General features: G+C 64.8%; 45 protein-coding genes and 1 riboswitch (1 of these 46 running past the window's edge). Of the genes, 31 read left to right on the top strand and 14 right to left on the bottom strand.

What is annotated here, in order from left to right; genetic code table 11:
- Positions 1-4,238, top strand: partial view of a GH36-type glycosyl hydrolase domain-containing protein gene (locus tag ASF04_RS08215; RefSeq protein ID WP_056139841.1) — the 3' portion only. Its footprint begins 4,540 nt before the window's first position; 4,238 of the gene's 8,778 nt are visible here — the last part of the coding sequence; its start codon lies off the left edge, out of view; it ends in the stop codon at positions 4,236-4,238.
- Here the strand turns inward: ASF04_RS08215 and ASF04_RS08210 are convergent, their stop codons facing one another.
- Positions 4,239-4,814 carry a TMEM165/GDT1 family protein gene (locus tag ASF04_RS08210; RefSeq protein WP_019923542.1) on the bottom strand — a complete coding sequence of 192 codons (576 nt, stop codon included), beginning with the start codon at positions 4,812-4,814 and terminating at the stop codon, positions 4,239-4,241.
- 28 nt (positions 4,815-4,842) lie between these two features.
- Positions 4,843-5,013: riboswitch (yybP-ykoY riboswitch) on the bottom strand.
- Positions 5,014-5,129: 116 nt separating this feature from the next.
- Between ASF04_RS08210 and ASF04_RS08205 the strand changes: the two genes are divergently transcribed.
- Together ASF04_RS08205 and ASF04_RS08200 are read left to right on the top strand one after the other, a co-directional pair.
- Complete coding sequence (locus ASF04_RS08205; RefSeq protein WP_056139869.1) at positions 5,130-6,980, top strand: M1 family metallopeptidase; 1,851 nt, start codon at positions 5,130-5,132, stop codon at positions 6,978-6,980.
- 4 nt (positions 6,981-6,984) lie between these two features.
- The gene (locus ASF04_RS08200; RefSeq protein ID WP_056139838.1) at positions 6,985-8,592 is read left to right on the top strand and encodes a serine hydrolase; all 1,608 of its coding nucleotides are present in this window, start codon (positions 6,985-6,987) and stop codon (positions 8,590-8,592) included.
- Positions 8,593-8,594: 2 nt separating this feature from the next.
- On the opposite strand, the gene ASF04_RS08195 is transcribed toward ASF04_RS08200, so the two are convergent.
- On the bottom strand, positions 8,595-9,143 hold the full coding sequence (locus ASF04_RS08195) for a Crp/Fnr family transcriptional regulator (RefSeq protein ID WP_056139836.1): 549 nt from the start codon (positions 9,141-9,143) through the stop codon (positions 8,595-8,597).
- A gap of 465 nt (positions 9,144-9,608) precedes the next feature.
- Here ASF04_RS08195 and ASF04_RS08190 point away from each other — a divergent pair, with 465 nt between their 5' ends.
- The 7 genes from ASF04_RS08190 to ASF04_RS08160 are packed head-to-tail and all read left to right on the top strand — an operon-like array spanning position 9,609 to position 16,143.
- Positions 9,609-10,781 (top strand): methyl-accepting chemotaxis protein, encoded by a 1,173-nt coding sequence (locus ASF04_RS08190; RefSeq protein ID WP_056139833.1) that lies wholly within the window; start codon positions 9,609-9,611, stop codon positions 10,779-10,781.
- Between the two features lie 16 nt (positions 10,782-10,797).
- Positions 10,798-11,166, top strand: a complete 369-nt coding sequence (locus ASF04_RS08185) for a response regulator (RefSeq protein WP_056139830.1) — start codon at positions 10,798-10,800, stop codon at positions 11,164-11,166.
- Positions 11,163-11,456, top strand: coding sequence for a lipid asymmetry maintenance protein MlaB (locus ASF04_RS08180; protein ID WP_056139827.1), 294 nt, complete (start codon positions 11,163-11,165; stop codon positions 11,454-11,456). Before ASF04_RS08185 ends, ASF04_RS08180 begins: the two co-directional genes overlap by 4 nt.
- A gap of 10 nt (positions 11,457-11,466) precedes the next feature.
- Positions 11,467-13,704, top strand: coding sequence for a chemotaxis protein CheA (locus ASF04_RS08175; protein WP_056139825.1), 2,238 nt, complete (start codon positions 11,467-11,469; stop codon positions 13,702-13,704).
- 14 nt (positions 13,705-13,718) lie between these two features.
- On the top strand, positions 13,719-14,252 hold the full coding sequence (locus tag ASF04_RS08170) for a chemotaxis protein CheW (protein WP_229204963.1): 534 nt from the start codon (positions 13,719-13,721) through the stop codon (positions 14,250-14,252).
- Positions 14,249-15,067, top strand: a complete 819-nt coding sequence (locus ASF04_RS08165) for a protein-glutamate O-methyltransferase CheR (RefSeq protein WP_056139819.1) — start codon at positions 14,249-14,251, stop codon at positions 15,065-15,067. The genes ASF04_RS08170 and ASF04_RS08165 overlap by 4 nt, the downstream gene beginning before the upstream one ends.
- The gene (locus ASF04_RS08160) at positions 15,064-16,143 is read left to right on the top strand and encodes a chemotaxis response regulator protein-glutamate methylesterase (RefSeq protein WP_056139816.1); all 1,080 of its coding nucleotides are present in this window, start codon (positions 15,064-15,066) and stop codon (positions 16,141-16,143) included. Before ASF04_RS08165 ends, ASF04_RS08160 begins: the two co-directional genes overlap by 4 nt.
- Before the next feature lie 34 nt (positions 16,144-16,177).
- Here the strand turns inward: ASF04_RS08160 and ASF04_RS08155 are convergent, their stop codons facing one another.
- Positions 16,178-16,996 carry a class I SAM-dependent methyltransferase gene (locus ASF04_RS08155; protein ID WP_056139814.1) on the bottom strand — a complete coding sequence of 273 codons (819 nt, stop codon included), beginning with the start codon at positions 16,994-16,996 and terminating at the stop codon, positions 16,178-16,180.
- A 294-nt stretch (positions 16,997-17,290) separates the two neighbouring features.
- On the opposite strand from ASF04_RS08155, the gene ASF04_RS08150 reads away from it, so the two are divergent.
- The 10 genes from ASF04_RS08150 to ASF04_RS08105 all read left to right on the top strand — a co-directional run bounded on the left by ASF04_RS08150 (position 17,291) and on the right by ASF04_RS08105 (position 30,946).
- On the top strand, positions 17,291-18,928 hold the full coding sequence (locus ASF04_RS08150) for a TldD/PmbA family protein (RefSeq protein ID WP_056139811.1): 1,638 nt from the start codon (positions 17,291-17,293) through the stop codon (positions 18,926-18,928).
- A gap of 17 nt (positions 18,929-18,945) precedes the next feature.
- Positions 18,946-20,283 carry a TldD/PmbA family protein gene (locus ASF04_RS08145; protein WP_056139806.1) on the top strand — a complete coding sequence of 446 codons (1,338 nt, stop codon included), beginning with the start codon at positions 18,946-18,948 and terminating at the stop codon, positions 20,281-20,283.
- Between the two features lie 20 nt (positions 20,284-20,303).
- The gene (locus ASF04_RS08140; RefSeq protein ID WP_056139804.1) at positions 20,304-21,941 is read left to right on the top strand and encodes a TldD/PmbA family protein; all 1,638 of its coding nucleotides are present in this window, start codon (positions 20,304-20,306) and stop codon (positions 21,939-21,941) included.
- A 3-nt stretch (positions 21,942-21,944) separates the two neighbouring features.
- Positions 21,945-23,282, top strand: a complete 1,338-nt coding sequence (locus tag ASF04_RS08135) for a TldD/PmbA family protein (RefSeq protein WP_056139801.1) — start codon at positions 21,945-21,947, stop codon at positions 23,280-23,282.
- A gap of 11 nt (positions 23,283-23,293) precedes the next feature.
- A complete protein-coding gene (locus ASF04_RS08130; RefSeq protein WP_019923526.1) occupies positions 23,294-23,911 on the top strand; it encodes a DUF4159 domain-containing protein in 618 nt (205 codons plus the stop codon).
- The gene (locus ASF04_RS08125; protein ID WP_227012321.1) at positions 23,912-24,919 is read left to right on the top strand and encodes a MoxR family ATPase; all 1,008 of its coding nucleotides are present in this window, start codon (positions 23,912-23,914) and stop codon (positions 24,917-24,919) included.
- A gap of 73 nt (positions 24,920-24,992) precedes the next feature.
- Positions 24,993-25,895, top strand: coding sequence for a DUF58 domain-containing protein (locus tag ASF04_RS08120; RefSeq protein WP_056139795.1), 903 nt, complete (start codon positions 24,993-24,995; stop codon positions 25,893-25,895).
- Positions 25,895-26,947: a hypothetical protein gene (locus ASF04_RS08115; RefSeq protein WP_056139791.1), complete on the top strand. Its 1,053-nt coding sequence runs from the start codon at positions 25,895-25,897 to the stop codon at positions 26,945-26,947. The genes ASF04_RS08120 and ASF04_RS08115 overlap by 1 nt, the downstream gene beginning before the upstream one ends.
- Positions 26,931-29,135 (top strand): DUF4175 family protein, encoded by a 2,205-nt coding sequence (locus ASF04_RS08110; protein WP_056139787.1) that lies wholly within the window; start codon positions 26,931-26,933, stop codon positions 29,133-29,135. Before ASF04_RS08115 ends, ASF04_RS08110 begins: the two co-directional genes overlap by 17 nt.
- The gene (locus ASF04_RS08105; RefSeq protein WP_056139785.1) at positions 29,132-30,946 is read left to right on the top strand and encodes a hypothetical protein; all 1,815 of its coding nucleotides are present in this window, start codon (positions 29,132-29,134) and stop codon (positions 30,944-30,946) included. The genes ASF04_RS08110 and ASF04_RS08105 overlap by 4 nt, the downstream gene beginning before the upstream one ends.
- Positions 30,947-30,950: 4 nt before the next feature.
- Here the strand turns inward: ASF04_RS08105 and ASF04_RS08100 are convergent, their stop codons facing one another.
- Positions 30,951-31,601, bottom strand: coding sequence for a pyridoxamine 5'-phosphate oxidase family protein (locus tag ASF04_RS08100; RefSeq protein WP_056139782.1), 651 nt, complete (start codon positions 31,599-31,601; stop codon positions 30,951-30,953).
- Positions 31,602-31,690: 89 nt separating this feature from the next.
- Between ASF04_RS08100 and ASF04_RS08095 the strand changes: the two genes are divergently transcribed.
- Entirely contained in the window at positions 31,691-33,169 is a 1,479-nt protein-coding gene (locus tag ASF04_RS08095) for a PLP-dependent aminotransferase family protein (protein WP_056139779.1), read from the top strand.
- Positions 33,170-33,284: 115 nt separating this feature from the next.
- Here ASF04_RS08095 and ASF04_RS08090 read toward each other — a convergent pair whose 3' ends face one another.
- The 9 genes from ASF04_RS08090 to ASF04_RS08050 form a co-directional block, all read right to left on the bottom strand.
- A complete protein-coding gene (locus ASF04_RS08090; protein WP_056139777.1) occupies positions 33,285-35,726 on the bottom strand; it encodes a TonB-dependent siderophore receptor in 2,442 nt (813 codons plus the stop codon).
- Between the two features lie 254 nt (positions 35,727-35,980).
- A complete protein-coding gene (locus ASF04_RS08085; protein WP_056139774.1) occupies positions 35,981-36,754 on the bottom strand; it encodes a spermidine synthase in 774 nt (257 codons plus the stop codon).
- A 63-nt stretch (positions 36,755-36,817) separates the two neighbouring features.
- Positions 36,818-37,351 (bottom strand): FxDxF family PEP-CTERM protein, encoded by a 534-nt coding sequence (locus ASF04_RS08080; RefSeq protein ID WP_056139771.1) that lies wholly within the window; start codon positions 37,349-37,351, stop codon positions 36,818-36,820.
- 241 nt (positions 37,352-37,592) lie between these two features.
- Positions 37,593-38,987, bottom strand: coding sequence for a PAS domain-containing sensor histidine kinase (locus ASF04_RS08075; RefSeq protein WP_056139768.1), 1,395 nt, complete (start codon positions 38,985-38,987; stop codon positions 37,593-37,595).
- Positions 38,987-40,342, bottom strand: a complete 1,356-nt coding sequence (locus ASF04_RS08070) for a sigma-54 dependent transcriptional regulator (RefSeq protein ID WP_056139765.1) — start codon at positions 40,340-40,342, stop codon at positions 38,987-38,989. Before ASF04_RS08070 ends, ASF04_RS08075 begins: the two co-directional genes overlap by 1 nt.
- A gap of 38 nt (positions 40,343-40,380) precedes the next feature.
- Positions 40,381-41,616 carry an ABC transporter permease gene (locus ASF04_RS08065; RefSeq protein ID WP_056139762.1) on the bottom strand — a complete coding sequence of 412 codons (1,236 nt, stop codon included), beginning with the start codon at positions 41,614-41,616 and terminating at the stop codon, positions 40,381-40,383.
- A 9-nt stretch (positions 41,617-41,625) separates the two neighbouring features.
- Entirely contained in the window at positions 41,626-42,942 is a 1,317-nt protein-coding gene (locus tag ASF04_RS08060) for an ABC transporter permease (protein ID WP_056139760.1), read from the bottom strand.
- Positions 42,943-42,951: 9 nt separating this feature from the next.
- Entirely contained in the window at positions 42,952-43,659 is a 708-nt protein-coding gene (locus tag ASF04_RS08055) for an ABC transporter ATP-binding protein (RefSeq protein ID WP_056139758.1), read from the bottom strand.
- Positions 43,660-43,681: 22 nt separating this feature from the next.
- Complete coding sequence (locus tag ASF04_RS08050; protein WP_056139756.1) at positions 43,682-44,950, bottom strand: efflux RND transporter periplasmic adaptor subunit; 1,269 nt, start codon at positions 44,948-44,950, stop codon at positions 43,682-43,684.
- 232 nt (positions 44,951-45,182) lie between these two features.
- On the opposite strand from ASF04_RS08050, the gene ASF04_RS08045 reads away from it, so the two are divergent.
- The 6 genes from ASF04_RS08045 to ASF04_RS08020 all read left to right on the top strand — a co-directional run bounded on the left by ASF04_RS08045 (position 45,183) and on the right by ASF04_RS08020 (position 51,933).
- Complete coding sequence (locus tag ASF04_RS08045) at positions 45,183-46,763, top strand: DNA mismatch repair protein MutS (RefSeq protein WP_229204962.1); 1,581 nt, start codon at positions 45,183-45,185, stop codon at positions 46,761-46,763.
- Between the two features lie 119 nt (positions 46,764-46,882).
- On the top strand, positions 46,883-48,490 hold the full coding sequence (locus tag ASF04_RS08040; protein WP_056139754.1) for a methyl-accepting chemotaxis protein: 1,608 nt from the start codon (positions 46,883-46,885) through the stop codon (positions 48,488-48,490).
- 147 nt (positions 48,491-48,637) lie between these two features.
- Positions 48,638-49,921 carry an SDR family oxidoreductase gene (locus ASF04_RS08035; RefSeq protein ID WP_056139750.1) on the top strand — a complete coding sequence of 428 codons (1,284 nt, stop codon included), beginning with the start codon at positions 48,638-48,640 and terminating at the stop codon, positions 49,919-49,921.
- On the top strand, positions 49,921-50,385 hold the full coding sequence (locus ASF04_RS08030) for a DUF2269 domain-containing protein (protein WP_056139747.1): 465 nt from the start codon (positions 49,921-49,923) through the stop codon (positions 50,383-50,385). Before ASF04_RS08035 ends, ASF04_RS08030 begins: the two co-directional genes overlap by 1 nt.
- A gap of 43 nt (positions 50,386-50,428) precedes the next feature.
- Positions 50,429-50,977 (top strand): GbsR/MarR family transcriptional regulator, encoded by a 549-nt coding sequence (locus ASF04_RS08025; protein WP_056139744.1) that lies wholly within the window; start codon positions 50,429-50,431, stop codon positions 50,975-50,977.
- Positions 50,974-51,933, top strand: coding sequence for a TIGR01777 family oxidoreductase (locus tag ASF04_RS08020; RefSeq protein WP_056139741.1), 960 nt, complete (start codon positions 50,974-50,976; stop codon positions 51,931-51,933). The genes ASF04_RS08025 and ASF04_RS08020 overlap by 4 nt, the downstream gene beginning before the upstream one ends.
- Here ASF04_RS08020 and ASF04_RS08015 read toward each other — a convergent pair.
- Positions 51,917-53,611 (bottom strand): phosphoethanolamine transferase, encoded by a 1,695-nt coding sequence (locus ASF04_RS08015; protein ID WP_307139925.1) that lies wholly within the window; start codon positions 53,609-53,611, stop codon positions 51,917-51,919. The genes ASF04_RS08020 and ASF04_RS08015 overlap by 17 nt on opposite strands.
- 324 nt (positions 53,612-53,935) lie before the next feature.
- On the opposite strand from ASF04_RS08015, the gene rpsL reads away from it, so the two are divergent.
- The 4 genes from rpsL to ASF04_RS07995 all read left to right on the top strand — a co-directional run.
- Complete coding sequence (gene rpsL / locus ASF04_RS08010) at positions 53,936-54,316, top strand: 30S ribosomal protein S12 (RefSeq protein ID WP_019923502.1); 381 nt, start codon at positions 53,936-53,938, stop codon at positions 54,314-54,316.
- Between the two features lie 147 nt (positions 54,317-54,463).
- Positions 54,464-54,934, top strand: a complete 471-nt coding sequence (gene rpsG / locus ASF04_RS08005) for a 30S ribosomal protein S7 (protein ID WP_008444271.1) — start codon at positions 54,464-54,466, stop codon at positions 54,932-54,934.
- A gap of 113 nt (positions 54,935-55,047) precedes the next feature.
- The gene (gene fusA / locus ASF04_RS08000) at positions 55,048-57,153 is read left to right on the top strand and encodes an elongation factor G (protein ID WP_056139735.1); all 2,106 of its coding nucleotides are present in this window, start codon (positions 55,048-55,050) and stop codon (positions 57,151-57,153) included.
- A 69-nt stretch (positions 57,154-57,222) separates the two neighbouring features.
- The coding region (locus ASF04_RS07995; protein ID WP_156368570.1) for a GTP-binding protein at positions 57,223-57,671 on the top strand (449 nt) is incomplete at its 3' end.

Raw genomic sequence — 57,671 nt, 5'->3', positions numbered from 1 at the left:
GCCTGAACCTGCAAAAAATGGATGGCCTGGGCTTCATGGGCCGCTACGGCTTCTACGAGGCGGTCGACTACACGCCGACGCGCCTGCCGCGCGGTGTCAGTCACGCCGTGGTCCGCTCGTTCATGGTTCACCACCAGGGCATGGGCTTCCTGGCCCTGAGCTACCTGCTGCACGACCGTCCGATGCAGCGCCGGTTCGAATCCGATCCGCTGCTGCAATCGACGTTGCTGGTGCTGCAGGAACGCAGCCCGCAGGTGGGGGCCTTCTATTCCACGTCGGTGGAGTCGGCGGCCATCCGCACCACGGCGCCCGATTCCGGCATGCCGCTGCGCGTGCTCACCTCGCACAGCACCCCGGTGCCGGAAACCCAGCTGCTGTCCAATGGCCGCTATCACGTGATGGTGACCAACGCCGGCGGCAGCTACAGCCGCTGGAAAGACCAGTCGGTGACCCGCTGGCGCGAAGACAGCACCCGCGACAACTGGGGCGCCTTCTGCTACGTGCGCGACATGGAGGACGGCGACTTCTGGTCCACCACGTATCAGCCGACGCTGGTGGAGCCGCGCCACCACGAAGTGATCTTCTCGGAAGGCCGCGCCGAGTTCCGCCGCTCCGACAACGGCATCGACCTGTACACCGAAATCGTGGTCTCGCCCGAGGACGACATCGAACTGCGCCGCACCCGCATCACCAACACCACCGACCGCGTGCGCACCATCGAGGTGACCAGCTTTGCCGAAGTGGTGATGGCCCCGGCGGCGGCTGATGCCGCCCACCCGGCGTTCAGCAAACTGTTCGTGCAGACCGAAATTTTGCGCGCCGAGAATGCCATCCTGTGCACGCGCCGTCCGCGCGGCGGCAACGAAGCCATGCCGTACATGATGCACACCATGACCGTGCACGATGCGGCCGTGGGCAACGTTTCGTACGAAACCGACCGCTCGCGCTTCATCGGCCGGGGCAACACGGCCGCCGCGCCGCATGCCCTGCTCGACGACGCGCCGCTGTCCGGCGGCGAAGGCTCGGTGCTCGATCCGGTGGTGGCGATCCGCTACACCATCACGTTAAAACCCGACCAGACCGCGACCGTGGACATGGTCACCGGCATGACCGACCAGCGCGACGCTGCGCTGCACCTGATCGACAAGTACCACGACCGCCACCTGGCCGACCGCGTGTTCGAGCTGGCATGGACCCACAGCCAGGTCGTGCTGCGCCAGCTGAACGCCACCGAAACCGACGCCCAGCTGTACGGCCGCCTGGCCGGCTCGGTGATCTACCCGAACGCCTCGCTGCGCGCCGACGCTGCCACGCTGGTGAAAAACCATCGCGGCCAGTCCGGCCTGTGGGCGTACGCCATTTCCGGCGACCTGCCGATCGTGCTGCTGCAGATCAAGGACTCGGCCAACATCGAACTGGCCCGCCAGATGGTGCAGGCCCACGCCTACTGGCGCCTGAAAGGCCTGGTGGTGGACCTGGTGATCTGGCACGAAGACCAGTCGGGATACCGCCAGCTGCTGCACGATCAAATCATGGGTCTGATCGCCTCGGGCATCGACGCCCAGGCCATCGACCGTCCGGGCGGCATTTTTGTACGCATGGGCGACCAGATCGCCACCGAAGATCGCATCCTGCTGCAAACGGTGGCGCGCGTGATCATCAGCGATACTCGCGGCACGCTGGCCGAGCAGATCAAGCGTCCCGGCCCGCCGGTGCTGCGCATGCCGCCGCTGGCGATCGACCCGCGCAACGATGGCGCCGACGCCAGCGATGTCGTCGCGCCGCCGCGCCGCAAGCGCGTGCTGCAACTGGAGAACGGCATCGGCGGCTTCTCGGAAGACGGCCGCGAATACGTGATCACCACCAGCGAAGAGCAGCGCACGCCGGCGCCGTGGTCCAACGTGCTGGCCAACGCCAGTTTCGGCACCGTGATTTCGGAAAGCGGCCAGGCCTACACCTGGCACGAGAACGCCCATGAATTCCGCCTCACGCCTTGGCACAACGATCCGGTGAGCGACGCCAGCGGCGAAGCGTTTTACCTGCGCGACGAAACCACCGGCGAGTTCTGGTCGCCTTCGGCGCTGCCGGCGCGCGGCACTGGCGACTACACCACCCGCCACGGATTTGGCTACAGCGTGTTCGAGCACACCGAGTCGGGCATCGCCACCGAGATGACCACGTTCGTCACCACCGACGCGCCGATCAAGTACACCGTCATCAAGGTGCGCAACGACTCGGCGGTGGCGCGCAAGCTGTCCATCACCGGCTACGTGGAATGGGTGATGGGCGACATGCGCTCCAAGTCCGGCATGCACATCCTGACCGAACTCGATCCGGTGAGCGGGGCGCTGTTTGCCCGCAACCAGTACAACACCGACTTTACCGGCCGCGTGGCGTTCTTCAATTGCGATGCGACCACGCGCACCGTCACCGCCGACCGCGCGGAATTCCTTGGCCGTAACGGTTCGCTGGCGGCGCCGGTCGCCATGCGCCGGTCGCGCCTGTCCGGCAAGGTGGGCGCGGGGCTGGACGCCTGCGCCGCCATCCAGGCGCCGCTCGAACTGCTGCCCGGCCAGGAACGCGAAATCGTGTTCGTGCTCGGTGTGGCAGGCCGCCGCAACGCCGACGCCAGCGGCATGGTGCAAAAGCACCGCAGCACCGGCGCCGCGCAGGAGGCGCTGGCCGCCGTCCACGCGCACTGGAACGAAACGCTGGGCGCGGTGCACATCAAGACGCCGGAACCGGCGCTCGACGTCATCGCCAACGGCTGGCTGATGTACCAGACCATCGCCTGCCGCATCTGGGCGCGCAGCGGCTACTACCAGTCCGGCGGCGCGTTCGGCTTCCGCGACCAGCTGCAGGATGCGATGGCCACCATCCACACCAAGCCGCAACTGCTGCGCGACCAGCTGATGCTGTGCGCAGCGCACCAGTTCATCGAAGGCGATGTGCAGCACTGGTGGCATCCGCCGTCGGACCGGGGCGTGCGCACCAAGTGCTCGGACGACTACCTGTGGTTGCCGCTGGGCGCCTGGCGCTACGTGTCGAGCACCGGTGATTTGAGTATCCTCGACGAGGAACTGCCATTCCTGGAAGGGCGTTTGCTCAAGGCGGAAGAGGATTCGTATTACGACCTGCCGGGCCGCTCGAACCAGAGCGGCACCATGTACGAGCACTGCGTGCGGGCCATCCGCCACGGCCTGCGCTTCGGCGAACATGGCCTGCCGCTGATCGGCTCCTGCGACTGGAACGACGGCATGGACAAGGTGGGCGAGCATGGCAAGGGCGAGAGCGTGTGGCTGGCCTTCTTCCTGTGCGAAGTGCTGCAACGCTTTGCCGAAGTGGCGGAAATGAAGAACGACGACGCGTTCGCGCAGGAGTGCCGCGAGCAGTCCGTCAAGCTGGCCGCCAACGTCGAGCAGAACGCCTGGGACGGCGAATGGTATCGCCGCGCCTATTTCGATGACGGCACGCCGCTCGGTTCGCACACCAACGAGGAATGCCAGATCGATTCGATTTCGCAGAGCTGGGGCGTGCTGTCCGGCGTGGCCAACCCGGTACGGGTGCGCGGCGCGATGGAGCAGGTCAACCAGCGCCTGGTGCGCAGGGATTCCGGCATCATCCAGCTGCTCGACCCGCCGTTCGACAAGGCCGGCCCCAACCCCGGCTACATCCGAGGTTACGTGCCGGGCGTGCGCGAAAACGGCGGCCAGTACACCCACGCCGCGATCTGGACCGCGATGGCCTTTGCGCGGCTCGGTAACACCGAACGCGCCTGGGAGCTGGCGCGTATGATCAACCCGGTCATGCACGGCACCGATGCGGAAAACGTGGCGATCTACAAGGTGGAGCCGTACGTGGTCACGGCCGACGTGTATGCGGTAGCGCCGCACGTGGGGCGCGGCGGCTGGAGCTGGTACACCGGTTCGTCGGGCTGGATGTACCGCCTGATCGTGGAGTCGCTGCTGGGCGTAACGCGTGGCGCGCACGAGCTGACGCTGGCGCCGCGCATGCCGGCGGAGTGGAACGAGTTCACGCTCACCTACCGCCACGCCAGCAGTTCGTACGTAATCCGCGTGGCGCGTGCTTTGCCGGGGCAGGCGGGCACGCTCACCGTCGATGGCGTCACGCGCGAAGGCAATGTGATTGCGCTGGACGACACCGGCGCCACGCACCAAGTGCAACTGCTGCTGCCGGCATTGCCGGCGCCGGTGGAGGCGCCGGCGATTACGTTGTAGTCAGGTGGAGAGCCCGGCGCCCACGCCCAGCAGGGTAGCGACGCCGAGCACCGCGAAAATCACGGCAGCAATGCCGTGCACCAGCTTGAGCGAAATCCGGTGGGCGATGCGGTCGCCCAGGTACACGGCCGGCACGTTGGCCAGCATCATGCCCAGCGTTGTGCCGGCGACCACCGCCAGCAGGCTGTCGTAGCGCGCGGCCAGGGCCACGGTGGCCACTTGCGTCTTGTCGCCCATCTCCGCCATGAAAAAGGCGATCAGGGTGGTCATGAATACGCCGTAGCGCGCGAAGTTGGTGTCTTCCTCATCGAGCTTGTCGGGCACCAGCGTCCAAACGGCCATCGCGATGAACGAAGCGCCAAGTACCCAGCGCAATATGTCGGGGCCCAGCAGGCTGGTGATCCAGGTGCCGATGGCGGCGGCGAACGCGTGGTTGGCCAGGGTAGCGACGAAAATGGCGGCGACGATCGGAACGGGACGGCGGAATTTTGCGGCAAGAACGAAAGCGAGCAGCTGGGTTTTGTCGCCGATTTCTGCCAGCGCGACAATGCCTGTGGAGATGAAGAATGCTTCCATTGGGGGTGTTGAGTAAGATGCGCGGGCCGGCTGATAAGAACCTATGATCCAAAGCGCGTCCCCGGCCCACTATGGCCGCGCTTCGATCATGGTCTCGTCAAGTTTTTCAACCATTTGCACCACGGTCTGCGGACCGATCATGTTGATGCAAATTCCTGCGCCAGGAGGCGCGGGCCGACTACTCCCCACTTACGGCCGACATGATAGCACAGCCCAGTTAGCACCTTGCAAGCCTGGCAGCATCGCTGTACACATTACGGATACATGGCTATGCTATTCTGCTCCGCGCTTGAGACCAACATTGAAAAGATCACCATGCAAATCAAGAAAACCTTGTCTGCGGTCGTGCTATCCGCACTGATGTCGCTGGGCGTGACCGTTGCCCACGCCGACCCGCTGAGCTACGCCCGCTACGACCAGGTGCGCACCAGCGACCTGTATCTGGACCTGAAGGCCGATTTCGGCCGCAAGACCCTGTCCGGCTATGCCGAACTGACGCTGAACTGGATCGACAAGACCTCGCGCACGCTGGTACTCGACACCAAGGAACTCAATATCTCGCGCGTGCAGATATTGAACCCGAACGGCCGCTGGACCTCCACGTCGTACATGCTCGACAAGTTCGACCTGCAAAAGGGACGCGCCTTGCGCATCGCGCTGCCGTTCCAGCCGCAGAAGGTGCGCGTGTACTACCGCACCGCGCCGTCGGCCGCCGCGCTGCAATGGATGGCGCCCGCGCAGACCATGTCGGGCAAGCGTCCGTTCATGTTCAGCCAGTCGCAGGACATCAACGCCCGCTCGTGGGCGCCGGTGCAGGATACGCCTGCCGTGCGCTTTACCTACAGCGCGCGCATCGACGCGCCGACCGGCCTGCGCGTGCTGATGAGCGCCGACAACGACCCTGCCGCCACCGGCAAGGGCGGCTGGAAGTTCAAGATGACGCAGCCGATTCCATCGTACCTGCTGGCCATTGCCATCGGCGAGATCGACGTGCGCACGCTGGGCCCGCGTTCGGCCGTGTATGCCGAACCGGCGCGCATCGAAGCGGCTGCCAGCGAGCTGGCCGACACCGAGAAAATGATCGAAGCGGCCGAGAGCCTGTATGGCCCGTACCGGTGGGAGCGTTACGACATGATCGTGCTGCCGCCGTCGTTCCCGTACGGCGGCATGGAAAACCCGCGCCTGACCTTCCTCACGCCGACCATGATCGCCGGCGACAAGAGCCTGGTCGATCTGATCGCGCATGAACTGGCGCACTCGTGGTCCGGCAACCTGGTGACCAACGCCTCGTGGAAGTACATGTGGCTCAATGAGGGCTTTACCACCTACGTCACCACCCGCATCGTGGAAAAAATCTACGGCGCCGAGATCGCCGAGATGAACCTGCAAGTGGAGCAGGAAGAGGCGCTGGCGTCGCTGGCCACCATCCCCGCCGCCAAGCAGGCGCTGGCCACGCGCGGCCCGGACGTCGATCCGTCGGCGTACTCGGACGGCAGCCTGATTTATCCGAAGGGCGCCTGGTTCCTGCGCACGCTCGAGCAGCGCGCCGGCCGCGAAACGTTCGATGTGTTCCTGCGCGGCTGGTTCGATTCGCACGCATTCAAGTCGGCCACCACCGACGAATTCGTCGACTACCTGAAAAAGAACCTGCTCGACGCCCATCCCGAATACATGGCGCAGGTGGAGCTCGACGAGTGGCTGTACGGCGCCGGCATTCCGGCCAACGCCGTGCGTGCGGCCTCGCCACGCCTGGCGGCGCTGGACGAACAGCGCAACAGCTGGCTGCGCGGCGAACTACCCACGGCCGACTTGAATGGCAAGGGCTGGATCGCGCTTGAATGGATGCACTTCCTGAACGACATCGACGGCAAGGCCACGGCGGCGCAATTGCGTGACCTCGACCAGAACTTCGGCCTGGCGAAAAGCGGCAACAACGAAATCGCGTTCCGCTTCTACCTGGCTTCCGTCAAGGCTGGCTACGACGTGCGCGAACCGCTCACCAAATTCCTGATGAGCGTGGGCCGCCAGAAGTTCGTGGTGCCGCTGTACACGGCGCTGCTGAAGCAACCGGCGCAAGCCGAGTGGGCGCGCAGCGTGTACGCGAAGGCGCGCGACCATTACCACCCGGTGACGCAGGCATCGGTCGATAAACAGTTCAAGAAATAAGCCGATGAAGATTGTTCGTTTGTTCAATGCCAGCGCGATGGCGCTCGCGCTGGTGGCGCTCGGCGCCGCCGTTCCCGTGCTGGCGGCGCCGGCAACTGCCGCGACCAAGGCCGCGCCGGTCCCCGCCTACAACCTCGACGCCGACGTCAACCTGGCATTGAAGACGTTCGATGTGCCGGGCATCGCGATTGCCATCGTCAAGGACGGCAAAGTCGTGGCCACCAGGGGTTACGGTGTGCGCAAGCTGGGCGAACCCGCGCCGGTGGACGGCAAGACGCTGTTCGAGGTGGCGTCGAACTCCAAGGGCTTCACCGCCGCCGCGCTGGCCATGCTGGTCGATGAAGGAAAACTCAAATGGGACGACCCGGTGACCATGCACCTGCCGGGCTTCCAGATGTACGACTCGTACGTGACCGGCGTGATGACCATCCGCGACCTGCTCACCCACCGCAGCGGCCTGGGGCTCGGCGCCGGCGACTTGCTGTGGTGGCCGAGCACCGCGTTCTCCACCGACGAGATCATCGCCAGGCTCCGGCACGTCAAGCCGGCGACCAGCTTCCGCAACAGCTACGCGTACGACAACCTGCTCTACATCGTGGCCGGCAAGATCATCGCCGAAAAAGACGGCAAGACCTGGGGCCAGGCTATCCACGACCGCATCCTGGCGCCATTGGGCATGAACGGCACCAAGACCAGCGTGGCCGAGATGCTGGCGACCGACAACCACTCGGCGCCGCACAGCCTGATCGATGGCAAGGCGGCCGTGGTCAAGCCGATGCCGGTGCCGAACGCCGACGGCGCGGTGGGCATCGACACCAATGCCGAGGACCTGGCGCGCTGGATGATCACGCTCATGAACCAGGGCAAAGGCGCGGACGGCAAGCAGCTGATCAGCGCCAGGCAGGTCGAGGAGTTGTGGAGCCAGCAAACGCCGATGCGCATCCGCGAACCGAAACCGGCGCTCGCTGCCACCAAGCCCAATTTCGCCGCCTATGGCCTGGGCTTCTCGCTGCGCGATTACAAGGGCCGCAAGATCGCCATGCACGGCGGTGCGCTGCAGGGCTTTTACTCGACGGTGCTGATGGTGCCGGAAGAAAAGCTGGGCATCGCCATTTTGACCAACGCCGAAAACAGCCCGGCCATGGCGGCGCTGTACTGGCGCATCCTGGACCAGTACCTGAAGGTGCCGGCCAGCGACTGGATCAAGCTGTACGCGGACCAGCAGGCGGCAACGCGCCAGGAAGAGCTTGAGCGCCAGGCCAAGGCCACCACGGCGCGCGCGGCGCAGTCGCAGCCATCGCTGCCGCTGGCGGCGTATGACGGCGAGTACGAGGATGCCTGGTACGGCGTGGCGACCATCGGCGAAGAAAACGGCAAACGCATCATGCGGTTTACGCGCACGCCGGATCTGACGGGGGAACTCGAGCACTTCCAGCACGACACCTTCATCGTGCGCTGGAAAGAGCGCAACTTCAATGCCGACGCCTATGTGACGTTCTCGCTCAACCCGGATGCCAGCATCGACCGCATGAAGATGGCGCCGATATCGACCGAGACCGATTTCAGCTACGACTTCCAGGACCTGGAGTTCAAGCCGAAGGCGAAGAAGTAACCCTAGCGGGCCAGCGCCGCATCCTGTCGCAGCAGCTGCGACATGTACTGCGGCGTGATCCCGAGGAACGACGCCACCACCTTCTGCGAAATGCGCTGCTCGAGGCCCGGGTAGTCGCGGCGAAACGCTTCGAGCCGGCCCTGGGCCGGGCACACGCTCAGGTACAGGCGGCGGCTCTGGTCCATGATGCCGCATTCCGACACCTTGAGGTAGTAATCGCGCAGTACCGGGTGCTGCTCGGCCAGCGCCCACAGCGCGCGCCAGTCGAAGCGGTATGCCTGCACCGCGGTTTCCGCCACCACGAAATTATGTGCCGGGGCGTTGCCCATGGCGCGCAGCACGTCGTCGTGCGCCACGGCCAGGTGGCCGTCGGTGCGGAAATACAGCGTCACCTCGTTGCCGTTGTCGGGCAAGAAGCCGGCGCGCGCCACGCCGCTGTGCAGCCAGTGGATGTACTGCACCACTTCGCCGCTGCGCTGCAATTGTTCGCCCTTGCGCACGCTGACATGCGTGGCCAGTGGCGCCATCAGGCGCGAAATTTCGTCGTACATTTCAGGGGATACCCGAAAACGCTCGGCGAGCACTTGCCGGTATTTTGCCCGGTGATCTAGGAATGCCTGGTTCATATTCTATGGCGCGGCCGGGGTAGCCGGCATTGGTGTGATGGGTCTTTCGCTGGGTGGGTAGCAAAAAGGCAGCCAGCAGTGTAAACCTTTTTTGAGTCAAAAGTGCAAATATCGTTGCGATTTAGCATTAATTCCCCAGCGTGGGCAATGACCAAGAGTATCGCCTGAAACCAGGTGAAATCGGGGCAGGCACGCTGCCCCGGCGCCGCACCAAACATCCTGTTTTGCTAGTCACTAAAGGCGCCGTTTCAAGGTTGTGAGTCTGCAACAGCTGCCTGCAGCGCCCCGTCCGTTTCAAAATTTTAAGCAACATTTACCAGGCATTGCGCTAGAGTGGGACCTCGGCGCCCCCCTTTTGAGGCGCTGGCTGCCGGAGCGGGGTGCCATCGCGTGAAGACGATTTTCGGAGTCGAAGCAAGCTTCAAACAACTGTTTGCGCCGTTTGCGCTGGCAGCGGCGGGTGGTGCGGGCACCATCGTGGCTGGCTGGACCGCATGGGGCTGGTACACCGTGTTGTGGGCTGCGCTGCTGGTGGCCGGCGCCGCATGGTGCGCGTTCGGACCGGCGGCGGGCGGCCAGGCGCCCGGCGGCGACAGCATGATAGGGCGCTACCTGCACGGGCGCGACGCGTTCGGCGCGGCGGTGCTGCCGGTGTGGAGCCGCCACATGGAAAACTCGCGCACGCAAATGGAAGACGCGGTGGCCGACCTGGCCACCCGCTTTTCGAGCATTGTCGATAAGCTCGACCACGCGCTGCATGTCTCCAGCCTCGAAGGGAACCAGGGCGGGCAATCGATGACGGCCGTGTTCTCGCACAGCGCCTCGCAACTGGCGTCCGTGGTGGCGTCGATGAAGTCGGCCATGCAGTCCAAGCAGGCCATGCTGGGACAGATCCGCGACCTGGAACGCTTTACCCGCGAGCTGCGCGACATGGCCGAAGGCGTGGCCAGCATCGCCGCCCAGACCAACCTGCTGGCGCTGAACGCCGCCATCGAGGCCGCGCGCGCCGGTCCCGCCGGCGCCGGCTTCGCGGTGGTGGCGCAGGAGGTGCGCCACCTGTCGAGCCGCTCGGCCGAGACGGGCCGCAATATCGCGCAGCGCGTGGGCCAGATCAGCAGCGCCATCCTGGCCGCCAGCCAGGCCGCCGAGGCGTCCAGCGACGCCGAAGACCAGAGCATGCAGTCGGCCGAAGGCATGATCGACTCGGTGCTGGCCGACTTCCGCACCATGACCGACGCGCTGGTGCAATCGTCCGACCTGCTCAAGCAGGAAAGCATCGCCATCCAGGGCGAAGTGGGCGAGGCGCTGGTGCAGCTGCAATTCCAGGACCGCGTGAGCCAGGTGATGTCGCACGTGCGCGAAAACCTCGCGCTGATGCCGACGGTGCTGGAAGAAAACCGCCGCCATTTCGAGGCCACCGGCGAACTGCTGGCGCCCGACCCGGCGCCGCTGCTCGACGCGTTGAAAAGCACCTACGCCATGGCCGAGGAACACGCGGTGCACAGCGGCTCGCGCCACGTGGCGCCCAAGGCGGCGGATGCCGACGAGATCACTTTTTTCTAGAACGGGGTAAAACAGCATGGCAAAGACGATACTGGTGGTTGACGATTCGGCCTCGCTGCGCCAGGTGGTGGGCATCGCGCTCAAGGGCGCGGGCTACGACGTGATCGAAGGCCGCGACGGCGCCGACGCGCTCAACAGGTGCACGGGCCAGAAGATCCACCTGGTCGTGTGCGACGTGAACATGCCCAACATGGACGGCATCACGTTTGTCAAAGAGTTCAAGAAGCTGGCCAGCTACCGGTTTACGCCGGTGATCATGCTGACCACCGAATCGCAGGAAAGTAAAAAGGAGGAGGGCAAGGCTGCCGGCGCCAAGGCGTGGGTGGTCAAGCCGTTCAAGCCCGAGGTGCTGCTGGGCGCCGTCGCCAAGCTGGTGCTGCCGTGAGCGATATCGGCCACCTGGCCTGGGGCGGCGAGATCAACATCTACCGCGCCGCCGATCTAAAGCTTGAAGTCCTTCATGCGCTGCGCGCAGCGCCGGTGCTGGAAATCGACCTGGCCGGCGTGACCGAACTCGATACGGCAGGCTTGCAGGTGCTGATGCTGGCCAAGCGCACCGCGACCATCGAGCAGCGCGAACTGCGGCTGCGCAACCACAGCCCGGCCGTGGTGGACGTGGTGGAGATGCTGAACCTGGGCGCGTTCTTCGGCGACGCCGTGCTGATTCACAGTTGAGGAGCAGGCGATGAACCTGGACCAGGCGCTGCAAACCTTCATCACCGAAAGCCGCGAGCTGCTGGCCGACATGGAACACGCGCTGCTCAATATCGACCTGTCCCAGGATTTGGATGACCAGGGCGAGGCGATCAACGCCATCTTCCGCGCCGCTCACACCATCAAGGGGTCGGCCGGCCTGTTCAGCCTTGATCACATGGTGGCGTTCACCCACGTGGTGGAAAGCCTGCTCGACGCCGTGCGCGATGGCCGCGCGGTGATCGACGACGACATGGTGGCGCTGCTGCTGGCCTGCTGCGACCATCTGTCGAGCATGACCGACGGTCTGGCGGCTGGCCAATACGAGGCCGACCCGGACACCGCACCCGAGGGCGAACGCCTGCTGCAGCAGCTGCGGCGGCGCATGGGCGCAGGTGACGAACCGGCGCAATCGCTGGCGGAGCAGTCACTGACAGTGCAGCCGGAGCCGGACGTGGAGCGCATGGGCCAGGCGGCCGGTGATGGCGACAGCGACTACTGGCATATCTCGCTGCGGTTCGGTGCCGGCGTGCTGCAAAACGGCATGGACCCGATCGCGTTCCTGCGCTACCTGGCCCGGTTGGGCCGCATTGCCGGCATGGCCACCGTGGCCGATGCGCTGCCGGCGGCCGACGAGATGGACGCGGAACTCTGTTATCTCGGCTTCGAGATCGCCTTCGAGAGCACGGCTGACCGCGCGGCGATCCTGGGCGTGTTCGAATTCGTGCAGGACGACTGCGAGATCCGCCTCGTCGCGCCGCGCGGCAAGGTGTCCGAGTACGTGGAACTGATCCGCGCGCTGCCGGAAAACCCGGCCCGGCTGGGCGAAATGCTGGTGCAGTGCGGCAGCGTGACAGCAGCGGAGCTGGCAGCGGCGCTGGCGCAGCAGTCGCAGCAATCGCTACACCCGGAGGTGCAGGGGGACGCGGGCGCGCAGCCGGCGCAGGAGGCCCCGCAGCGCCTGGGCAGCATCCTGGTCGCTGCCGGCCAGGTGGCGCCGGCGGTGGTGGAGGCGGCACTCACGCGGCAAAAGCAGGTGGTCGAACAAAAGGCGCAGGAAAACCGCTCGATCCGGGTCGATTCCGACAAGCTCGATCGGCTGATCGACCTGGTGGGCGAATTGATCATCGCCGGCGCGCGCACCAGCGTGATCGGCCAGCGCCTGCACAACGCCGAGCTGCTGGAAGCGACATCCACGGTGTCGAACCTGGTGGAGCAGGTGCGCGACGCCGCGCTGGAACTGCGCATGGTGAAAATCGGCGCCACCTTCAACCGCTTCCAGCGCGTGGTGCACGACGTGGCGCGCGAGCTGGGCAAGGACATCGGCCTGGCGGTCGATGGCGAGGACGCGGAGCTCGATAAAACGGTGGTGGAAAAAATCGGCGACCCGCTGATGCACCTGGTGCGCAACGCCATGGACCACGGCATCGAGCCGGCCGCCGTGCGCGTGGCTGCCGGCAAACCGGCGCGCGGCATGATCACGCTGAACGCCTTCCACGAATCGGGCAGCATCGTGATCGAAGTGAGCGACGACGGCGGCGGCCTGCGCAAGGAGAAAATCCTGGCCAAGGCCATCGAGCGCGGCCTGGTGGACCCGGAGCGCAAGCTCACCGATGCCGAAATCTACAACCTGATTTTCGAAGCCGGCTTTTCCACCGCCGAGACGATTACCAACCTGTCCGGGCGCGGGGTGGGCATGGATGTCGTCAAGCGCAACATCACCGCGCTGCGCGGCAGCGTCGATGTCCGCAGCGTCGAAGGTCAGGGCGCCACCGTGACCGTGCGCCTGCCGCTCACGCTGGCCATCATCGACGGCTTCCTGGTGCAGGTGGGATCGTCCGTGTTCGTGATCCCGCTCGACACCATCGAGGAGTGTATCGAGTTTGCCGCCGAACCGGGGCAGGATTACAGCAACCTGCGCGGCCAGGTGCTGCCATTCATCCGCCTGCGCGCGCTGTTCCATATCGCCGGCGCGCCCACGCGGCGCGAGAGCATCGTGGTGCTCCGCTTCGGCAAGGTGCGCGCGGGGCTGGTGGTCGATACGCTGCTCGGCGAATTCCAGACCGTGATCAAGCCGCTCAGTCCCATCTTCAGCGAAGTGCGCTGCATCAGCGGCTCCACCATCCTCGGCAGCGGCGACGTGGCGCTGATACTCGACGTCGGTGCGCTGCTGCAGGCCGTGGATGGCCGTGGCGCCGCCGCCCCGGCATTGGCTGCCCTGGCCGTCTGATGGAGAACACCGCCATGAATCTTGCCATCACCAAGCACGGCGCCGAGCCGCTGCCCACCCAGTACCTGACCTTCCTGCTGGGCGAGGAGCGGTTCGCGGTCGGCATCCTGCATGTCAAGGAAATCATCGAATACGCGGGCACCGCCACCGTGCCGATGATGCCTGACTGCGTGCGCGGCGTGATCAACCTGCGCGGCGCGGTGGTGCCGGTGATCGACCTGTCGGCGCGCTTCGGGCGCGGCGTGGCGGCCATCGGCAAGCGCACGTCGATCATCATCGCCGAGATCGACGATGGCGAAGGCAAGCAGGTGCTGGGCATGATGGTCGATGCGGTGAACGCGGTGGTGGAAATCGAACCGGCCGACATCGAGGCGGCGCCGCCGTTCGGGGCCCGTATCCGCGCCGACTTCATCGCCGGCATTGCCAAGTGCCAGGGGCGCTTCGTGATCCTGCTGGCGCTCGAGCGCGTGCTGTCCACCGGCGAGGTGGTGGAGCTCTCGCGCCATGCCGTGCCGCTGGCCACGGCCAGTTCGCGTGCCGGCCCATGACAGCAGCAGCCCTGACCGACCGCGAATTCTCCCAGTTCCAGCGCTTTATTTACGACGCCGCCGGTATCAGCATGTCGGACGGCAAACAGGCGCTGGTGAGCGGGCGCCTGGCCAAGCGCCTGGCGCACCACCGGCTGGCCAGTTACGGCGACTATTTGCGGCTGCTGCAAAGCCGCAGTGACCCGGCCGAGCTGCAAGTGGCGATCGACCTGCTCACCACCAACGAGACCTATTTTTTCCGCGAACCTAAGCACTTCCAGCTGCTGCGTCAACTGGCGGAAGACGCGCGCGATCGCGAACGGGGCCGCGGGCTGCGTGTGTGGAGCGCGGCCAGCTCCAGCGGCGAGGAAGCGTACAGCATCGCCATGGTGCTGGCCGACGTGCTGGGCGACGTCGCCTGGGAAGTGCTGGGCACCGACATCAGCGCCCGCGTGCTGCAACGGGCGCGCAACGGCCACTATCCGCTCGAACGCGCCAGCCAGATGCCGATCGGCTATCTGAAGCGTTTTTGCCTGCGGGGCCAGGGCAGCGAGGAGGGCACCATGCTGATCGAGCGCCCGCTGCGCCAGCGGGTACAATTCCAGCAGGTAAACCTGAACCAGGCGCTGCCCGCATTGGGCCAGTTCGACGTGATCTTCCTGCGGAATGTAATGATCTATTTTAATCTCGATACCAAGCGCCAGGTGGTGGCGCGCCTGCTGGCGCTGTTGCGGCCCGGAGGCCATTTCCTGATCGGGCACTCGGAAACCCTGAACGACATCAACGACACGCTGTCGATGGTGGCGCCATCGGTGTACCGCAAGGACAAGCAATGAGTGACATCAAGGTCATGATCGTCGACGATTCGGCCGTGGTGCGGCAGGTGCTCAGCGGCCTGCTCAACGCCGCGCCGGGCATCACCGTCACCTATGCCGTAGCCAACCCGCTGCTGGCGATCGAGCGCATGAAGATGCAGTGGCCCGACGTCATCGTGCTCGATGTCGAAATGCCGAAGATGGACGGCATCTCGTTCCTGCGCAAGATCATGGCCGAGCGACCCACGCCCGTGGTGATCTGCTCCACGCTCACCGAGAAGGGCGCGCAGACATCGGTCGAAGCCTTGACCGCTGGCGCCGTGGCCGTCATCACCAAGCCGCGCCTGGACCTCAAGCAGTTTTTGTACGACAGCTCGGACGAACTGGTATCGGCCGTGCGCACGGCCGCCGGCGCCCACGTGGTCAAGTCCGCGTACCATGCGCCGCTGCCGCCATTGCCACCGGTGACCGCCAAGCTCAATGCGGATGCGGTGCTGTCGCTGGGCGATACGCGACCCATGACCGCGACCACCGAGCGGATCGTGGCGATCGGCACCTCCACCGGCGGCACCCAGGCGCTGGAAGAAGTGCTTACGTCGCTGCCGCGTGTTTGCCCCGGCATCGTGGTGGTGCAGCACATGCCTGAAAAATTCACCGCCGCCTTTGCCGCGCGGCTCGATAGCGTATGCGAGGTGCGCGTCAAGGAAGCGGCCAATAACGACCGCGTGCTGCAAGGCCAGGTGCTGATCGCGCCCGGCGGCAAACACATGCTCCTGCGCCGCAATGGGGCACAGTATTTTGTCGAGGTGGTCGATGGACCGCTGGTCAATCGCCACCGGCCGTCGGTGGACGTGCTGTTCCGCTCGACCGCGCGCGCGGCCGGCGCCAATGCGCTGGGCGTGATCATGACGGGGATGGGGGACGACGGCGCAGCAGGCCTGCTGGAAATGCTCAAGGCGGGCGCGCGCACCGTGGCGCAGGACGAGGCGTCGTGCGTGGTGTACGGCATGCCGAAGGAGGCGGTCAAGCGCGGGGCGGTGGAAAAGTCGGTGCCGTTGACGGCAATCTACCGCGAGATCTTGCAGCAGCTAGGCTGAGGAGGCCGGGGCGCATCCCCGGCCGGCATAACACTTACGGCTTGACGAATTTGAGCGTCATGCGATCGCTCTCGCCGATGGCCTGGTACCTGGCGCGGTCTTCATCCTTGTTGGTGAAGGTGGGCGGCAGTGCCCACACGCCGTTCTTGTGGTCTGCCGTGTCCTTGGGATTGGCATTGATCTCCGACTTGGCGGCCAGCTTGAAGCCTGCCGCTTCGGCCAGGCCGATCACGTACTTCTCGTGCATGTAGCCGCTGCTGGCAGTGGCGTCCTGGGTTTTGGAGGCCGGCAGGCGGTGCTCCACCACGCCGAATACGCCGCCCGGTTTCAGGCTGTCGTACACGCTGGTAAACAGCGCCTTGAGGTTGTCCGGGCCGGTCGGAATCCAGTTGTGGATGTTGCGGAACGTGAGCACCATGTCGACGCTGTTATTTGGTGCGAATTCGTATTTGCGCGGCGGCGAGAACACGCCCAGCGCCACCTTGTTGTACACGGCCGGATTGGCGTTCAGGCGCTCCATGAAGCGCTCGGCGCCCTTGCGTTCGCGCTCGTTGGGCGACGCCAGGTCGTTGCCGGCGGCGATCAGCTTGCCGTTGTCGCGCAGGTACGGCGCCAGTATCTCGGTGTACCAGCCAGCGCCCGGCGACAGTTCCACCACCGTCATGTTCGGGCGAATGCCGAAGAAGGCCAGGGTCTCGTAAGGATGGCGGGCGGCGTCGCGCTGCACGTTGGCGGGCGTGCGCGAGCTGGCGCCGATGGCGTCCTTGAGCTTCGCATCCACCGCCTGCGCCGAGGCGCCAGCGGCGGCGAACAGCGTGGTGCAGGCCAGAGCGGCCACGAGGTATTTCTTCATACTCGGTCTCCTGAGGGTTCAATGGCGGCGCCGTGCGGCCGCCCTGCGCGATCATGGGCGAGGACCGCACGCAGGTCAAGCGAATCGGCTCCAGCGTGAAAATCGCGCAAGTGTGGCGCCGCTTGTAACGCAGTGTATCGCTGTGGCAGATGGCATACATATTGCTATCCCTTTCGTTGATCAGGCGCTAATATTGCCTTTCTGTTGCCCAGGGCGGCTGGCCCGAATCAGGGAAACCTCGAACCATCCCACAAGGGTTTTGCGAGGTGCTCCTGTCTCACATTTGGAGAGATGATGGAACGACGTGCATTCCTCAACATTGGTAGTCTGGCGCTGGGCACGATGTTGCTGCCCGCTTTTGGCCGCGCCATCGCGGCCGAAGAATTACTCAATCCGGTCGCCCTGCAGTTCAAGAAAATGCTGGCCGATACCGCGATGACGGCCGCCACCCAGGCCGGCGCCAGCTACTGCGACGTGCGCGTGGGCCGCTACCTGAACCAGTTCATCACCACCCGCGACCTCAACGTGGAAAACGTGGTCAACACCGAATCTGCCGGCGTGGGCGTGCGCGTGATCGCCGGCGGCGCCTACGGCTTTGCCGCCACCAACGACATGACGCCCGACGGCGTGGCCGGCGCCGCGCGCCAGGCCGTGGCGATTGCCCGCGCCAACGCCAAGCTGCAAACCGAACCTGTCGTGCTGGCCCCCGTGAAAAGCCTGGGCGAAGTGGCGTGGGCCACGCCCATCGTCAAGGACTGGCGCACGGTGCCGATCAAGGAAAAGGCCGAGCTGCTGATCACCGCCAACAAGGCCGGGATGGACGGCGGCGCGAGCTTCATGCAGTCGATGCTGTTTCAGGTGAACCAGCAAAAATACTTCGCATCCACCGACGGCTCGTATATCGACCAGGACGTGCACCGCCTGTGGATGCCGGTGTACGCCACCGCCGTGGACCAGAAGAGCAACAAGTTCCGTACCCGCCAGGGCCTGTCGGCGCCGGTGGGCATGGGCTACGAATACCTGGATGCGCGCCCCGAGCACAAGGTCAAGGCGGCCGGCGGCGTGACCACGCTGTACACCAAGTCCTATGACCTGATCGAAGATGCGCGCGCGGCCGGCAAACAGGCAAAACAGAAGCTCACCGCCAAGTCGGTGGAGCCGGGCAAATACGACCTGGTGCTCACGCCCGAGCACCTGTGGCTGACCATCCACGAATCGGTGGGGCACCCGACCGAACTCGATCGCGTGCTCGGTTACGAGGCCAACTACGCCGGCACCAGCTTTGCCACGCTCGATAAATGGGAAACCAAGAAATTCAAGTACGGTTCCGATATCGTCAACATCGTCGCCGACAAGACCACGCCAGGCTCGCTGGCCAACGTGGGCTACGACGACGAGGGCGTGCCGTGCAAGCGCTGGGACATCATCAAGGACGGCATCCTGGTCAATTACCAGGCCACGCGCGACCAGGCGGCCATCATCGGCGAGAAGGAATCGCACGGCTGCTCGTACGCCGACAACTGGAGCAGCGTGCAGTTCCAGCGCATGCCCAATGTGTCGCTGCAGGCCGGTAAAAAGCAGCTGACGCCGGACGAGATGGTCAAGGACGTCAAGAAGGGTATCTATATCGTGGGCGACGGTTCGTTCTCGATCGACCAGCAGCGCTACAACTTCCAGTTCGGCGGCCAGCTGTACTACGAAATCAGGAACGGCAAGATCGGCCAGATGCTCGAAGACGTGGCCTACCAGTCGAACACCCAGGAATTCTGGAACGCCTGCACGGCCATGTGCGACGAGCGCGATTGGCGCATGGGCGGCTCCTTCTTCGACGGCAAGGGCCAGCCTTCGCAGGTGTCGGTGGTGTCGCATGGCGCCAGCACGACCCGCTTTAACGGGATTAATGTGATTAATACTGCGCGCAAGATCGCTTAAGCCGGAGACCCTGACCAATGAAAAACCTGAACCAGGACGACGCCAAGCGCATTTGCGACAAGGTGCTGGCGCTGACCAGCGCCGACCAGTGCGAAGTGAACCTGACCGGCAGCCGCAATGGCAACATCCGCTATGCGCGCAACGCCGTTTCCACGGCGGGCCTGATCGAAAATACCGAACTGGCGATCGCGGTCGCCTTCGGCAAGAAGCAGGGCATCGCCACCATCAATGAGTTCGACGACAAGTCGATCGAGCGTGCGGTGCGCCGCGCCGAGGAACTGGCGCGCCTGGCCCCGGACAACCCGGAATTCATGCCCACGCCATCGAAACAGCAATACAAGGCCAGCGAAACGTTCTTCCAGAAGACCGCCGACATCGACCCGGAATTCCGCGCCCAGGTGGCTGCCTACAGCATCGAGAACAGCCGCAAGAACAAGCTGGTGGCAGCGGGCTTTTTTGCCGACAGCGCCAAGTTTACGGCGGTCGCCAACTCCAACGGCGTCTTCGGCTTCCAGCGCGATACGGGACTGGACTTCACCATTACGGTGCGCACCGAAGACGGGCGCGGTTCGGGCTGGGCCAAGCGCAGCGTGGGCGATGCATCCAAATTCGACGCGCGTGAAGCGTCCAACGTCGCCATCGAAAAAGCCTTGCGCTCGGTGGAAGCCAAGGCATTGGAACCGGGCCGCTACACGGTGGTGCTCGAACCCGCCGCCACGTCCGACATCCTGGCCTATATGTTCAACGACTTCGGTGCGCGCGAGGCCGATGAGGGCCGCAGCTTCCTGTCGAAAAAAGGCGGCGGCAACCGCAAGGGCGAAAAGCTGTTCGACCAGCAGGTCAACGTGTGGTCCGATCCGTGGGATGCCAACGTGGCCGTGCTGCCGTGGGATGGCGGCTCGATGCTGGCGCGCGAACGCCAGGACCTGATCAAGAATGGCCGCGTCCAGGATCTCAATTACTCGATGTACTGGGCCAAGAAGCAGGGCCAGCGCGCGGTCGGAGCGCCCGGCAACATCATCATGGCCGGCACCAACAAATCCACCGAGGAGCTGATTGCGAATACAAAAAAAGGGGTGCTGGTCACGCGCACCTGGTATATCCGCATGGTCGATCCGCAGTCGGTGCTGCTCACGGGTTTGACGCGCGACGGCACGTTCTACATCGAGAACGGAAAGATCAAGCACCCGATCAAGAACTTCCGCTTCAACGAAAGCCCGGTCTCGATGTTGAACAACATCGATGAACTGGGCCGGCCGGAAATCCTGTCGGGCGACGAATCGCCGTACCAGTTGCTGGTGCCGGCCATGCGCGTGCGCGATTTCAATTTCACGTCGCTGTCGGACGCGGTTTAAAACAGACTTTTGGAGTATCAGTGGAACGACGTTCATTCTTAAAGGTCAGCGCCGCCGCCGGCGGCAGCTTGCTGATCCCCGTTTTCGGTAACGCCATCGCCGCCGACGAGTTGCTGAGCCCAATGGCGGTGCAGTTCAAGAAGTCGCTGGCCGACGCCGCCCTCAACGCGGCCACCAAGGCCGGCGCCAGCTACTGCGATGTGCGCATCGGCCGCTACCTGAACCAGTTCATTACCACGCGCGACCTCAACGTGGAAGACATCGTCAACACCGAGTCGTCCGGCGTGGGCGTGCGCGTGATCGCCGGCGGCGCCTACGGCTTTTGCTCGACCAACGTGATGACGCTCGACTCGGTGGCGGACGCCGCGCGCCAGGCCGTGGCGATTGCCCGCGCCAATGCGAAGCTGCAGCTCGAACCGGTGGTGCTGGCACCCGTCAAGGGAGTGGGCGACGTGGCGTGGGCCACGCCGTTCAAGAAGGATTGGCGCGCGGTGCCGATCAAGGAAAAGGCGGAAATGCTGATCGCCGCCAACAAGGCGGGCCTGGACGCGGGCGCCAACTTCATGCAGGCCAACCTGTTTCAGGTCAACCAGCAAAAGTATTTTGCGTCCACCGACGGCTCGTACATCGACCAGGACATGCACCGTTTGTGGTCGCCGTTCACCGCCACCGCCGTGGACAAGGCCAGCAACCGCTTCCGCACCCGCGATGGATTGTCGTCGCCGGTGGCGATGGGTTACGAATTCTTCGATGCCCGTCCCGAGCACAAGCTCAAGGCGGCCGGCGGCGTGACCACGCTGTACAACGGCGCGTATGACCTGATCGAAGATGCCCGCGCGGCCGGTCGCCAGGCGCGCGAAAAGCTCACCGCCAAGTCGGTGGAGCCGGGCAAGTACGACCTGGTGCTCTCGCCCGAACACCTGTTCCTGACCATCCACGAGTCGGTGGGCCACGCGACGGAACTGGACCGCGTGCTTGGCTACGAAGCCAATTACGCCGGCACCAGCTTCGCCACGCTCGACAAGTGGCAAAGCAAGAAATTCAAGTATGGCTCCGATATCGTCAACTTCATCGCCGACCGCACCACGGCGGCATCGCTCGGTTGCGTCGGTTACGACGACGAAGGCGTGCCGGCCAAGCGCTGGGACATCATCAAGGACGGCATCCTGGTCAACTACCAGGCCACGCGCGACCAGGCCCACGTCATCGGCGAGAAGGAATCGCAAGGCTGCTCGTACGCGGACAGCTGGAGCAGCGTGCAGTTCCAGCGCATGCCCAATGTCTCCCTGGCGGCGGGCAAGAAGCAGCTGACGCCCGACGAAATGGTCAAGGACGTCAAGAAGGGGATTTACATCCTCGGCCGCGGCTCGTTCTCGATCGACCAGCAGCGCTACAACTTCCAGTTCGGCGGCCAGCTGTATTTCGAGATCAAGAACGGCAAGATCGGCAACCAGCTCGAAGACGTGGCCTACCAATCGAACACCCAGGAGTTCTGGAACGCCTGCACGGCGCTGTGCGATGCGCGCGACTGGCGCATGGGCGGCTCCTTCTTCGACGGCAAGGGCCAGCCGAGCCAGGTGAGCGCCGTGTCGCACGGTTCGCCCACCACGCGCTTCAACGGCATCAATGTGATCAACACCGCACGCAAGATAGGATAAACGATGAAGATGCTCACGCAAGACGAAGCAAAACAGATTTGCGACAAGGTGATGGCGCTGTCGAAAGCCGACGAATGCCGGGTGCAGATTTCGGGCAGCCAGCGCGGCAACGTGCGCTATGCGCGCAACAGCGTGTCCACCGCCGGCCTGGTGCAAAATACCCAGCTCACCGTGAGCGTGGCCTTCGGCAAGCGCCAAGGCACGGCGTCGGTGAACGAGTTCGATGACAAGTCGCTGGAAAAAGCCGTGCGCCGCGCCGAGGAAGTGGCGCGCCTGGCGCCGGAAAATCCGGAGTTCCTGCCAGCCGTGAAAGGACAGGTTTATAAAGCATCGTCGACTTACAGCGCGGCTACCGCCGCCATCGATCCAGAGTACCGCGCCGAGGTGGCGGCAGCGAGCATCGAGCTGGCGCGCAAAAAGGGGCTGGTTGCCGCCGGCTTTTTCAGTGACACCACCGGCTTCGAGACCGTGGCCAACTCCAACGGCGTGTTCGGCTACCAGACCCTGACCAACCTCGGCTTCACGGTCACTACGCGCACCGAGGACGGCCTGGGTTCGGGCTGGGTGACGCGCTCGGCCAACGATGCCGCCAGGTTCAACGCGCGCGAGGCGTCCGAGATCGCCATTGAAAAGGCACTGACCTCGGTCAATGCCAAGGCCATCGAACCGGGTCGCTACACGGTGATCCTGGAGCCGGCCGCCACGTCGGAAATCATCGGCCGCATGTTCGGCGCGTTCGATGCGCGCCAGGCCGACGAGGGCCGCAGCTTCCTGTCGAAAAAAGGCGGCGGCAACCGCCTTGGCGAAAAGCTGTTCGACGAGCAGGTGAACCTGTGGGCCGATCCGTGGAACCCGGACGTGCCGGTGCTGGGCTGGGACAATGCGTCGATGCTGGCGCGCGAGCGCACCGACGTGATCAAGCGCGGCAGGATCGCCTCGCTCGACTACACCCCTTACTGGGCCGAGAAGCAGGGCAAGCGCGCCATCGGCCGCCACGGCAACATGATCATGTCCGGTGGCGGCAAGTCCACCGAGGAGCTGATCGCGTCCACCAAGAAGGGCGTGCTGGTCACGCGCACCTGGTATATCCGCATGGTCGATCCGCAGTCGCTGCTGCTCACGGGCCTGACGCGCGACGGCACCTTCTACATCGAGAACGGCAAGATCAAGCACCCGATCAAGAACTTCCGCTTCAACGAAAGCCCGGTGTCGATGCTGAACAATATCGAGGAACTGGGCAAGCCGGTGGTGATCGGCGGCGACGAAGTGCGCTACCAGATGATGATCCCGCCGATGAAGGTGCGCGACTTTAACTTCACGTCGCTGTCGGACGCGGTGTAAGGCAGACGGATTTGGCCTGGGATTTCTACTTCACCCGCCTGACTTACGAGTCGGGCGACTGGGATGTCGATGTGCGCATGCCCAGCAACGTGCTCAATTCGCTGGTCGAGTACACGACCCTGCGCGTCGATCCGGTGGAGCGTATCGTGGCCCTGTCCGACCCGAAAATGCTCGAGGCGCCGTTCTGCTACTTCGCCGGCCACAAGCTGGTGCAATTCACGCCGGCCGAGCGCAAGAACCTCGAGCGCTACGTGAAGGGCGGCGGCTTCGTGTTCGTGGACGACTGCAACCACGATATCGACGGCCTGTTTGCCAAGTCGTTCGAGTCCGAGATCGCCAGCATTTTCGGCAAGCGCGCCCTGAACAAGATTCCGAACAACCACCCGGTCTATTCGAGCTTTTTCAAGTTCGAGGGGCCGCCGACGACCGGCGTGGAACTCAATGGCTGGGGCGACGACCTGGTACACGACTACCTGAAGGCGGTGGAAGTGGGTGGACGGGTGCGGATTTTATACAGCAACAAGGACTATGGCTGCGAGTGGGACTACGACTTTCGCAACAAGCGGTTTCTGGCGATCGACAACACCCGCTTTGCGGTCAATATCATTCAATACGCGTTGGGAGCTTAGATGAGCGGTACGATGGGCGCAATCGCCTGGAGCGAAAGTGAAGTTGGCGCGTTGTCCGCCAAGGTGGTGGCGCTCAAGGCCAGCATGTCGAAGGTGATCATCGGCCAGGAAAACGTGATCGACTCGCTCATCATCTGCCTGCTGGCCGGCGGCCACGCGCTGGTGGAGGGCGTGCCGGGACTGGGCAAGACGCTGCTGGTCAAGTCCCTCTCGCAGGCAACCGACATGGCGTTCCACCGGGTGCAGTTCACGCCCGACCTGATGCCGTCCGATATCGTCGGCACCGAGATCCTGGAAGAAGACCAGGCCACGCGCAAGCGCGAGTTCCGCTTCCAGCCCGGCCCAGTATTCACCCAGGTGCTGCTGGCCGACGAGATCAACCGCGCACCGCCCAAAACCCAGTCGGCGCTGCTCGAAGCGATGCAGGAACGCAGCGTCACCTTCGCCGGCCAAACCCATGTGCTGCCCAAGCCCTTCTTCGTGCTGGCGACGCAGAACCCGATCGAGCAGGCCGGCACCTATCCGTTGCCGGAGGCGCAGCTCGACCGCTTCCTGCTGCGCATCGATGTCGTCTATCCGACCGAGGAAGAAGAAATCCGCATGGTCGCCGCCACCACCAACGCCGGCCTGCGCGATGCCGAACCGGTGATGGACGTGGCCACGCTGTTGCGCCTGCAGCAACTGGTGCGCGATATCGAAATCGGCGAGCATCTGCTGGCGTACGCCACGCGGCTGGTGCGCGCCACCCGGCCTGCGCTCACCACCGTGCCGGCGGTGAAGCAGCACGTGGGCTGGGGCGCCGGTCCGCGCGCCGGCCAGGCGCTGGTGCTGGCATCGAAAGCGCGGGCGCTGATGCACAACCGGCTGGCGGTCACTCGCGAGGATATCGGCGCCATGTTGCTGCCGGTACTGGCGCACCGCGTGATCCGCAACTTCGAGGCCGAGGCCGACGGCGTGGCAATTGCCGACATCCTGCTGGCGCTGCGCGAGCATATCCGTCCCGATTAGCCGACGCTCCACGTCCATTTCGTCCAACACGCGCCCATTGCCGATGCCCGTTTCACCTCCATCCCCCGCCGCCATGCCCGCTGCGACCAATGCCGCCATGGCCGCTACGCGCGACCTGGCGCTGGTGATCCGCCACGTGCTGGCTGGTCTCGGCCACGGCATCCACGCGGGCCGCGAGCGCGGTGCGGGCGTCGAGTTTTCCGAGTACCGCGCCTATGCGCCCGGCGACGAATGGCGGCGCGTGGACTGGAAACTGCTGGCGCGCGCCGACCGTTATTTTGTGCGCGAGGCGGAGCGCGACAGTCACGTCGCCACCTGGCTGTGGCTCGATGCCACGGCCTCGATGGCGGAGCCGAGCCGCGAACTGAAAGGCGTCGATAAACTGTGGTTTGCCCGCACGGCACTGGCCTGCGTGGCCGCCATCGCCCAGCGCCAGGGCGATGCCTTCGGCCTCGCCATTTGTAGCGGCGGCAAGGTGGCATTCACGCCGGCCGATCGCGGACCGCGCCACTTGCAGCGGGTGCTGGCGCGGCTGGCTGCCGCGCGGGCGGACGGCCTGCCGCCGACCGCGCAGGTATTGAAATCGAGCCTGCATTTTGCGCGCGCGCCGAGCCTCGTATTTGCCGCCACCGATGGCCTGGACTGGCACGGCCAGGCTGGGCCGTCGCCGCTGTCGGAGGCGCTGCTGCGCCTGCGCAAGCTGCACCACGACGTGCGGCTGCTGACGGTGCGCACGCGGGCCGAAGTCGAAGCCAGTTTCCCTTCCGGCGCCGCTTATCGCGATCCCGAACAGGAGACGGGCCTGCACAGGTTTACCAAAGCCGACCGCGCGGCATACCTGGAGCGCAGCGCGGCCCACTTCGGCGCGATTGCCACCAGCTGCCGCCAGCACGATATCGTCCACCACGAGGCGTGTATCGAGCAGCCGCTGGCGGACGTCCTGCGCCGCTGGCTGCAAAAAGCGGGAGCGCGTTGATGACGAGTAGCTATCCCTGGTGGTGGCTGGCGCTGCCGCTGCTGCTGTTGCTGCCGATCTGGTGGCACCGGCAAAAGCGCCAGCGACTCGACGCCCAATTTCTGGCTACCGCGCGCTTCCTGCCTGCTGCCGCGCCGCAGCAGTTGCGCGTATGGCAGTGGCGCGACCGCTTGCTGTTGCTGGTGCGCTGCCTGTTGCTGGTGGCGCTGATCGCCTGGCTGGCCGTCACCATATTGCCATGGCGCGGCGACACGGTGCTGGTCGATGCCGGCGCCGATCAGGCGTGGGCTGCGCGCCAGATCGCCGATGCGGGGATGGATGGCGCGCGGCGCATCGATTTGCCGCCGGACGCGCTGGCCTGGCTGCGCCACAACGACCGTGACTGGCGCGCCGGTGCGCGGCTGTTGATCGTTGCGCGCGAGGGACAGATCGGCATGCCCGCGCGGGCGCTGCAGTTCGGTCACGCGGTGGAATTGCGGGTACAGGCTGCGCCAAACGTACCTCCGGCACCAGCCACGTCACCTGTGAGTCACCGGGTCGCGCTGTCGGCAGTGCCCGAGCGCGTACAGGCCTGGCGCGCGCTATTTGCTGCGTTCGACCAGGCTGGCGATGGCGCGCAGCGTTACGTAATTGCCGGCGCGCCCGTCGCCGCGACCGAATTGATCGTCTGGGATACGCCTGCACTGGCGCCGCCCGCAGACTGGCGCGCGCCGCACTGGTGGCTGGGCGCAGGTAATGACAAGGCCTGGCCGGAACTGAGCAAGGCCACCACCATCACCATCAACGGCATCACACTGCGCTACGCCGACAGTCCGCGCGGCCTCCTGTGGACCTCGGCCGCCTTCCCGCCGCAAGATGCCGAGACCGCGCGCGCCCTGTACGAAGCATGGCGCCTGCTCGCTGCTGCACCGGCGCCTGCCTATCCGGCGCCGTCGCACAAGTTTGACGTGGCGTCCGCTGTCGCCGATGCCAAGCCTGCCTACTGGATCGCCTGGCTGTTGCTGGCACTGTTTTTACTGGAACGGAGTCTGACCCATGCCCGCCGCTCCTGACCTGTTGCGCCAGCGGCTGTGGGCCGCCGTGCTGCGCCGCCGTGCGCCAGCCTGGTTGGCGGCGTTGACCCCGCTGGTGGCCGCTGCTGTGCTGCTGCCGGCCATGCGCACGTGGCTGCTGGCGGCGCTGGCCGCCTGGGCGCTCGGGCTGGCGCTGGACGCCTGGCGCTGGCGCCAGCGCATTGCCGCACAATGGGCCGCCTGGCTGGACGCCGCCGTGCCGGCGCTGGAAGACAGCAGCGCGCTGCTGGCCGGCGAGCCAGCCACGCCCATGGCGCGCTTGCAGCAGCAGCGGTTGCAGACGCGCCTTGCTACCAGCTTGAGCGCCGCCGACTATCGCGCCATTGCCTGTCGCCGCGCGCCGCTGGCCGCACCATCCTCGGTCGCTCCGGTGGTGCTGGCGGTGATCGTCGCCGGCGCCGCCTGGCTTTACGATGCCAGCGCCGTACGCGCCGTTGCGCAACCCGCCGCAACGCCTGTTGCCAACACGCCGGTGGTCGCCGGCGAAATCTACCTGCGCGTGACGCCGCCTGCTTACACTGGCGTGGCCCCCTTCGAGACCGGCACGCGCGATATCGAGGTGCCGCAATACGCGCAGGTGCAGTGGTGCGTGCGCCAGCCGGCCGACTCGCCCGCCGAAAAGGCAGCGGTGGAGCTGAGCGACGGCGCCATCCTGGCCGTTGGCGCAGCCTGCGCCACCCGCCGCGTAGAGGACTCGCTGTTCTGGCGCGCCCGCAATGCCGGCACTGGCGGCGGCGCGCGCTACAACATCCGCGTCACACAGGATCAAGCGCCGCAGGTGACCATCGCCGAGCCGGTTGAATTGATTCACCTGCTGGCCAGGGATGCGGCGGCCGCGCGCATCGCCGTGGTGGTGCGCGACGACTACGCCATCGTGCGCGCCAGCCTGCATATGACGCTGGCGCGCGGCAGCGGCGAGAACGTGCGCTTCACCGACCGCGAAGTGCCGCTGCCCAAGTCTGCTGACCCTAAACAGCGGACCTGGAACAAGCAGTGGACCTTGCCGGAACTGGGCATGGAGCCGGGCGACGAACTGTATTTCTTCGTGCGCGCCACCGACAACGATCCCGAAAATCCGCACACCGTGCAGTCGCCGACCTATACGCTGCGCCTGCCGGGACCGGAGGCCGAAAGCGTCGATTCGACCGCGCTGCCCACCATGGTCAAACCGGAGAGCCTGCGCAGCCAGCGCCAGGTCATCATCGACACCGAACAACTGGTGGCCGACCTCCAGGCCCGGCCCAGGCTGGCCGACCTGCGCGCGCGCAGCGAGGCGATCGCCGCCGACCAGGCCGCGCTGCGGCTGCGCTACGGCCAGTTCCTGGGCGAGGAATCGAGCCTGTTCGGCGACGAACACGGGCACGAGGAGCATGACAGCAAGCAGCCCGGCCACAAGGAAGGTGACAGCCACAAAGAGCATGACAGTCACGAGGAGCATGGCGGTGCGTCCAGCGACCAGCAGCACAGCAACCAGTCGATGGGCACCGAGGTGGGCGCCATGCAGCGCTTCGGCCACGTCCACGACCAGGAAGACAACGCCACCATCTTCGACCCGCAAACCAAGGCGATCCTGAAACGCGCGCTGGCGGCCATGTGGGATGCGGAAAAGGCGTTGCGCGCGGTGACACCGAAGGCAGCCCTGGGCCCCGAGTACAAGGCGTTGGGCGCCATCAAGGAACTGCAGGCGGCCGAGCGCGTGTACCTGCACCGCACCGCCTTTGTACCGCCCGCGCTCAAGGAAGAAAAACGCATGAGCGGCGACATGGTGGGCGCCATGAGTTACAAGCGCGCGCAGGGAGCCCCGGACGACACGGTGCCGGCCGAAGTGCGCGACCTGGTGCAGGCACTGGCGCTGGATGGCGCGCTGCCGGCGTTGTGGAGCAAGGCCGCGCGTGACGCCATCGGCGTCCGCATCGCCGACCCGGAACAGAAACTGGCGGCGCAACGCGCGGTGCAGGATGTGCAGGACGGCTGCGTACCGTGTCGCGGTCCGCTGCGCGCCTGGCTGCGCGGCACGCTGGCCGATGCGCCGGTGCTGGTGCAGGCGCGCGTGGCGACGCAGTCGCCGTTCCTGAGCGCCTGGCGCAACGAGACCAGGCAGCAGGATCAGCCAGAACAGCAACCGCCGCAGTCCAATCATCAGCCGAAACCGGAGCCGCAACGATGATCACGGTTACTCATCTGGCGCCGGCCTGCGTGGCGCTGGCCATCGGCGTACTCAGCGCCGCGCTGTATGGCCGGCGGCGCCAGTGGTTCAACGCGTTGCTGGCCGTGCTGGCGGGAGCGGCGCTGGCTGTGGCGCTGGCTGATGCCCGCCTGCCCGTGCCTGCGCCCGCGCTGACGATCACCACCGATGCCAGTGGCGCCATCACCGACGCCCAAGTGCAGGCGATTGCAGATGCCGGCTCGATCGACCTGGCCGGCGACGGCCTGCGCGCCGCGCAATGGCAGGATCTGCCGGCCCGCCCGCTGCGCTGGACGCCAACCAAGGAAGAAGCGCTGTCGCTCGACTTCCCGCGTACCATGGCGCTGGGCCGCGTATTCACGCTGACTGTACACCGCCCGCAGGCGCAAGGCGCGTGGCGGCTGCAGCTGCTGGCCGAGAACGGCCAGGTACTGGCCGATTCGGCGTCCAGTGCCGCTAATGCGCCAAATGCAGCTAGCGCCCCCAGCCGCAGCGCTGGCAAATCGTCCCAAAGGTCCGTGCAATGGTTGCCGCCGGTGGCCGAGGCGATGGTGCTGCACGCGCGCGTGCTCGATGCCGCCGGCAAGGTCGTCGCCAGCGGACCGGTACCGGTCCAGGTAACGGCCGCCGTGCCGCTGCAGATCGTCGGCCGCTTCAACGCGCCCTCGTTCGATGCCAGCGCGCTCAATCGCCTGCTGACCGACGGCGGCGCGGTGCTCGACTGGCAGGTCGTGCTGGGCAAGGCCATCGCCCGCACCGAGACGGCACGCACGGCCATTATGGCTCCCAATGCGATGGTGGTCGATGCCGCCCATGTCGAACAGCTGGCGCCAGCCGCGCGCGCGGCCTTGCTGGCGCAAGTGCGGCAGGGCGTGCCGCTGGTGGTCCTGGGCGGCAACGCGGCCGATGCCGGTCTGTGGCAGCGCGACCTGGGCTTGCGGGTGCGGCCGCAGTCGCCGACCACGGAACAGGAAGACCAGCGCCGGTTTGCGCTTGCCGGTGCGGAGTTGACGCTGGCGCCGGCTGCACTGAATCCCGATGATGCGCCCGGCGGCGAGTGGACGACGCTGGCGCGCGACAGCCATGCGCGGCCATGGGCGTGGCAGCGCGCGCTGGGCCAGGGGCGCGTGGTGTGGATAGGCGTGGCCGACTGGCACCGCTACGCGATCAGCGCGCCACGGGCGCTGGCGCTGTGGTGGCAGGGGGCGATGGATGCGATGGCGCTGGCCGGCGAGTCCGGGGCCGGGTGGGTATTGACGGACCCGATGCCGCTGCCCGGGCTGCGCACCGAGATTTGCGCGCGAGGCGCCAAGCCAGGCGCGGCGCTGCATATCGACGGCCTGGCCGATACCCGTCTGCTACCGCGTGCCGACAAGGCCGATGCCGTGTGCGCCGCCGTGTGGGCGCCACAGGCGGGCTGGGTGGCGCTGCGCAGCGAGGGCCTGGAGGCGGGACGCCAGTACGTGTATGCACCTGGCGACTGGCCGGCGTGGCAGCGCACGCTGCGGCGCGAGGCGACTGCCGCCTATGCTGCGCGCGCTGTCGGCACGCGGGCTGCCACCAGCGAGGCAAACGTCAACGGCACCAGTGATGCCACCAACGCCACTAACGGCACCACTAACGGCACCACTAACGGCGCCGTCAATGACCGCCCGCTGCCCGCGATGCCTTTTGCCGTCTTGTTCGCGCTGTGCCTGCTGGCGCTGTGGTGGCGCGAGCAGCACGGCAACCCCGCACGACCAGCGCCGGGGCGCAATGCCGAAACCGACTCCGGCCTCCCGGTGGCCGGGTAACGATTCAAACGCTCTGCCATCCCGATACATGCGCCGGCGCCTCGATGGCGCAGGCCGGATCGGCCACCGGCGCCAGCCGGGTTTGCGCCAACGGCAGCACGCCCGCCCACGCCGGCCAGGACAGGTCTTCTTCGTCGTCTTTCGGGCCGCCGCTGCGCACCTTGCAGGCCGCTTCGTCGAGCGCGATGCGCATCACGGTTGTTGCCGCGTATTCCTTGTCCGAGCCTGGCCGCACTTCGGCCTGGCGGCCAGGCAGCAACTGCTCCATGAAGTCCTCCATCGCCCGGCGCCGCGCTGCCTCGTCGGCCACCACTTTGAAGCGTCCGTAGATCATCGCCGACCGGTAGTTCATCGAATGGCTGAACGCCGAACGCGCCATCACCAGGCCGTCCAGGTGGGTGATGGTCACGCAGGCATCGCTCTCCTGCAGGCGCTTGAGCATGCGGCTGCCGTTGGAACCATGGATGTACAGGTACTCGCCGTCGCGCCAGCAGGCGGTCGGGATGCAGTGCGCGCCCAGGCTGTCGGTAAAGGCGATGTGGCACAGGTAGGCGGCGTCGATGATCGCGTGCAGGGTGGCGGCGTCGTAGTGCGCGTTGGCGGCGACGCGGCGTACGCGGGTGCGCGCGCCGGGGGCGTTGGCGTGGTCGTTCATGTTCTCCATCTCAGAAAAGTGAGACACCAATATAATGCGATGCTGGCCCTGAAATAAGGTCCACAACTATCATTTTTCATGGAGCCACGATGGACCTTGCCCGGCTGCTCGCCACCTATACGCACCAGCATAGCTACCGTGCCTGGCCGCGCCAGCGCCTGCTGCACGAATGCCTGCGCGCGGCGATCCGCGACGGCACGCTGGCCGCCGGCACCCGCCTGGCCGCATCGCGCGTTCTCGCGGAGGAATTACACGTGGCCCGCAACACCGTGCTGTACGCGTACGAGCAACTGGCCAGCGAAGGCTTTGTCATCACCGACCGGCGTGGCACCGTGGTGGCGCCCCTGGCGCCGCTGGCCACGGCTGCTCCAAGCACGACCACCACCACCGGCATCTCCCAACGCGCTCGCAATCTGCGCCCGCTCTACGGCACCGCGCAGCGCATGGGCGCGTTCGTTCCCGGCGTGCCCGCGCTCGACCAGTTTCCGATGGCCTTGTGGCGGCGCCTGGTCGATCGCGCCTGGCGTGCACTCACGCCCGCGCAACTGAACTACGGCGATCCCTGCGGCGAGGCCGAACTGCGGACGGCGATTGCCGATCACCTGCGCGCCGCGCGCGGCGTGGTGTGCGATGCCGGCCAGGTGTTCATCACCGATGGCGCCCAGAGTGGACTGGACCTGTGCCTGCGCGCGCTGGCCGATGCCGGCGACACCATCTGGCTCGAGAACCCCGGCTACGGCGGTGCGCTGGCGGCCGCGCGCGGGGCCGGGCTGGCGGTCACCGGCATCGATGTCGATGACGACGGCATCGCGCCCACGGCCGACGACTGGCTGCTGCGTCCTCCGCGCCTGGTCTATACCACGCCGTCACACCAGTACCCGGTGGGCAGCGTGCTCAGTTTGCGGCGGCGGCTGGCGCTGATCGACGCGGCGCATGTGGCCGGCGCCCTGATCATCGAGGACGACTACGACAGCGAATTCCGCCACGACGGCGCGCCGCTGTCGGCCATGCAGGGCCTGGTGCCTGGCGCGCCGGTGGTGTACCTGGGCACCTTCAGCAAGACCATGTTCCCGGGCCTGCGCATCGGTTTCGTGGTGGTGCCACGGGACTTGGCGCCGGAGTTTGCCGCCATGCGCGCGCAGTCTTATGCGAGCGGGCGCGCGGCCGAGCAGCTGGCGCTGGCCGAATTCCTGCGCAGCGGCCAGTTTGCGCTGCACGTGCGGCGCATGCGGCGGCTGTACCGGCAGCGGCGCGATGCGCTGGCGGTGGCGCTGGAAAAACACTTGGGATCGGTGGCGACGGTGCACGGCGCGTCGGCCGGCATGCACTTGTCGCTGCGACTGCGCGACCAGGAGCTGGACGACGTGGCGATCAGCGCGCAGGCCCTGGCGCAAGGCGTGGTGGTAAACGCCCTGAGCCGCCATGACACGCACGGCGGCCCGGGCTGGAAGGGGCTGATGCTCGGCTACGCGCAGGTGCCGGCGGCAGAGATGGACGACCTGGTCAGGCGACTGGCGGTGGTGGTACACCTGGCGGCATACAACCGCCGCTACCGTGCGGCAAAGTGACCTCGGAAAACCGTAGCGAGCGGTTCGGTGTCGTCCCGGTTAGCGCAAGCGTACGAAGGTACGCTGAGCAACGCAGGGGCGACACCGGGCCGCGCAGTAGGTTTGCCGGGGTCACTTAAAACGCCGTATCGGCGCGCACGTACATCGAACGGCCATTGACGCCGAACGGGCAGGTTTCCCAGCAGCGCGTAAAGCCCAGTTTCGGGAAGTCGCCGCCGTTGGTCCATTCGGACGGCAACTGGTCGAACAGGTTGTTGACGCCCAGGCTCAGGAAGGTGCGCTTGCTGAAGGCGTAGCGCACCGACGTATCGACCAGCCATTTCGCATCCCACGTATGCAGGGGGCTGAAGCTTTGCGCCTGCACTTCGCCGTAGTAGTTGGCGCGGGCGTTGAGGTTCCACGCACCGTTGGTGTAATCGGCCGCCACCACGTGGTGCTTGCGCGGCTGGCCGCGTTCCAGCAGGGTCACCTGCGCCTGGTCGAACAGGGTCTCGCCGCTCAATACCGACGATGTCGAATGGCGCTTGGCCACTTCGGTCTTGTTGAAACCCAGTTGGCCCGACAGCACCAGCGCCGACGAGGCGAACTTGCTGGTGTGTTCGGCCACGATGTCGAGGCCACGGGTGCGGGTATCGACCGCGTTGGTGAAGAACTGCGCCTGGCCCACGCCCAGCGGGCGCAGCACGTTGGCGATAGGGCCGCCGTTCGCTTCCGGTGCGATCTCGCTCGAGAACACGATGCGGTCACGGATCTTGATCTGGTACGCGTCCACCGTCAGCGACATGTTCGCTGCCGGCCGCAGTACCAGGCCCACGCTTGCGTTGCGCGAAGTCTCTTCCTTGAGCGGGGCGATGCCGAAGGCTTGCGTGACGGCGCTGCCCTGGCGCGCGGTCAGCGTTTCGGTCAGCACGCCGTTATTCAGGTTGGTCGAGACGGAGCTGTAGAACTCCTGCTGCACGCTCGGTGCGCGGAAGCCGGAGGAGATGCTGCCGCGTACGCCCACGGTCTTGGTCGGATCCCAGCGGGCGCTGAGTTTACCGGTGACGGTGTTGCCGAAGTCCGAGTATTTCTCATAGCGCACGGCGCCGGCCAGGGTCACGTTGTCCACCGGCTTGTGCTCGACGTCGAGGAACAGCGCGATGTTGTGGCGGCCGTCATCGACAGCGGTGGCCGGGGTGTAGCCGGGGAAGCCCTGGATGCCCGAGGCGGCGGTGTTGCCGTTCTGGCCCACGATGCGGATGGCCGGGTTGTTGGTGCGGCCGTACTGGTACGAGACCGGGTCGCCCGCGACGATCTGGTAGTTGTCGCGGCGGTATTCGAAGCCGGTGGCCACGAACAGGCTGGCGTCGCCCAGTTTGACCGGACCCTTGATGTCGGCGTTGAAGGTGGTCTGGTTGAATTTCAAGGTGCCGGTATCGGCCTCGCGCGGCGATTCGGCGTAGATGCCGCCGCCCGGTTTCGGTTCGTACCAGTAGCTGGTGTTGATGCTGTCCGATTCGTGGAACGCCAGTTCGCTGGCGCCGTGGTTGATGCTGATGTCGGCCTTCCAGTCATTGGCCAGGTCGCGCCGGTAGCCGAAGGCGAACGAGGCGTCCTTGATGTCGGTGTGGATGGCGGGCAGGAAGCCGTTCGGCGACACCGCCGGTACGGTGCGGTCGTCGCCGGCCGAGCGGAAGAAGCCGAACGAGTCGCCCTTGCGCTTGGAGACGCCGCCGAAGGCGTAGAACTCGCTGTCCTTGTCGATCGGCAGCGCGGCATTCCACCAGAAGTACAGGTCGCGGGTGTTGCTGTCGCCGATATGTTGCGTGACGCGCGGCGGGTTCACGCGCAGCGAATCGACGCCGGCGCGGTTGGTTTCGCCGCGCTTGCGCGCTTCGACGGTCAGGTTCAGGTAGCCGCCGTCCTGGCCCAGCGCCACGCCGGTGTTGGCGCTGGCCGAATACAGGTCGCCGTCGCCTTCCGAGGTGGTGCCGTAGGTGCCGCTCACCGACGTCTCCTTGACCTGCGACTTGAGCACGATGTTGATCACGCCGGCAATCGCGTCCGAGCCGTACTGGGCGGCAGCGCCGTCGCGCAGCACCTCGATATGGTGGATGGCTGCCAGCGGAATGGCGTTGATGTCGGTGCCGGCCGAGCCGCGTCCCACGCTTTGCTGGACGTTGACCAGCGCCTGCTGGTGGCGGCGCTTGCCGTTGACCAGGACCAGTACCTGGTCCGGTCCCAGCGAACGCAGGGTGGCGGGGCGGATGCTGTCGGTGCCGTCGCTGATAAACGTGCTGGAGAAGTTGAACGACGGGTCCAGCGTCTGCAGCAGCTTGCCCAGCTCCAGCGGGCCGGCGGTCTGCATGTCTTTCAGGCTGATCAGCCCGACGGGGGACGAGGTATCGAGCGCAGTCTTGGCGACCGAGCGCGAGCCCAGTACGACCACTGTTTGTTCTTTGGCGGCCTGTTCCTCGGCGGCCGATTGCGCGCCGGACTGGCCGGCGGCCAGCAGGGCGACGGCGCCGGCAATGATGCCGGCGAGCTGGCTGCGCTTGAAGTGGGGTGCTCTTGTCATGGTCTCTTTCCAGGATTTTTTTGTGGGGAACGCCCGGTGGTACCGGTCGGTCAAAAAATACTAGTCGGAGGCAAGCCCCGCAGCAATGAGGGTTTTCAACCCTCAGGTGGGCAATGTTGCAGAATGAATACTTGGCATGCTGTCATGACGATATTGCGTGCTTTGTAACGCAATGTATCGTATGCTGGGCTGGCACCAGTCACGCACGCGGTGACTGCCGCCGCAAAGTGTGGCGCGCCTGCATCGTCGGCGAGCTACCGCTGGTCCAGCATCCAGCCCTTCAAACCGTTGACCCAGGCCTTGGCCGGCAAATTAAGTGTTTTCTTGATTTGCCCGGCGCGCTCGTACAGTACCGAAAAATCGATCACCGGCGCTTCCTTGAAAGCGATCACCACGATGTTGGCGTCGTGCACTTCAGGCAGCCACACCACGGCGTCGAACACCAGTTCCATCGCCTGCAAATTCTTGTCGTAGTTGGAAAAGTCGCCGAACACATTGGTGGTCATGATGCCGCCGTCGGCCAGGGTGTCGTAGCAGGCCTGGTAAAACTCCGGCGAGTCGAGCACCGGGCCGCGCGCCTCCTCGTCATACAGGTCCACCTGCAACACGTCCACGGTGCCGTGGTTGGCGGGGTCGAGCACAAAGTCCATGGCGTTCATTTCGCGCACGTCGAGGCGCTCGTCGTTGGACGGCAGACCGAATTGCGCCTGGCACATGGCGATCACATTGGGATTGAGCTCGGCCACGGTCACGCGCGCTTTCGGAAAGCGGCGGTAGCTGAACTTGGTCAAGGCGGCGCTGCCCAGGCCCAGTTGCACGATGTGACGCGGACTGTCGTTAAACAGCAGCCACATCATCATCATTTGCACGTACTCGAGCTCGATGTTGTCGGGCTTGGCGATGCGCATGGCGCCCTGCACCCAGGAGGTGCCCAAGTGCAGGCTGCGCACGCCCTGGTATTCGGTGATGGTGGCGGGCGGGTGGCCCGGCTGGTCGAAGCGGGTAGGAATGGAAGACATGGCCGGCATTGTACCGGCTGCCGGCAAAAAAAAAGACGCCGCAGCGTCTTTTCGGGTTTGCTGCGCGGAGGTTCAGTTCTTCTTGCGGCGACGGGCCATGAAGCCCAGCAGGCCCAGGCCGCCCAACATCATGGCGTAGGTTTCCGGTTCCGGCACGGCCAGCACATTGATGTTGCCGCCATAGGAGCCGCCGCCCGACGAGACGATGCCGCTGACGGTGAGCGTCAATGGGCCGGCACCCAGGTACACCGGTTCCAGCGTGAACACGCCAGGCTGGGTCGCCGAGGCGGTGAACGCGTTGTTGTTGAGCGAAGCCGTGATCGAACCGAGGTCGCCAAAGCCGAACAGCGAGAAGTTGATCACGCCGCCGCTGGCCCACACTGGCGTAGTAGGCGATGGGGTGAAGGTGAACACGTCGGTGAAGAAGCCCGACGCGGCATTGACCGGCGTGTGGCTGAAGCCAGCGGTCCAGTAGCTGGGATTGGTGCTGTTTTGCTCCAGCTGGATGTCGGGGGTGGCTGGACCGCCGTTATACGAACCCGCATGGGCGCTGGTGGCGATAGACCCGGCGAGCATTGCTGCCAGTGCGATGAATTTTAATTTCATTGTATGACTCCGCTTAATAAAGACCCGAGGAAGATTCAAGAAAACGCAAACTACAACGTCAACTTACGATGGGCTCAATTGCTTGTCAATTTTATATTTACTTATGTAATTTCAAACTTTAATAGCTTTTTTGTATCATCCCGGGCGCAGTGCACAAAAATTACTTTATATTAATTTCCGTTGTGCAAAATTTAAAATTTTATTGTCGAGTTTGCCAATGGCGCGTTGCGTGTAACAGACACTAAAGCATCAGGGTAACTGTCAGTCCGCCGCCTTCGCGATTACTCAGCGTAATGCGACCGCCGTGGGCTTCGATGATTTCGCGCGCCAGCGCCAGGCCCAGGCCCGTGCCGCTGCGCTTGGTCGAGTAGAACGGCACCAGCGCGTTGGTCAGCACCGTATCGCTCATGCCCGGACCGCGATCGTGGACATCGATGCGCAGCAGATTGTAGTGCCGGCGTATTTCGAGCGCCACCTGATCGGGCGCGGAGCCCGATTCGTGGGCGTTCTTGATCAGGTTGAGCAGTGCTTGTTCGAGCTGGGCCGGATCGAAGGCGCACGGCTCGGACGGCGGCGAACCGACCACGCGGAACAGGATTTGCTCGCCCAGCGCGGCCAGAAACGGCTCCCAATGCTGCATCGCAAGGCGCGGCGTGGGCAGCTTGGCAAAACGGGCATAGCCGAGGATGAAAGTCTCCAGGTGGCGCGTGCGTTCTTCGATGGTAGCGAGGATATGGGGCAGGCGTTCGGTCTGGCCGCGCCGCACCAGCTCGGCGCCGGAATGGGCCAGCGACGTCAGCGGCGCCAGCGAATTGTTCAATTCGTGGCTGATCACGCGTATCACTTTTTTCCAGGTCTGCACTTCCTGGCGCCGCAGTTCCATGGTCAGCTGGCGCAGCAGCAGCAGTTCGTGGCGGCGACCGTTGAGCTGGAAGCTGCGCCGCGCCAGGTGGTACACATCTTCTTCGTCGCCATCGGCCCCGCTGCCGGTTGCGGTGGTGGTAAACAGGCCGTCGCCGCCGCGCGCCAGCGCTTCCGACAGCGCCGGCGACACCTGCGCCAGGATGGCGTCGAGGCGCTGGCCTTCGAGCTTGCGGCCCTCGGCCAGCAACTGGCGCGCGGCGATGTTGGCATAGACCACGGCGCCGCCGTGGCCCGTGCTATCGGTGGTGCCGTTGCCAGCACCGCTGTTTATCAGCAGCATCGCCACCGGGGTGTTTTGCACCATGGTGTCGAGCAGTAATTCACGTTGCACCAGCGCCAGGCGTTGCTGGCGCAGCACGTCGCCCAGCGCGTTGTGGGCGTCCACCAGGTCGCTCAGTTCGTCGTTTTGCGGCCAGCGCAGGGAAAACGAAAAATCGCCGTCCTGGTAGCTGGTGACGGTACCGGTGAGGGCACGGAACAACGACAGCATGTGTTCGAGCTGGGCGCGGATGGTGATGATGGCCAGCGGCAGCACGCAGAGCAGGCACAGCGCCAGCACCAGCAGCGGCTGGTCGGGCAGCAGGTGGCTCAGGCCCTGGGCGATCACGATGCCGACCGTGACCAGGGTGGCGACCAGCGCGGTCCAGCGGGTGAGCAGCGAAAGTCGCATGCCTTGCGGGCGCGGGTGCAGGCCTGGCGTAGGGGACGACATCAGGGCCGCACGATGCCGAGGCGTTCCATGCGCCGGTACAGCGCCTGGCGCGACAGGCCCAGCTCGGCCGCCGCCTGCGCCACCACGCCGCCGGCGCGCGCCAGGGCCAGGCCGATGGCGTCGCGGTCCGGTTCGCGGCCGGCGTCGTCCGGTGCAGCACCTGCCGGCGGCGCGGCTGGCGCGGCCGGCAGGCCCAGGTCGCCGGCCAGGATCAGGTCGCCCCGCGCCAGCAGGCTGGCGCGCAGCATGACGTTTTTCAGCTCGCGCACATTGCCGGGCCAGCCATGGGCCAGCAGCGCAGCCTGCGCATCGGCATGCAGCTGCCTGCCAGCGCCGAGGAAGTGAACCGCCAGCGGCACGATGTCGGCCGGGCGCGCGGCCAGCGGCGGCACCTTCAATTCGATCACATTGAGGCGGTAGAACAGGTCTTCGCGAAACGTGCCGGCGCGGATCATGGCTGGCAGGTCGGCATTGGTGGCGCTGATCACGCGCACTTTCACTTGCCGTTCGCGGTTGGCGCCCAGGCGCTCGAAGCGGCCCGTTTCCAGCACGCGCAGCAGCTTCATTTGCCCGGCCAGCGGCAGGTTGCCGATCTCGTCGAGGAACAGGGAGCCGCCATCGGCGGCCTCGAACTTGCCTTCGCGCGCGCGGGTGGCGCCGGTGTAGGCGCCTGCTTCGGCGCCGAACAGTTCGGCCTCGATCAGCTCGGCGGGCAGGGCGCCGCAGTTGAGCACCACGAACGGACCGTCGCGCACGGCGGAATTGGCCTGGATGATGGCGGCAATGCCTTCCTTGCCGGCGCCGTTGGGACCGCTGATCAGCACCGGCACGTCGGCGCGCGCCACCTGGCAGGCCAGGTGGATCACGCGTTCGGTGGCCGGGTCTTGCCACACCATGCCGCGCAGGTCGTGGCCCGCTTCGAGCTCGCGGCGCTGGCGCTGCTCGGCCTGCGCGCGGCGGGCCAGGTCGCGCCGCGCCTGGCCCAGGGCGATCAGGTTGTTGACGGTGGCGATCAGGCGGGTATCGTCCCACGGCTTGGCCAGGTAGTCGGCGGCACCGGCCTTGACCAGGTCCACCGCTGCGTCCAGGTGGGTCCAGGCCGTGAGCAGGATCACCGGCAGTTCCGGGTGGCGCGCGCGGATGGCGCGAAACAGCGCCACGCCTTCCGCGCCGGACGTGGTGTCGGCAGTAAAGTTCATGTCTTGCAGCACCAGGTCCACCTGGTGCCGCGCCAGCAGGTCCAGGCCCTCTTGCGGCGAGGCGGCGCGCAGCGTGGCGATGTCGTGCAGCGAGAACAGCACGTCCAGCGCCAGGACGACGCCGGCGTTGTCATCGATAATCAGTACGGTAGGCATGCTGTAAGCATAACATTGCCTTCCCACTCCGTGGCCGGTCATGCGCTGCGGGTGGCGGTAGCCGGCGAGATGCTGGCCGCGCGCCAGGCCGGGCCGTACACGGCGGCTATGCCCAGCAGCCACAGCATGACGGCGCCGCCCGCCAGGTACACTGGTGGCAGGCGTGGCAATTCGAGCTGGCTTACCAGCAGCTGGTTCAGGCCCAGCCCCAGCAGCACGCCGGCCACCACGCCGGCGCTGGTGATCATGAAGTTCTCGGCCAGGAAGTAGCGCAGGATGTCCACGCGCCGGGCACCGAGCGCGCGGCGCACGCCGATTTGCTTGCGCCGTTGCGTAACCCACAGGCTGGCCATGCCGACGATGCCGCTGGCGGTGATCAGGAGCAGCAGCACGCTGACGGTGACCAGCATCCAGGCCATGGCGTAATCGGCGCGGTAGCGGTCCTGGCGGTGCCCTTGCAGCGTGTTGGAGCGCACGATCAGCGGCGTGGGCGACGCGGCGCGGATGGCCGCCTCGGCTTCCTTCATGACGCGATCGCGCTGGCCGGCTTCGGCGCGCAGCGTGTAATCAGCACCGAAGCCGCCCGTCAGGCGCGCCGGTGCGATCAGCGAGAACTCGCCGCGTTCACTGGTCTGCGCGGCTGGCGTTTGCAGCCGTTCCACCACGCCGATGATGCGCATGGCGTTGCGGTCGGCGCCGCTGCCCTGGTAAATGCTTTTTCCGATCACGCTGGCCGCGCCGGGAAACAGCTGGCGCGCCAGCGCTTGCGAGATGATCACCACCGCAGGCGTGTCGAAGCTGACCGTGGTGTCGATGTCGATGTAATCGGTTGCCGTGAAATCGCGGCCTTCCACCAGCTTCAGACCCCAGGTTTGCACCAGCGAATCGGCGGCCACGTAATGGGTGGTCTGCGCGACGGGCGCGGTCTGGCCTGGCGCGGTGAACAAGGAAAAGTAATTGCCGGAACGCGACAGCGGCGATTGCGTGACGGCTGCCACCGATACTACGCCCGCCACCGCGCGCAGCGTGGCCGTTTCGCGTTGTTGCAAGGCGATTTGTTCCTGGTGGCTGCCCTTGACCAGCTGCCGCACCTGCAGGCCGAACACCTGTTCTTCATGGGCTACGCCGGTGGGACGCGCCGCCACCGCCTGGCGCACTTCGATGATATAGAGCGCGTTGGCCAGGATGGCCAGGCTCAGCGCCACCTGGATCGCCACCAGCAACGGGCCGGTCTTGTTGCGCAACAGCGCGGAGAGTATCGGGTGCAATGCCATGACAGTCCTTTATTGTGATTTGAGTTGCAGGGCCGGCGTGACCTGGCAGGCGCGCCAGGTTGGCAGCAGGCCGGCCAGAATGGCGGCGGCTATGGCCAGGCAGAAGGTGCTCAGCAACATGATCCAGTCCATCTGGGCGACGACCGTCAGGGCCTTTGATTGCATGGCGATCAGCGCCAGCGCGCCGAAGGCCAGCAGCAGGCCCAGCAGGCCGCCCGCGAGGCCGATCACGGTGGACTCGATCAGGAACTGGCGGAAGATGTCGCGCCGCGAGGCGCCCAGCGCGCGGCGGATACCCACCTCGGCGGCCCGCACCGAAAACTTGGCCAGCAGCAGCCCCACCGTGTTGACCAGGCACAGCAGCAGGAAACCGAACGCCAGCCAGGCCGACAATTTATTGTCGTTGCCCACCACTTTCTGGTGCTCCAGCCATTCCTTGACGTTGTACAGCTTGTTGGGCGCATTGCGCTGCATGCGGCCCAGCTTGCGCTGCTCGGCAGCGTAGCTGTTGACGAAATCCTGTAGTGCAGCGCGGTCGGCGCCGGTTGCGGTTTCGAACCAGAAGTGCAGCCAGGTACATTCCGAATCGAGTACTGCCTGGAAGCCGGCGCCGGGATCGGTGGTGCAGCTCATGTTGCCGTTGCGCCCGATCTGGCGTTGCACGGCCGTTGACAGCGGCACGTAAAACTGGTCTTCCTCGTCGAAGGCGCCGTCGATGGCGCCGATGATGTGGTGGAAACGCGGCACCACCTTCCAGGTTTCCAGCACGCCGATGACCTGGTAGGCATTGCCGGAAAAGGTGATGCGGCGGCCAATCGGGTTGGCGTCGCCGTACAGTTTTTCGGACAATGCACGGCTGAGCACGATGACCGAGGCGCCGGCCTTGTCGTCGGCCGGGCTCCAGCCCTGGCCCACGCGAAACGGTGCATCGAACATGGCGAAAAAGTCGCTGGTGACGGCCTCACCGCGCGCGCCGAATACGCCCAGGTCCTTGCGCTCCGACTCGATCGGCGCGCCGATGCCGTACATCGCAGTGCGGCGCACGCCGGCGCTGCTGGCCAGCAGGTTGACGGCGTCGCGGTAACTCAGTTGCTCATCTTCGAGTTCCTCACCCGGCTGGTAGTTGCTCAGCGGGCCATTGTCGAAGGTGGGCGCGAACAGGCGGTCGCTCTTGGCCGGAATCGGGTCGCCCGACATCACGTGCAGGATGGTCAGCGTGGAAATACTGGCGGCTACGCCCACCGCCAGGGTGAGCACCATTAGCGCGGTCAGTGCCGGGTTGCGGCGCAGGCTGCGCAGGCCGAGCAGAAAATAATACTGGAACATGGGATCTCCTCAAGCCACGTGGCTGGTGTCATACAAGGACGGACTCTTGCGCACCAGGTCCGAGACCTGGCCGTCGATGATGTGGACGTTGCGCCGGGTGCGTTCGGCCAGTTCGGGATCGTGGGTTACCATCAGGATGGTGGTGCCCTGGGCATTGATTTCTTCGAGCAGTTCCATCACGCCGCGCGCCATTTGCGTGTCGAGGTTGCCGGTCGGTTCGTCGGCCAGCAGCAGCTTGGGCGAGCCGGCCAGTGCGCGGGCGATCGCCACCCGCTGCTGCTGGCCACCCGACAGCTCGGCCGGGTAGTGCTTCATGCGCGAGGCCAGGCCCACCTTGGCGAGCGCGTCTTCGATGCGTTCCTTTCGCTCGGCGCGGTTGAAGCCGCGATAGCGCAGCGGCACATCGACGTTATCGAACAGCGACAGGTCGGGGATCAAATTAAAACCCTGGAAGATGAAGCCGAGTTTTTCGTTGCGCAGACGCGAGCGGGCGCTGTCGTCCATGCCTTTGACGTTGACGCCGTCGAGGATGTATTCGCCGTCGGTAAATTCCTCGAGCAGGCCGGCGATGTTGAGGAAACTGGTTTTACCGGAGCCGGACGGGCCGGTGACGGTGACGAATTCGCCCTGTTCGACATTGATCTCGAAGCCGCGCAGCGCGTGGGTTTCGATCATGTGGGTGCGGTAGACTTTGCTCAGGTTATGCATGCGCAGCATGGTGGGCCTTTCGATGGATGAATTAGTTGTTGATGGAGACGCGGGCGGCGTTCTCGAAGGTTTCGCTGCCGGCAATGACGATCTTGTCGCCCTGTTTCAGGCCGTCGAGGATTTCCACGGCGGTGACGCTGGTGGCGCCCAGGCGGATCGGGGTGCGGATCGCCACGCCGTCGCGCACCACGTAGGCATAGCGGCCGCCTTCGGATTCCACGAACGGACCGCGTTGCACGATCAGCGCGTTGGGTTTTTCGTCGATCAAGAGGCGCGCGGTCACGCGCTGGTTCTGGCGCAGCCCGGCCGGCTGCTGGCCGTCGAAGCGCACCCGCGCCAGCACCTGGTTCTTGACCACCTCGGGCGACAGCGCCGAGAGCTTGCCGCTGGCGTTACCGGTGCCGAAGTTGACCTCGGCGCGCATGCCCAGGCCCATGTCGGCCACATAGGTTTCCGGCACTTCCAGTTCCACTTCCAGCTGCGACAGATCGACCAGCGTCATCAACGGCGTGTTGAGCGGCACCACGCTGCGGTTGGCCACCGACAGCGTGCCGATGAAGCCATCGACCGGTGCGCGCACGGTCAGCTCGTCCACCCGGCGCTGGGCGTTGGACAGGATCATGCGCTGCTGTTCCAGCTGCTTGATTTTCGATTGCAGTTCCAGCGCCACGTTGTCGCCTTCCAGTTCGGCGGCCTGGCCGGCGTGGCGGGCGCGGATCTGCGCCGAGTTGAGCGCGTCTTTCGCCTTCTGGTAATCGATCTTGGCGACGATGCCGTCGTTGGCCACGGCGTCGTAGCGCTCGAGCGTGCGCTGCGCGGACAGGCGGTCGATCTCGGCGGTGTCGGCATCGCGCCGCGCCAGCAATTGCTGCTTGCGCGCCAGGATGCGCTGGCGCGCCACGTCGGCCTCGATCTGGGCGTAAGCCGATTGTTCTCGCTTGAGGGCGTCGGCCAGGTCGGGCGATTCGAGCACCGCCAGCACATCGTTCTTTTTGACGGTGTCGCCGGCGGCCACCTTGAGGGTGACGGTGGCGGCCGAGGTCGAATACAGGGTAGGACTGACGGCGGCGACGATGCGGCCATTGACGGCAGCGTCGCGCACCAGCGTACCCCGGCCCACTTCGGCGATGCGCAGGCGCGCGCTCGAGACCGAGTGGTCGGTGTCGCGCCAGGTGTGAACCAGGTAATAGCCGGCCGCCAGCAGCACGGCGAGGCCGGCGGCGATGGCCAGGCGGCGCCTGGTGTGCTGGCCCTTGGGGGCGGTGATGACGGCGTCCTGCTGCGAAGTGTCTCGGATCATGGCGGTTGCTTAAAAATTCAGTAAGCCCTGCTATGCAGTATCCGTGCCAGATGCTAAGTATTTGATTTCATGGGGTTTGCCATGGAGGTGTCCGGTGTCCGCGAGTGTCCGGAGGTGTCCGCAGCTGGTGTCCGGCCACCCGGCCTGTGGTGAGAGACAGAATTTTCAGCGCCGCCTTGATAATCTGGCAACCAAGCCCACTTGATGCTCATTCGAAACTTTTGAGCACCCCATGCCGCTGTTCGCCCGTCTTACCAGCTTGATCAATCTGGCGCTTCCCGCGCTGGCGCCGGTCACCGACCTTCCATTCGCCGCCAGCAAGGTGGCGAAGTATCAGCGCCTGGTGCACGGCGAGGCAGACGCGCTCGATGTCCAGACCTGGGATGATTTGATGTTGCCGCAGTACAGCGCCTGCCTGGCGCCGCAGACCAGTATTTTCGGCCAGCAGGAACTGTACCGGCGCTTGCAGGCGCCCTGTGCCATCGATACTTCCGCGCGCACGCAACACGTGCGCGCGCTGGTGGCCGATGACGCCGCGCGTGAGCGCGTGCAGGCGGCGTGCGAGGGTCTGCGCAGGGCCGAAAGCGAAGTGAGCGAAACCCTGTTCGGTCCGCCGCTGGCGCCAACGCCGCGCTGGGCGCGGTGGCTGGGCGCGCTGCCGTTGGGATTCATGGTCGCAGTCGTGCTGGCGCTGGTGACGGGGGCGTTGCCATGGTGGGGCGTGGCCGCCGCGCTGTGGCTGCTGCTGATGGCGATCCAGATGCGCTTGCAGTACGTCGCCGCCAACTGGCAATTGCAGCTCGATGTCATCGGCCACATGCTGCGTACCCATGCATCACTCGCTGGCCTCGGCGATGCGGTGGCGGCGCCCTTGCGGCCCGACGCCGTTGCTGCCGCCCGGCTCAATCGCCGCCTGTGGCAGCTGTCGTTGAGCTTTGTGCCCGGCTTGCAGGAATATGGTGACTGGGTCCTGCTGCGCAATATACGCCACTACTTCGCCAGCCGGGCGGTAGTGACCGCCCACCTGCCGTTGCTGCGTTCAAGCTTTGTGCGCGTGGCCAAGGTCGAGGCGGACCTGGCGCTGGCGCGGCACCTGGTGCGCACGCCGCGCTACTGCTGGGCTGCCGGCGTGGCAGGGAATACCGCCCGCTTTGCGTTCGAGCAGGCCGTGCATCCGTTGCTCGAGGTGCCGGCGCCGCTGTCGCTGCGGGTGGGCGACGACGGCCGGGGCGCCTTCATCTCAGGCCAGAACGGCATCGGCAAGAGCACCTTGCTGCGCACCGTGGGCCTGAACCTGGCCACGGCGCGCGGGTTCGGCTTTTGCTATGCCGACGCTGCCGTCACGCCTGACCTGCCCGTGTACGCGAGCATGCAGAACGAGGATACGCTCGAAGGCGGCGAAAGCTTGTACATGGCCGAGGTGCGGCGGGCCGGCGAACTGCTGGCGCTGGCGCGGCGCGGGCCGGCCATCTTCCTGATCGATGAAATCTTCCGCGGCACCAACCAGCTGGAATCGGTCTCCGGCTCTGCGGCGGTGCTCGACACGCTGGCCGAATCCGGCTGCGTGCTGGTGTCGTCGCACAATCTGATCCTGGCGCCGTTGCTGGCGCGGCGGCTGGCGCCGCTGTGCGTGGCGCGCGTGGACGGCCGCCTGCAGGTCGAGCCGGGCGTGCTCAAGGAAACCAACGGTATTTCCCTGCTGGCGACGGTCGATGTTGATGGCGTGCTCGCGGCCAAGGCCGGCCGTGTCCATGACCAGCTGGCCGCCTACTACCTGGCCTACCCGCAGGCGTGCGAGTCTGTGCTGGAATAGCCACGGTCAGGCTCCTGCATGAGCCGATTTCAGCCACTAAATGTCAATTCCTTGGTATATTCGGGCCTCACAGTATTGCCAATAGGCAATTCTAAATTGACAAGAATGCAGGAGATGCAATGAATAACGTGACCGTACGCGCCAGTTTGCTGGGCGTTTTACTGGTATTTACTGCGATGCTGCTGGCGGGCGCCGGTCTCGGCGTCCATGCCCTGGGCCAGGCCAACCAGGCAATGTCCACCATGTACCAGACCAGCATGCAGGTCATCGCCATCAACGATGCCTACAAGGACACCACCCGCACCCGCTCGGCCCTGACGCGGGTCCACACCATCGTCAAGGAAGGCGGCGCGCCGGCCGAGCTGGAAGCGGCCCAGGCTGCCGCCAAAAAGACTTATCTGCGCGGACTCGACTACATCGCCAAGTATGAAAAAGCCGCCGCCTATCCGGGCGAGGATGCGGCGTTGAAGAAATCGCTGGTTGAGGCCGGCCGCGCGCAGTCGGCGGTGCTCGACCGCGCTGCCACCGCGCTGGCCAAAGGCGATTCCGACGCGTATGTCGCCATCAATTTCAAGGAACTGACGCCGACCGGCGCGACCTTCTCGGCCCAGCTGGAAAAGTACCAGAAGCTCAGCGACGAGCAGATGACCGCGCTGATGGATGAGCGCCAGAGCGCCTACACGCTGGTGAAATGGCTGGTGGGCTTCGGCCTGCTGGGTGCGCTGGTGCTGGTGGTGGGCGTGCACTTGCTGCTGAAATCGGTGGTGTTGAATCCGCTCGAACGCGCCGTGGTATTGCTCGACCAGGTGGCCCATGGCGACCTGACCGCCCATATCGACGAGCCGGGCGAGAACGAAGTCAAGCGCCTGCTGCAGGCGATCGCCCGCATGCAGACCGATTTGCTGAGCACCGTGTCGCGCGTGCGTGGCGGCGCCGAGATGATCGACCGCGGCTCGCGCGAACTCGCTTCCGGCAACATGGAGCTGTCGTCGCGCACCGAGACCCAGGCCAGCTCGCTGGAGGAAACCGCCGCCTCGATCGAGGAACTGACCAGCACCGTCAAGCAGAATTCGGAAAACGCCCAGCACGCGCGCGGCCTGGTGGAAGGCGCGTCGAGCACGGCCGCCCATGGCGGCGAGGTAATGCAGCAGGTAGTGTCCACCATGAACGACATCAACGAAGCGTCGCGCAAGATCGTCGATATCACCGGCGTAATCGACGGCATCGCCTTCCAGACCAATATCCTGGCCTTGAACGCGGCGGTGGAAGCGGCACGCGCCGGCGAGCAGGGCCGGGGCTTTGCGGTGGTGGCGTCGGAAGTGCGCAACCTGGCGCAGCGCTCGGCATCGGCCGCCAAGGAAATCAAGGTGCTGATCGACGCCTCGGTACAAAAAATCCAGCTCGGCACCGACCTGGTGGAAAAGGCCGGCACCACCATGAACACGCTGGTCGATAACGTCCACCAGGTCACGCAGATCGTCGGCGAAATCGCCACCGCCAGCCGCGAGCAGAGCGAGGGTATCGACCAGGTCAACCAGGCCATCGCGCAGATGGACCAGGTCACCCAGCAAAATGCTGCGCTGGTAGAAGAGGCCGCTGCCGCCACCCAGTCGCTGCAAGACCAGGCCACCGAGCTGGCGCAGACGGTGAGCATCTTCAAGATCGATGCCGGTGGCACCGCTGGCCGTCCTGGCCGGTCAATGAGCCGTAACCTGGCGCTGACGTGATATTCGCTTGACATCGCTGAGAGGGAATTCTATTATTTCTGTAATGACAGAAATTCAGGATTCCCTGTCATAAGCTCTTGGCCGATTCGTCGGTCAAATTTTTACCCATAGATTTCTGTTTTTACAGAAATAACTGACGGAGGCGATATGCGGGTACTGGTGATCGGCGCCACGGGACTGGTCGGCGCGCACGTGGTGCAGGCGTTGCGCGCGGCAGGGGTGGAGGCGGACGGCGCCAGCCGTCGTCGCCCGGCCGGCGCGGCGGCCGATCACTGGATCGAGCTCGACTTCGGCAGCCTGACCGCCGCCCAGCAATGGCTGCCGCTGCTGCAAGGGTTCGATGCCGTGGTTAACGCCGTGGGCATCATCCGTGAAACGCGCGCAGGCGACTTCGACCGCCTGCACCGCGCCGCGCCGGTAGCGCTGTTTGCCGCCTGCGAACAGTTGGGGCTGCGCGTGGTGCAGGTCTCTGCACTGGGCAGCCACCCGCAGGCCGCTACTGGCTACTGGCGCAGCAAGGGCGCGGCCGAGGTTGACCTGCTTGGCCGCCGGATGGATGCCACCGTCATCCGGCCGTCGCTGGTCTATGGTGACGACGGCGCCAGCAGCGTGCTGTTCCGCATGCTGGCCACGTTGCCGGTCCTGATGCTGCCTGCTGCCCACCGGGCACTGGTGCAGCCGATACACGTTGCAGACCTGGCCGATGTGGTTGTGCGATTGCTGACCACGCAAGCCACGCTGCCGCGCGAACTGGCCGTGGTCGGCCCGCGCGCCATGACCATGGCCGGCTACCTGGCCGATCTGCGGCGCGGCATGCAGGCGCCTGCCGCCCTGGTGCTGTCGCTGCCGGCACCGGTAGCGCGCGTGGCCGCGCACTTGGCCGCGCTGGCGCCATCGTCCGCCTTTACGCCCGAGTCGCTCCTGATGCTCGAGCGCAGTGCGGACGGTTCCAATACCGCCGACGCAGCGCCGGCACAAGCCGTGCTGGGCCGGCCGCTGCGCGACCCCGTCACCTTTGCCGGGCCGGCGCAGCGTGTGACGGCCGCCTGGTCGTGGGGCGCGTCTGTGGTGACGGTGGCAATCGCGCTGATGTGGCTGATTACGGCGTATGTATCGTGGTTTGCCTGGCCCCACGCCGAGAGCCGTGCCTGGCTGGCCGCCTGCGGCGTGCCGCCCGCATGGCAAGAACCGGTGCTGCTGGCGGCCAGCGTGACCGACGCCGCCATCGGCGTGCTGCTGCTGTTGCGGCCGCGCCGCTGGCTGTGGGCGGCACAGCTGGTGCTGGTGGGCGGTTACACCGCCATGCTCAGCGCATTCCTGCCCGGTTTCTGGCTGCATCCGTTCGGACCGTTGACCAAGAACCTGCCCGTGCTGGCGCTGATGTTGCTGATGTGGCGCGCCAGTCCCCGTCACCACCAAGGAGAAAAATAATGGAATATTTTGCCGTCAAAGTGCTGCACATCCTGTCGGCCACCCTGATGGTGGGTACCGGCTTCGGCACCGCCTTCTACATGTTTTTCGTGAACCGCAGCGGCAATGTGCAGGCGATGGCCGTGGTTACCCGTCTCGTCGCCCGCGCCGACTGGTGGTTCACCACGCCGGCCGTGATCATCCAGCCGCTGTCCGGTTTCTGGATGATCCACCTGGCAGGCTACCCGATGCACTCGCGCTGGATCATGTGGTCGATCGCCTTGTACGTGCTGGCCGGCCTGTGCTGGTTGCCGGTGGTATGGCTGCAATTGCGCATGCGCGACATGGCGGAGGACGCGGCGCGCAACCTGCTGCCGCTGCCGGCCCGCTACTGGCGCTACGAAAAAATCTGGACCGCGCTCGGCTTTCCCGCCTTTGGCGCGCTGATGGTCGTGTACTGGCTGATGGTGCACAAGCCCATATAAACCAATAACAATTCGCCAATAACAATCACAGAAAGGACGCCGCATGACCCTCGCACCAACCATCCAGAAATACATCTTGCACTGGGGCGAGATGGGCACCCGCTGGGGCGTCAACCGCACGGTGGCGCAGATCCACGCGCTGCTGTTCCTGGTCAACCGCCCGCTGCATGCCGAGGAAATCGCCGAGACCCTTACCGTGGCCCGCTCCAACGTCAGCAACAGCCTCAAGGAATTGCAGAGCTGGGGCCTGGTGCGCGTGACCCACCTGGCCGGCGACCGCCGCGACCATTTCCTGGCTTTGCAGGACGTGTGGGAAATCTTCCGCGTCATTGTCGAAGAACGCAAGAAGCGCGAGATCGATCCTACGCTCACAGTCTTGCGCGAGTGCGCGCAGGAAGCCGAGAGCGATCCCGCGCTGGAAGAGGCCACCAAGATCAAGATGGACCAGGTGCTGGCCTTCATGGAAATGCTGACCACCGCCTACGGCGACACCAAGCACCTGCCGCCGGCCACGCTGCAGCGCATGTTGACCGTGGGCGGCAAGATGGCAAAGCTGATGGGCAAGGTTGGCAACGATAAAGGACGGTCATGAACAATTCAACCCAAGAGCAATCGGCAACGCCGGTGTTCGGCAACGACAAGCGCAGCTTCCTGATCACTGGCGCCACCGGCTTCATCGGCCAGCAACTGGTACGTGCGCTGTTGCGCGACGGCCAGCAGGTCACGGTGCTCACGCGCGATCCGGCCAAGGCAACGTCGTTGTTCGACAAGCGCCTGGGGCGCATCGAGTGCATCGGCGGCATGGACCAGCTGCCACCCTCGCGCCGCATCGACGTTGTGATCAACCTGGCCGGCGCGCGCATCCTGGGCTGGCGCTGGACCGCGGCGCGGCGTGCGGCCTTGCGCCGGAGCCGGGTGGCGCTGACGGCCAGGGTGGTGGACTGGATCGCGCAGGCCGAGCACAAGCCGGCGCTGATGCTCTCGGGGTCGGCCATTGGCTACTACGGCGTGCAGCCGCACGGTGACGACACGGTGCTGACCGAATCGGCGCCGCCGCAACCGGTGTTCATGTCCGACCTGTGCCGCGAATGGGAAGAAGCGGCGCAACGCGCCACCGCCCACGGCGTGACGGTGGCGTGCATGCGGTTTGGCCTGGTGCTGGGGCGCCAGGGCGCGCTGCCGATGCTGCTGTTGCCGATCAGGCTGGGCCTGGGCGGGCCGCTCGGCGGCGGACGACAGTGGCAGTCGTGGATTCATGTCGAGGATGTGATCGCCGGCATGGCGCACCTGTGCCGTACGAAAGAGGGCGGCAGCTACAACTTCACCGCGCCCGAGAGCCTGACGCAGGCGCAGTTCAGCCGGGTGGCGGCCAAGGTGCTGCACCGCCCGTACGGTTTTCCGACGCCGGGCTGGCCGATGCGCCTGGCGCTGGGCGAGCAGGCCGACTTGCTGCTGGAGGGACAGCGGGTGGCACCGCAGCACCTGCTGGAGACGGGCTTCGCATTCCGCTACCCGCAACTGGCGCCGGCGCTTACTTCTCTCGCTTGAGCGGCGTGCCCTTGTCGATCACCTCGCGGCAGTCGCCTTTAAAAGTGGCGTTGTCGTAGTTGGTCCAGCCGTAGCTGTCCACGTAGCGCTTGTGGGTCTTGAACTGTTTATTTAAGAAACTCCACTCGAGGTGCTGGTCGTCGTAGGTGATGTCGCCGAGGTCGAGCAGGCTGTGGAACACGTTTTCGGTTGCCAGCCTGGCCTTGCGCAGGCGCTTCAGTTGCCTGATCTTGTCCGGGTAGTGCGACTGGTACTGGTCCGAGTACCACACCAGCGCCGGCACATGAAAATCGTATTGCGTGTTGTGGCCGTGGAAGGCGATGCCGCAGCTGCCGTCATATAAGACCTGGCCGTGGTCGGCCACGTACAGCATCGAGGTACGCTGGCCGCTTTGCTTGAGCTGGCCGATCACCTGGGCCAGGAACCAGTCGGTGTACAGGATCGAGTTGTCGTAGCTGTTGTTCAGTTCTACCTTGATCTTGACGTCGGTGTGTTCCGGCTTGTCCACGCCGAACAGCGACGGCTGCCACTTGTCGAATTCCTGCGGGTAGCGCTGGCTGTAGTTCCAGTGGTTGCCCAGTGTGTGCAGCACGATCAGTTTTTTCGGCGCCGGGTCGTGCATCGCCTGTTGCAGCGGCCCCAGCAAAATCTGGTCGAAGTTGGAGCGGTTATTGAAACTGCCGAGGTTCATGAACTGGATCACGTCCGCTTCCTTGGCGAACACCGAGACCGGGGTGTCGAACTCGCCAAACGAGATCTGGTTCGACAACCACCAGGTTTTGAAACCGGCCTCCTTATATGCGGTGAGGAACGATTTCTCTGAAAAACCTGCTTTCAGGCTCTGCATCGCCGGTTTGCGCGAAATGATCACCGGCACCGACAGCCGCGTGGCCGACACCGCCGTGATCATATTGGTGAGCGACACCAGGTTGGGCTCTTCCGCCAGCAGCGGGGTGGTTGTGCGCGCGTAGCCGTTGATGCTCCAGCGGTCGTAGCGCGACGATTCGCCGAGCACCATGATCACCACCTCCGGCTCGCCATCGGGTGCGGCCTGGCGGGCCTTGAACGTGAAGTTGCTGCTGCGCTTGCCCAGTTCGGCCAGGTAGCGGCGCTCGTTGTAAAAATCGACGCCGCGCGCGGTCAGGCCGAATGGCCAGGAATTGGCAAAGTTATTAAAAGTGAATGGCGCCTGCTGGAACACCGGCGTGGGCGTGGGCCAGCCCAGCACGGCCAGGGCGGCAAGCGCCGGCACTGCCAGCCAGCGGGTCTTGCCGCGCCAGACCAGTTCCGGACTGCGGCGCGCGGCCATGAACACGGCTACCCACCAGGCCAGCACGGCAATCAACACGGCCGCCATCAGCCAGATCTTGTTGCCGAGGAATTCCATCGCTTCCACCGGGCTGCTCTCGGCGATGATGCCGAGGTGGTGGGTGGAAATGCCCTGGCCGTAATACAGGAACAGGTACAGCTCGGTGGGCAGACCGAGCAGGGCGGGCAGCAGCAGCCAGTGGAACCAGGTGGGGCGCTGGAACACGCCCCAGACCGCGATCCACAGCAGCGCCTCGAGGCCGAGGATGGCGCCCAGCCCGGGCGCGGGCCGGCCCAGCAGCAAGGGCACGCACGGCACCAGCGACAGCAGCAGGTAGCTGCCCAGCACGAACAGGGGAGGGAGTCGCAACAGGGATCGCATGGATGCAGCTATAAATTGGAAAGTCCGCTATTATCAGGCGTTTCCGGCCGTCGCGGGCGGCTTTTGCGGCGGCCCGCAAGTCAATCTGCGCGTTCGCGCTACCACATCTTTCTGCGCTTTATGTTGACTGTTCAGGTCAATTGCCCTACACTCGCGAGTTCTCCATTTAGTCTGCGCATCGTATACGCTGTTTTCGGCTGGTCCCAGAGACTGGCTGTGTGCGCCTCCGATGCCCGGTAAATCGAGACTGAGATTCGTCCCCGGACACTTCGTCCGGGTTGTCCACGTTGTTATTAAGTTGGGTTTAGAACGATGCCAACCATCAATCAACTGATTCGCAATCCACGCGTCGCCCTGACCGTGAAAAGCAAATCGCCGGCGCTGGAAAACAGCCCGCAAAAGCGCGGTGTTTGCACCCGTGTGTACACCACCACTCCTAAGAAGCCTAACTCGGCTTTGCGTAAAGTCGCCAAAGTGCGTCTGACCAACGGTTTCGAAGTCATTTCGTACATCGGCGGTGAAGGCCACAACCTGCAAGAGCACAGCGTTGTTCTGCTGCGCGGCGGTCGTGTAAAAGACTTGCCAGGTGTGCGTTACCACATGGTTCGCGGTGCACTGGATACCCAGGGCGTTAAAGACCGTAAGCAAGCTCGCTCGAAATACGGTACCAAGCGCGCTAAAGCCAAGAAGTAATCTGCATTAAAAGTTTTCGCTCAGTGGCAACTAGCTAAGTGAATGTAATCGACCGGAAATGGTCGAGTAAGTGGATGGTTATGATGACCCTCCGCGAGAGTGCGAACCCATATCGCGCACCTCAACTGAAGATTGAAAGGAATTGATATGCCACGTCGTCGTGAAGTACCCAAGCGCGAAATCCTGCCGGATCCTAAATTCGGTAACACGGATGTCGCCAAATTCGTGAACGTTCTGATGCTGTCCGGTAAAAAATCGGTCGCAGAAAACATCATCTACGGTGCCTTCGAGCACATCGCCGCCAAGTCGGGTAAAGACCCGCTGGAAGTGTTCGCAACCGCGATCAACAACGCCAAGCCACTGGTTGAAGTAAAATCCCGTCGCGTCGGTGGTGCAAACTACCAGGTGCCGGTTGAAGTACGCCCAGTACGCCGTATGGCGCTGTCGATGCGTTGGCTGCGTGAAGCTGCAAACAAGCGCAGCGAAAAATCCATGCCACAACGCCTCGGCGGTGAGCTGATGGAAGCGGCTGAAGGCCGCGGCGGTGCGATGAAAAAGCGTGATGAAGTGCACCGTATGGCAGAAGCGAACAAGGCGTTCTCGCACTTCCGCTTCTAATAAAATCGACCGGGCCACTGTGGTCTGGTTGTTATCTGTTGTTCGAGGCCGGGCTCATTTTTTTCACAAAAAATGCTGCTCGGTTTTGTCCATTAAAAGATTTAGGATTAATTATGGCCCGCAAGACCCCCATCGAGCGCTACCGCAACATCGGTATCTCCGCTCACATCGATGCAGGTAAGACCACTACCACCGAGCGCGTCCTGTTCTACACGGGCGTGAACCACAAGATCGGTGAAGTTCACGATGGCGCCGCCACCATGGACTGGATGGAACAGGAACAAGAGCGCGGCATTACCATTACCTCGGCAGCGACGACCTGCTTCTGGAAAGGTATGGCGAACAACTTCCCTGAGCACCACATCAACATCATCGACACCCCGGGCCACGTTGACTTCACCATTGAAGTTGAACGCTCGATGCGCGTACTCGACGGTGCTTGCATGGTTTACTGCGCAGTGGGCGGTGTTCAGCCACAGTCGGAAACCGTATGGCGTCAGGCTAACAAGTACAAAGTGCCACGTCTGGCCTTCGTCAACAAGATGGACCGTACCGGCGCCAACTTCTTCAAGGTCTACGAGCAGATGCGTGCTCGCCTGAAGGCCAACCCGGTCCTGATCCAGATCCCAATCGGCGCTGAAGACAACTTCAAAGGCGTGATCGATCTGGTCAAGATGAAAGCAATCCTGTGGGACGAAGCTTCGCAAGGCATGAAATTCGACTACGTCGATATTCCTGCAGAGCTGGCTGATTCGGCCGCCGAGTGGCGCGAAAAGATGGTTGAAGCAGCTGCTGAAGCCACCGAAGAGCTGATGAACAAGTACCTGGAAGAAGGCGACCTGACCGAAGCCGAGATCAAACAAGCGCTGCGTACCCGTACCATCGCTTCGGAAATCGTTCCAATGATGTGCGGTACCGCCTTCAAAAACAAGGGCGTACAAGCCATGTTGGACGCGGTTATCGAATACCTGCCGTCGCCACTGGACATCGACGACGTCGGCGGTACGGATGAAGACGACCAGCCAACCACCCGCCGTCCTGCGGACGACGAGAAGTTCTCGGCGCTGGCCTTCAAGATCATGACCGACCCGTTCGTCGGTCAGCTGGCCTTCTTCCGCGTGTACTCGGGCGCCGTCAATTCGGGCGACACCGTGTACAACTCGGTCAAAGGTCGTAAAGAGCGTCTGGGCCGTATTCTGCAGATGCACGCGAATCAGCGTGAAGAGATCAAAGAAGTGCGCGCCGGCGACATCGCCGCTGCGGTTGGTCTGAAAGACGTGACCACGGGCGAAACCCTGTGCGATCCGACCTCGATCATCACCCTGGAAAAAATGATCTTCCCTGAGCCTGTGATTCAACAGGCAGTCGAGCCAAAAACCAAGGCCGACCAGGAAAAAATGGGCCTGGCACTGAACCGCCTGGCACAGGAAGATCCTTCGTTCCGCGTGAAGACCGATGAAGAATCGGGCCAGACCATCATTGGTGGTATGGGCGAGCTGCACCTGGAAATTATCGTTGACCGCATGAAGCGCGAATTCGGCGTGGAAGCAACTGTCGGCAAGCCACAAGTGGCTTACCGCGAAACGATCCGTAAAACCTGCGAAGAATCGGAAGGCAAGTTCGTCAAGCAATCCGGTGGTCGTGGTCAATACGGTCACGTTGTGCTGAAGATCGAGCCGCAAGAACCAGGCAAGGGCTTCGAGTTCGTTGACGCCATCAAAGGCGGCACCGTTCCTCGCGAGTACATCCCTGCTGTGGAAAAAGGCGTGCGCGGCACCCTGAACACCGGCGTGCTGGCTGGTTACCCAGTCGTGGACGTCAAGGTCACGCTGTTCTTCGGTTCGTACCACGATGTGGACTCGAACGAAAACGCGTTCCAGATGGCCGCTTCGATGGCATTCAAAGAAGGCTGCCGCAAAGCATCGCCAGTCATTCTGGAGCCAATGATGGCTGTGGAAGTGGAAACGCCGGAAGACTACGCCGGTACCGTGATGGGCGACCTGTCGTCCCGCCGCGGTATGGTGCAGGGCATGGACGAAATCCCAGGCGGCGGCGGCAAGATCATCAAAGCCGAAGTGCCACTGTCGGAGATGTTTGGTTACTCGACCACCCTGCGTTCCGCAACGCAAGGTCGTGCGACCTACACGATGGAATTCAAGCACTACTCGGAAGCGCCTAAGCACGTGATCGACGCGATCGTTACCGCGAAAGCCAAGTAATTAGTGTCATTGCGGTCCGGTCGATCACCGGGCCGCATATTTCAAACAATGTTTTAAGGATGATTCAAAATGGCAAAAGAAAAGTTCGAGCGGACTAAACCGCACGTCAACGTAGGCACCATCGGTCACGTCGACCACGGCAAAACCACCCTGACCGCAGCGATCGCTACCGTTCTGTCGAAGAAATTCGGCGGCGAAGCAAAAGCTTACGACCAGATCGACGCTGCACCGGAAGAAAAAGCACGCGGTATTACCATCAACACCGCACACGTTGAGTACGAAACCGCCGGCCGTCACTACGCCCACGTTGACTGCCCAGGCCACGCCGACTACATCAAAAACATGATTACCGGCGCTGCTCAAATGGACGGCGCAATCCTGGTTTGCTCCGCAGCTGACGGCCCAATGCCACAGACCCGCGAGCACATCCTGCTGGCCCGTCAAGTTGGCGTTCCATACATCATCGTGTTCCTGAACAAGTGCGACCTGGTCGACGACGCAGAACTGCTGGAACTGGT

Origin of the sequence: Duganella sp. Leaf61, assembly GCF_001421905.1 — a bacterium.
Lineage (GTDB): Bacteria > Pseudomonadota > Gammaproteobacteria > Burkholderiales > Burkholderiaceae_D > Rugamonas > Rugamonas zoogloeoides.
The sequence above is the reverse complement of the archived record's forward strand: the minus strand, read 5'-3'. Positions and strand labels throughout refer to the sequence as shown.

Excerpts from the sequence above, each read along its gene's own strand:
- ASF04_RS08210 (WP_019923542.1), bottom strand. The coding sequence starts at position 4,814 with ATGGAAGCATTCTTCATCTCCACAGGCATTGTCGCGCTGGCAGAAATC.
- ASF04_RS08205 (WP_056139869.1), top strand. The coding sequence starts at position 5,130 with ATGCAAATCAAGAAAACCTTGTCTGCGGTCGTGCTATCCGCACTGATG.
- ASF04_RS08200 (WP_056139838.1), top strand. The coding sequence starts at position 6,985 with ATGAAGATTGTTCGTTTGTTCAATGCCAGCGCGATGGCGCTCGCGCTG.
- ASF04_RS08195 (WP_056139836.1), bottom strand. The coding sequence starts at position 9,143 with ATGTACGACGAAATTTCGCGCCTGATGGCGCCACTGGCCACGCATGTC.
- ASF04_RS08185 (WP_056139830.1), top strand. The coding sequence starts at position 10,798 with ATGGCAAAGACGATACTGGTGGTTGACGATTCGGCCTCGCTGCGCCAG.
- ASF04_RS08175 (WP_056139825.1), top strand. The coding sequence starts at position 11,467 with ATGAACCTGGACCAGGCGCTGCAAACCTTCATCACCGAAAGCCGCGAG.
- ASF04_RS08170 (WP_229204963.1), top strand. The coding sequence starts at position 13,719 with ATGAATCTTGCCATCACCAAGCACGGCGCCGAGCCGCTGCCCACCCAG.
- ASF04_RS08165 (WP_056139819.1), top strand. The coding sequence starts at position 14,249 with ATGACAGCAGCAGCCCTGACCGACCGCGAATTCTCCCAGTTCCAGCGC.
- ASF04_RS08160 (WP_056139816.1), top strand. The coding sequence starts at position 15,064 with ATGAGTGACATCAAGGTCATGATCGTCGACGATTCGGCCGTGGTGCGG.
- ASF04_RS08155 (WP_056139814.1), bottom strand. The coding sequence starts at position 16,996 with ATGAAGAAATACCTCGTGGCCGCTCTGGCCTGCACCACGCTGTTCGCC.
- ASF04_RS08150 (WP_056139811.1), top strand. The coding sequence starts at position 17,291 with ATGGAACGACGTGCATTCCTCAACATTGGTAGTCTGGCGCTGGGCACG.
- ASF04_RS08145 (WP_056139806.1), top strand. The coding sequence starts at position 18,946 with ATGAAAAACCTGAACCAGGACGACGCCAAGCGCATTTGCGACAAGGTG.
- ASF04_RS08135 (WP_056139801.1), top strand. The coding sequence starts at position 21,945 with ATGAAGATGCTCACGCAAGACGAAGCAAAACAGATTTGCGACAAGGTG.
- ASF04_RS08125 (WP_227012321.1), top strand. The coding sequence starts at position 23,912 with ATGAGCGGTACGATGGGCGCAATCGCCTGGAGCGAAAGTGAAGTTGGC.
- ASF04_RS08120 (WP_056139795.1), top strand. The coding sequence starts at position 24,993 with ATGCCCGCTGCGACCAATGCCGCCATGGCCGCTACGCGCGACCTGGCG.
- ASF04_RS08115 (WP_056139791.1), top strand. The coding sequence starts at position 25,895 with ATGACGAGTAGCTATCCCTGGTGGTGGCTGGCGCTGCCGCTGCTGCTG.
- ASF04_RS08110 (WP_056139787.1), top strand. The coding sequence starts at position 26,931 with ATGCCCGCCGCTCCTGACCTGTTGCGCCAGCGGCTGTGGGCCGCCGTG.
- ASF04_RS08105 (WP_056139785.1), top strand. The coding sequence starts at position 29,132 with ATGATCACGGTTACTCATCTGGCGCCGGCCTGCGTGGCGCTGGCCATC.
- ASF04_RS08100 (WP_056139782.1), bottom strand. The coding sequence starts at position 31,601 with ATGAACGACCACGCCAACGCCCCCGGCGCGCGCACCCGCGTACGCCGC.
- ASF04_RS08095 (WP_056139779.1), top strand. The coding sequence starts at position 31,691 with ATGGACCTTGCCCGGCTGCTCGCCACCTATACGCACCAGCATAGCTAC.
- ASF04_RS08090 (WP_056139777.1), bottom strand. The coding sequence starts at position 35,726 with ATGACAAGAGCACCCCACTTCAAGCGCAGCCAGCTCGCCGGCATCATT.
- ASF04_RS08085 (WP_056139774.1), bottom strand. The coding sequence starts at position 36,754 with ATGCCGGCCATGTCTTCCATTCCTACCCGCTTCGACCAGCCGGGCCAC.
- ASF04_RS08080 (WP_056139771.1), bottom strand. The coding sequence starts at position 37,351 with ATGAAATTAAAATTCATCGCACTGGCAGCAATGCTCGCCGGGTCTATC.
- ASF04_RS08075 (WP_056139768.1), bottom strand. The coding sequence starts at position 38,987 with ATGTCGTCCCCTACGCCAGGCCTGCACCCGCGCCCGCAAGGCATGCGA.
- ASF04_RS08070 (WP_056139765.1), bottom strand. The coding sequence starts at position 40,342 with ATGCCTACCGTACTGATTATCGATGACAACGCCGGCGTCGTCCTGGCG.
- ASF04_RS08065 (WP_056139762.1), bottom strand. The coding sequence starts at position 41,616 with ATGGCATTGCACCCGATACTCTCCGCGCTGTTGCGCAACAAGACCGGC.
- ASF04_RS08060 (WP_056139760.1), bottom strand. The coding sequence starts at position 42,942 with ATGTTCCAGTATTATTTTCTGCTCGGCCTGCGCAGCCTGCGCCGCAAC.
- ASF04_RS08055 (WP_056139758.1), bottom strand. The coding sequence starts at position 43,659 with ATGCTGCGCATGCATAACCTGAGCAAAGTCTACCGCACCCACATGATC.
- ASF04_RS08050 (WP_056139756.1), bottom strand. The coding sequence starts at position 44,950 with ATGATCCGAGACACTTCGCAGCAGGACGCCGTCATCACCGCCCCCAAG.
- ASF04_RS08045 (WP_229204962.1), top strand. The coding sequence starts at position 45,183 with ATGCCGCTGTTCGCCCGTCTTACCAGCTTGATCAATCTGGCGCTTCCC.
- ASF04_RS08040 (WP_056139754.1), top strand. The coding sequence starts at position 46,883 with ATGAATAACGTGACCGTACGCGCCAGTTTGCTGGGCGTTTTACTGGTA.
- ASF04_RS08035 (WP_056139750.1), top strand. The coding sequence starts at position 48,638 with ATGCGGGTACTGGTGATCGGCGCCACGGGACTGGTCGGCGCGCACGTG.
- ASF04_RS08030 (WP_056139747.1), top strand. The coding sequence starts at position 49,921 with ATGGAATATTTTGCCGTCAAAGTGCTGCACATCCTGTCGGCCACCCTG.
- ASF04_RS08025 (WP_056139744.1), top strand. The coding sequence starts at position 50,429 with ATGACCCTCGCACCAACCATCCAGAAATACATCTTGCACTGGGGCGAG.
- ASF04_RS08020 (WP_056139741.1), top strand. The coding sequence starts at position 50,974 with ATGAACAATTCAACCCAAGAGCAATCGGCAACGCCGGTGTTCGGCAAC.
- rpsL (WP_019923502.1), top strand. The coding sequence starts at position 53,936 with ATGCCAACCATCAATCAACTGATTCGCAATCCACGCGTCGCCCTGACC.
- rpsG (WP_008444271.1), top strand. The coding sequence starts at position 54,464 with ATGCCACGTCGTCGTGAAGTACCCAAGCGCGAAATCCTGCCGGATCCT.
- fusA (WP_056139735.1), top strand. The coding sequence starts at position 55,048 with ATGGCCCGCAAGACCCCCATCGAGCGCTACCGCAACATCGGTATCTCC.